This is a genomic window from Sutcliffiella deserti, assembly GCF_020037475.1.
In the GTDB taxonomy this organism is placed as follows: domain Bacteria; phylum Bacillota; class Bacilli; order Bacillales; family Bacillaceae_I; genus Sutcliffiella_A; species Sutcliffiella_A deserti.
Genome location: NZ_JAIQDB010000003.1, coordinates 115,344 through 173,014 on the forward strand (window position 1 = coordinate 115,344; position 57,671 = coordinate 173,014).

Sequence of the window (57,671 nt, forward strand, 5' to 3'; positions counted from 1 at the left end):
ATTTAATATAGTCCTCAACAAGTAAAAGTTGAACAAAGGAGTGCTGATAAATCTATTAACTCCTTTAATTCTCCAATACTACCAATATAACTCCCTACCTCTATTCTTTGCAAAGGAAGCAAAAGTAGTTTCTAAGATGAACTAATCTTAAAAAATGTGCAAAAAACAAGCTCCTTTCTTCTTCAATCCTTTTCTCACATAAGTACTCTCTTCATTCTCCGAATATAAATTAGGCTAATCTTTCTATATTTTTGCACTATATAGTGGAGCAAGAGATTAGGATATACTTATAAATCATGCTTTTCGAAGATATTTTCAAGTGTGCCAAAATCTTTCCATTCAATAAATATTTCATGTAATTCATTTTCACTATAACAATCTGCGAGGTATTGGGAACTTCAAAAAAAATCAACCCTATTCTAAAAGGATTGATTGAACAAAGATTCAAAAATTGATTAATTTAGTTGCTTTTTCTTTGTTACACTTTGATTAATATTACTAACTTCTCTAATTTGCCATTCTTTAATGAACCTTGCATATGCTAATGGTTCACCGTGTCGTTTAATATTTTTGGAGAAGTCTATTACCTTGCAGTATTCTGTACCACCAAATCTTTCCCCTCTTAACCCCCTACCTACCATTTGCTCATAAAGAATAATACTGGACGTTGGTCTGCAAATAAGGATATGATCTGTTTTAGGAGCATCAAAACCTGTTGTTAATACTCCGTAATTGAATAAGAACTCAATCTCACCTCTCTTGAAAGCAGCTATATGCATTCTTCTTATGGACCTTGGTGTGTCAGCAGATATTACTGATGAATTTCTCCCAATAGAATTCATCATCATTGCCAGAAATTCAGCGTGTGCTACCGTGCAAGCATAAACTAGAGATGAGGAACCTAAGGGTATTGATCTCATATACTTTATAATTTGATAGTTCCTTTTTTCATCATTCGCCAAAATAGTCAAAATTTCCTGATTCAAATCAGTATCTTCATTATCCATATAATCGGCTACCTCTATTTCCTCTCCATCTTCATGCAGCAAGAAAATTGGTTCTGCCAAATATCCTTCTTCCCTAAAATATAGTAGAGGATTCAGCTCATACCTTCTCATATCCGGTAAAGATGGATAAATTAAATAAGCTTCGAACTGGTTGACTAAAGTCATTGTCTCTTCATTACTACGTCCAGGTGTTGCGGTTAAACCGCAAATCGGAAAAAGGTCTTCACCTGCCAGCTCTTTACATTTATTAAATAAAATCTCATAGCTTTTTGTAGTAGCATGATGTGCCTCATCAATTATCATAGCACCACAATTAGCTAAAATTTCATTTAAAGACTCATCATTACTTTGTATCCTAGAATACAATTGTTGAATACTAGAAATAGCAGCCCCACCTATCAAACTTTCATACTTAATTGTTTTTCCTCCAAAATACCTGTAAACCCTTAATGATTCAGGAAACTCCCTTTCTTGCCACATATCTGTAATACAAGAAATTGCCTGCTCGCATAACTCTTCTCCCTGGGCAATCCATAGTAAATATTTCCCCTCATTGAATCGAGGCTGCATCCAATCAATGAAACTCTCAACCGCTACTCTGGTTTTCCCTCCACCGGTAGGTAAGGTAACAACACACCTTGTTTTTTCCTGCTCTTTATTTAACACAGAAAGCATTTTTTCTTTCAACCCTCGCTGATACTCCACCAGTGGAGGTACTGACTTCCTTGGTTCAATATCCTGTATAGGATCAGTACTGTGATCCTTTGGAATAGATATACCGGAGAACACTAAGGGAAAACCCAATGTCTGAACAAAGTCTCTTGCCCATCTTCCCCCCATTATCCACCTTTTACTTGCTAGGGCTTTGGGCATATGTGTTGGCGATTGAATTTTCCGATTACTTATGGGGTTTCGGTCATACAACTGTACTAAAATATTTTTATTAAGCTGTTTTAATAATTGTGATCTTAAATCTCTAACAATGTCATTACTCCCAGCAAATAAAAATAACCCTTTCTCAATGACTATCATCCTTACAAGTTGATAATCGTCCATAATTCCTTCATTCAGATTCCTCAGCATTTTATTCATTTGTATATACTTATCTGTACCAATAAATTTAATTAATAGACTTCTATCAATTTTATATACATCAATTAAACTTTCAACTGTTTGTTCAATTTCATTTTCTGTTAAAAAGCCACTCAAGATTACATCCCCTAATAATAATTTTAATATACACTATTTTACCATTAAACTGCCAATCCTTTAATTACTCAAGTAGATTAATATAAAAAAAGAACAGCTTTACACTGCCCTTTGCTAACTTTAACTATAAACTATTACATCATTTCAAGTTTAAGTATGGCTTCTCCAATCACTTTTCCAAGTAAAGGGGGAACCGCATTTCCAATTTGTCTATATTGTGCATTTCGCCCGCCATAGAATGCATAATCTTTTGGAAAAGATTGTAACAATTGAGCTTCATAAGGTGTAAATGTTCTTGGTTGATCCGGATGAATGAATTTTAATCCGTCTTTCTCCATATGTGCAAGTATTGTATTTGAAGGTTTATTCCAGCTGTGTTTAACATAAGTATCTTTATGCTTATTTCTGGCATATGGGTACAGTTTATCTAGAAACTTATCGTAATCATCAGAGAGAGGATTCATAAACTTTGATGAATTACTGCCTTCTTTTGTTAAAATAAAAATGATGATATCTCTGAAGTTATGATCCCTAGATTGATGGGATGTCAGCTTGTCAGAAGAATCTTTATCGTTGATACCCAAATCAAGAACTAGGCTATTGTACCGTTCCAGAAATTCCTTTAAATGATTTATCTTATCAGATTTAATTTGTTTTATACGTTGTACATCGGCCTCAACAGTCTCTGACAATATTAGCAAATTTTCATTTCCTTCAAAGTATCTTTCAGCTAACTCTCTTAAATTTCTAGAAAACACCTCAAGACAATACTCATAGTTTCTTAGTATTACATCAATATTCTTAAGAATTTCCAACCTGTTAGTAGTTATTTTGGGCAAGCGTATCGGTAATTTGCCAATGGCTTTCTTCACATCTCTGTGTTTCCTTACGTTACTAACTAATCGGGGATTGTCAACGCCTAAGCGATTAGCAATTATGATAATTCTTCTCCGATGTTGGGAGACACCGAAATCCGCAGCATTAACTACTTGGAAGCGCTCAGTAAGACTTGCTTCTATTCTGGTTGTATAACCTATGCATTCAAGTTCATCGCAAACCAATTCTATCACTTGAGATTGCTTGGCATTTAATTGATTTCTATCCTCGGCTTTTTTCGATAACATTCCTTCTACATTTTCAAATACTACATAAGAAGGTTTAATTGAAGAAACCAGCTCAAAAAAATGTTTATATAAAGTATTTCTCGGATCATCCTTTAATTTTTCGCGCATCTCTTTTGAACCGGAACGTGCGGGTCCTGCTAAAGAAAAAGTTTGGCAAGGAGGGCCTCCAATAATAACGTCTACATCTTTACACGAATTTATGACTTCGGATTTCACAGTTTTATCTGTAATATCTCCTTGTATGACACGTTCTTTGCCTATATGATTGCGCAGAGTATCACAAGCACTGTCGTTAATTTCAAGTGCACGGTGAATTTCAAACCTCAAATCATCTTCTTTTGATTGCAAGAATCCGGTAGAAAAACCACCTCCGCCTGCAAATAGGTCAAGCACTTTAAGTTTTCTCATACTAATACTTCCTTTTTTATTCGTTAATCCACCACCCTTATTTTATCAAATAAAGTCAAGCAAGAGAATCACGAACTAATTCCAAAAAAAAAATAATAACAGATATATTAAAATTAAAATGATCCCGGTTTTCACCGAAATCATTTCAATAAATAACTTTATTAATATGCTCGTTTCATCTGATTCTCTTTCATTAAAGAATGGTACTGTTTCCAAATATTCCTCGAAATTTCATGATTCTCTATAATCACACCTGTTTCAATGTTTTTACGGAAACCATGATAAGAAAAATTTGCAGATGTCAATAACAACTTACGTTGGTCTACTATAATAAGTTTGGCATGTAAACTTGTATAATCACTCGAATCCGTGCCAATCCAATGATAGACATTTAACTGATAGTTATCAATTTCCCAGTGTTTCATTATCTCTTTAAAATTATTTTCCACGTCATTAACGATAATATTTACCCGGCAGTTCCTCTCTACAGCCCGTTCCACACTCTTCAATAGTTCCTTAATCGACTCATCCCTGAATGAAAAACTATACCCCACAATAAAGATTTCTTGTTCAGCAGACTCTATTAAGTACTTTACTGTATCATAAGTATTAAGTTTTATTAGACCGCTATCAAGACTAGGGCCTGTCCAAACAGGTGAAATACTTGGCTCATGTTCTTTTTGTTGTTTTGCCATCATAAAGGCCAGATCAAGATATTTTCTTAATTCTATTAATTTAACATTTTTTCTTGCAGCTTCATTAAGCATATCGTAGGCTAAAAACTCAAGTTCGAAAGGAAACTTTAATTTAGATTGCCAAGTGATAAATTCGTTAGTGAGTGTACCATTATCAATTTGTTCAAAAAGTCTATCCAGCAAATGTTCATTTGAAGATGAAAGACAAACTGAAATAAATCGTACTATTTTTTCATTTAACTTATTCAATATTAAAGAACTCCCGTTGCTGATTAGCTAATGTTTTTACTAGTAAGGAACGATCAAGATAACGATTGGATTTCTCGCAAGAAGTCTCAGCAGACAGCATACAGCTGTGACATGCGGCGCCATTTACATCTTGTAGTTTATCCACATCTTTTTCAGCACATTGTGGATCTCCAGAACAATAACATGCAGCTGATAAAGTACGCGCTAATATCGACTCAAACTTGTCTTTTGTACCCAATTCTACCAACCCTCCAAGGCTCCCTTCCGAATCCACAGTAGCCGTATATATTAATATACCGGCCATCTCCTTTTCCGGGTCGGAATAAATCCTTTCTTTTAAGGCAGATGATGAATAGCCGGAATGCATTGTCAACTCCCTTATTAATGCATGAGAAAGTGTGTGAAGCAATACGTATCTAAGTCCAGGAAATGGAGGAATTTCGTTTACAGGTACTTTTCTTTCCCGATACATCGCAGTGTGGGCAGCTGCCATCCCAGCACCATAGTCTTTATGTTCATTTTCCCAAGTCTGTAGTTTCTCCTGATTAATTGTCAAAAAGATACCTTCTCCATAAGTCTCTACACCAGGTAAAAAAGGTTGAGGTGTTGCACTTAATGGTGCAAGCTCTACTTGGTCGTTACCAGATTGATTATCATCACTTGAATTATCTGTTTCACCTGAAAGTCGGGCCGTTAAATCAGGCAATGGGTGTATCCTTGTAAAACCCTTTAATACCATTACTTCTTTAAGTCGCTTAATCCGTACAAGATCTGATATATAGTCCTTAAACCTTTCCGGTACGACTTCCGGCTCTGTTTCAAAATCAATTTCTTCATAATTATGATGCTCTGTGAGTAAGGCATGGTACTCGGGTGTTCTTAAATCAACATCATCACTACTATCAGTTCCGTTTCTTAATTTCTGTACGATATTCCATACTTTATCTAACCCCAGTCTATTAATGTCTGGGTTTCTCTTCATCATAAAATCGAACATAGGTCTATTATCTAAAAGTTCATCATCAGAAAGGTTTATATTTTCTTTTATAAACTCTTCTATTCCTTCCTGCTGCAATGCTTTCGGAATCACTATAGAACTTTCAATTGATGAAAAATAAATGTTTGATGCCCCTCTTAATAATAATTCTTTATCATTTTCACAATCATTTTCAAAATCTCTTAACCATGGCCTTCTTCCACTGCATTTTCCTAATATCTTATTATTGGTGAATGCTTCACTCACAGACCTTTCTTGCTTACAAGTTTTACAATATACGACAAGATCTTTTAGAGACCCTGTTTCTCCTTCATCCCGCAAATATAACTTACAGGACTTAGGGTCGTATTTGCTTTTTTTGTGTACATACATTCCCCATGGAAAATCATTTATATGACCTTTTTTACAGGTTACAATAAAACGGACAGGATGCGTTTTGATTTTATTACAAGGTTCACCTTCAACATCAGGATTCTTACAATAAAGTACTCCGTCCTCTTCCACGAACTCCCTTCCACTATACTTCCCAATCTTTCTGCATCTAGGACAAACATGATATTCGGGAAAACGGTAAGCTGGAATCGTTCCAAATTCCTTACTTTCACTGATTTGTATAGCTTTAATCTGTTGAATACCCAACTTCTTTTTCAGTCGATTTTCTTCAATTGTCTTGGATTTTGAAACATCAAAAGAATCCCATTTGTCAATTCCACCCATTATAACTGAGTAGTCCGGCAAGTCCACAATAGAACCTGGACCAAACGTCGTGATAAATTGACTGGGTCTGAGTTCACCAATTTTTTTACTCATTAGAATCAGTCCTTTCCAATGTAGATGCCGGCTACAGGTTCAACATCTCTCATAGAGTTTGGAGTATTATAAGTACCTCTTGAAGAATCTTGGCCTAATGGATAGAGAAGATTTGACTCATTTTCTTTTTTCCTAAAAGAAGAATAAATCAATCTGCTTTTATTGGAATCTTCTTCCCAATTTTCTATCAGATGTTCAAGGTGTTCTTTAATTTCTTTCGGGGAAATACCCATTTTACGTGCTCTGTCCAAGAACACTTTAATCGTTTTTTGAGCCAGTTCATTTACTTTGTCTACATTATTAGCTGCTGAATTCTGAGAGAGTTCACTTTCTCCCAATCGCAACATGGATACTAACACAGCCGCTAATCCTCTATCCCTTGCTCTTGAAGCGAAAGGGGTGACACTTATTGGTTCTACATATCTATACACTGCAGCATGGTAGGCATAGAACTCTTCATAATGTGAGATATCCCTTGGCCTTGCCCAGTTATATGCTGTAATGATAAGACCGGGATGTCTTCGGCCTACCCTACTCGTAGACTGTATATATTCTGCTGTTGTTTTAGGTTGCCCGTTCACAACCATTAACCCCAACCTAGGAACATCGACACCTACAGATATCATATTACTGGCAAGCAATACATCAACAGGGGTTAACTTTCTTTTCTCGCTGAAAGGCTGCATTAGACGATCCAGTAATGTTGGTATCTTACCTGAGTCGATACGGCTGGTTAATTCAGGAACATCACGATCTAATTCTCGCTGAACAAATGTGAATCGATTTTCACCTGTATACTGCTTCTCCAGTGTATTCATTCTTGCAGGAACGTCATCTTCAATTAATCTCACCGCACCGCCAAGCTCCCTGATACTGTTATAGTACCCCACTAAGGTTTGATAAGGATCAAGATTATCAAGATCAAATTCGGACGTACGTTCCATAGCTGTAACACTTGATAGTAAGTTAGCAAATATTCTTAATTGGGAAGTTTTCATACTTCTACCTGGAGCGAACAAGCCGACATACATCCTACCTGGCTCATCTTGAATACTTCTTTGTTTAGCAAAGAATGAATCTGTATGGGTCAAACCGGGACTTGGAAATATTTGAGCGTCCCTTGTATATAGTCCACTTATCTGTTTATGGGCATTCTTTATCGTTGCAGTTGAAGCAATGATCTTAGGTCCGTATTCATTCCCATTGATTGATACTGAACACAAGTGATCTACAGCTGTCTCATAAAGTCCCACCATTGTTCCAAGCGGACCGGAAATCAAGTGCAGCTCATCTTGTATAATTAAATTTGGGGGGTGAACAGAATTAGTGTTCGTTAAGTTGGTAGTACCTGAAACATTTTTAATGTTTGCCAGTTCATTTTGAGAATTCGAGTTAGACATGAATCCCCAACCGTCTACCTCTCCCTTTACCCGGCCGAAAAGGTTCTGTATCTGGGGTTCCCATGGCATGCGGGCAAACTTATCTACTGTACCTATTATCATATCTGGAAGTATTCGATAAATTTCTTCATCCGTTAACAGTACAGGCAGTCCTTCTCCACCAGAATTTGATTTATGAAAACCACACTCATTATTCGGACAGCATATAAGCAATCTCTTCTTTTTATCTTTCACTTTATATGTATTGTAAAAAATAGCCGGATTGTTTTTATCATCCACAAGCTTTTCTCCACACCATGGGCAGGAAACTAATTGAATCGGTGTTCCATTTATACCTTTTGGATTAAAGAATTCAATTTTTCTTCTTACTGCATCCTCTTTAGCCTTTATGACTTTTTTGGCATCTTCAAACTTGTTCGGAACACTATTATCTCCAACCCATAATCCAATTCTAAACCTTGTGTGTCCCCATTTCTCAGGCTCACTCTTCCTTATTTCCTCACAAGCGCATATCATAGCGGTTGCACGTTGAAACTGTTGGATTGTTAACAATCTCAATGTATAACGCATGATTACGGAAACACCGGCATCCGTTCTGTAACCTTGGACATTCATTAGCCTTCTATAACCTAACGTAAATGCAGCTAATCCTAAATAAGCTTCCGTTTTACCCCCTCCTGTAGGGAACCAAAGCAAGTCAGCTATACTCCGGTCTTTTGATGAAGGATCTACTACACCTTCTAAATTTTGCAGGAAAAAAGCAATCTGAAATGGCCGCCATTCCGATTTGATACTTTGAAGAGATTTCCCGCTTTCAATAGCTTCGGTATGAGTCCGTTGATCTGCCATTACTTTGTTTGCAAATAAGAAGGCATCCAATGCATCTTTGTTTTCATTTAACTTTTTTAACCCTGCATGCATCCGATCTAATGATTTTTGGCATTTTTTCATGTGAATTGTCGCTGTTTCTCTATAGTCTACTTCTATCTCCTCAATCTCTTTCCATCTTTTTTCTATCCATTTTCCGTATTCCATTAATAAAGGCATAAGTGCTTCCTCTACTTCTCTAGCCGTTTTCTTGGAAGCCAATACATTCATATCCAAGGTTCCACCTTTATCCCATTTAGGAGGTAGAACCATAGGGATTTCATGTGCCGGGATAACCTCTGTCTCCAATACACCTGCTCTGGATGTTTCTTCATTCACTTCATTCCAACAAACAGCTATATTATGACCAACACCATAGACCCCTTCGTTGCGGTAAAGAAGTTCATTCGACCTCGCATCTTCATCTTGGAAGCCTTTATCATTATTTGAAAAGGCGTTTCTCACCATAAAACCACTTGGGCTACTCACACGGATCTTTGGTTGATACACACACATGTGATCAATTTCGTGTTGATCCGTTTCCTGAATGTACCGATTAACTAGGAATAAACTCACAGCAAATGAGTTTTGATAGGGTCTGACGATCCATTCGACTTGAATTGATTCTTTTGTCTCTTTTTCTTCCATAGTTTCTTTACGGGGGACTCTCTTTTTTTGTTTTACTCCTAGTCCTGCCGTTAGATCTATATGAAAATCCTTTAGCAAAAAAGGAATCCTAGTCCAGTTTTTCTCTCCTATTTCTTCATACATCCCAAATTCTATGTCTACATTAATGACAGGTTTTTGTTTATCAACTAAAAAAGATAAACCGATTGCGGAAGGATTCATTGCTTTCGCAAGAGGAGCAATAGATTCGAATGCTTCTTTAGAAGTTTCTCTTCCATTCATAGAATCTGTTTCATTCTCTTCAGCTGCAACACTTGAATGCATAGGCCATAGAATACCTGCCAAGTATTTTTGTAAAGGTTTATTATTTATCGTTTCCTTCTCGTCTTCACAACCAATTAATTCATAGCGCAAACGTTCCAATAATTTGTCCCTGACTTTTCTATCAGCTTTTTCCATTTTGTATCCTCCCTGATTCATTTTGACGCCACTAATACTATTTTACCAAATTCCCATAAACATTTGGCTATTTTTCTGGTAATATATTGAAAGGATAGTCACTAAACATATAATCATCGAGGAAGGCGTTTAACATGGATAAATTGTTTAGATTATTAAACCCTCAACAGAGGAATGCTGTCACAACCACATCAAGATATACTCAAATAATCGCAGGACCCGGGACTGGCAAAACAACAACTCTAGCTGCCAAAATTCTCTATACACAAACTGAATTAGGTATACTTACTGAAAATATACTGGGTATCTCTTTTTCACGTTCTGCCAAGTCACATTTATTAAATAAAATGGAAGAGTTTACAAATATAATTGGGTACGGTGGAAAGCCAATTATTTTAACTTTTCACAGCTTAGCTTTTCGGATTATTAAAAACGGGATTCATTATAATGAATCTCGCTTCCGCGAAGGCTTTGGTACTATTTCTACAGAAAACTTCATAGATTTGGACCCTTCACTAACTAGGGGCTTATGCGATGAATATGCTGATCGCAACTTAGTAAATAAATCGATGTCACAAGCTTATAACTTAATTAGACAGGGAAGTCTCGAACCCCGTCCAATTAACAGTTGGAATGAAATCTCTCAAGATGCTCAATATCACATAAACACTTACACTCATGGAAGAATTTTAATTAGGGGATGTGATCTAGCAACATTTTGGAAAAGAATAAAAAAAATCGAAAAAATAAGAAATACAACAGATTTCCAAGGCCTTATTAACGAAGCAACTCGTATCTTATCTTTAAAACAGAGGACATATAAAGATGTATCAGAGAGTTTCAAACATATTTTCGTCGATGAGTACCAAGATACATCTCTGGCTCAAGAAGAGCTTCTTCTAAGATTAATAGACAGAAATCAGGCCGTTACAGTTGTTGGGGATAAGAACCAGACTATTTACACATTTAACGGGTCAAATAATGAAAATATGGATCGATTCTCTGCTTACTGTAAAAGAAGTGCTCCGGCAAGTTCTGAAGTTATACATCTTACCCTTAATTACAGATCAACTAATGAAATTATTCATGTTGCAAATAACTTTATTGGCGAAGAAACAATCCTCCCAGCGAAAGATAGAAATGGAATTATGCCACTGGTTGTTGAAACTCATTCCATTCAACTCGCAGCACAATTCATTGCCAAGAAAATAAGCGAGCTTGTTGAGGATTCGTACGTATCTCTATCTGATATTTGTATTCTCTACAGGAAGAATTCAGAGCACTCTCCTCAGGCAGATGCAGTTTTTGAACAACTTGATAAATTCTCCATCCCCTATGATACACAGCAACAAAAAAAAGAGAAAACAGAGTCTCTTATTGAGCAAGTATTAAATGTACGGGATGTTTATGAGGACGAACCATTAGAAGAAGTCATTGAAAAAATAAAAGTGAAAAATGCGTCAGAGGAACTTATCAAATTCATTGTAGACGTTATGAATCAGGGTGGTGTTGATACAGATGATCTCAGCGAACATATTGTTGAGATAGAAGAAGAAACACCAGTAGAGGCAGATACTGATTCTATCACAATTAAAACAGTACATGATGCTAAAGGGTTAGAGTACCCCATTGTATTTATTCTATATTTAGGAGATCGTGAGTTTCCTCATAGCAGCCGTCCGGATATTGAGGAAGAAAAAAGATTATTATATGTCGGTCTCACCCGGGCTCAAAATCAGCTCTATATACTCGGCAAGAAGGGAATAGAGTTTGAAGGATTCTTGGATAAATGTATTGATTCTAATACCTCACATATTCACTTTAACTCATCTTTTGCCGAAGAGAAGAATGAAGGATTTAATAAGACCGATACAGATATAATCGACCAGACAACAAAACAGCAGGAAGAAGAAGAAAAGAAACGTCAGGAAGAATTAAGAAAGTTAATGGAATTTTTTTAAGGAGGAGCCTCATGTCACAAGCGATTGAATTAACTAAGAAACAAAAAACATGTGTTACATTTAAACCCGAAGGAGATTTACTTATTCAAGGTATTCCGGGAAGCGGGAAATCAACTATACTTCTTGCAAGAGCAGCTTATCTGAAAGAAACACTCCCAAGTGACTCATTACTTGTACTGACCTACAGTCGTACGCTGACTAATTATGTCCGTCAACTTTGCGCAAAGACCATTTCTTCACCGATTGCTGCCAAGACCTTTCATCAATGGGGGCAAGAAATGCTTGAGCAGACAGATTATCCACACACGCGTTTAATAGTAGGAGAAAAAAGAGAAAGTGCAATTAGATTCGCTAAAAACATTGTAAATAAAAGATACGAAACTGTTAATTTCCCTAAAATGAAAGTAGATTCCAAGAGTGATAAAGCCTTAGTCCAGTTTCTTTGCGATGAAATTGAATGGATCAAGGGTGCTGGAATTAGATCCCGAAAAGAATATTTAGAAATATTACGTGCTGGACGGGGAACTGATATTCGTTTAACGCAAGCACATCGGGAAACTATATATGATATTTTAGAAAAATATAATGAGTTACTCTCCAATCATTCTAAGCATCAAGGAATTGATGGGGACGATTTGGCCAGAATACTGGTTGAAAAGGCTAATCAAATTCCAAGACACCTTAAACCTGATCATATATTAGTTGATGAAGCTCAGGATTTACATTCTATGCAATTAAAAGCTATTAGTTCAATAACTAAAAAAAGTTTAACTATTGGCGCGGATAAAGGTCAACAAATATTCAGACGGTCTTTCACTTGGAAAGACGCAGGAATTAAAGTTGTCGGCAATCGAAGTCAATTGTTAAAGCAAACATTTAGATCCACACGCGAAATAATAAGGTTAGCCAATGACTTTCAACAACAAGATAAGCAGTATGTAAAAGATGCGGACTTTTACCGTGCCGAAGAACCAAACATTGATGGAAAAGTTCCAGAATTGGCACTATGTCCTGACCGGGAAAATGAAGAAAAAACAATTCTTGAACACGTCAAAACTGTCAGAAGTACTTATCCTGATAGTACTATAGGTATCATCGCTCAATCACATAAAAAACTGGAACGTCTCAAGGAAATTTTAGATACCAAAGGGTTCCCTGTATATCTTGTAAAAGAGGAAAACGCTGATATTATATCACCGGGGGTCAAATTGATTACCTATCAATCCTCCAAAGGGTTGGAATTTGATCATGTAATTATAACTGATCTAAAGAAAGGAAAGTTGCCATACAAATCTCCTTCTCCCGGAGAAGACGAACAAGATTTCATTTCACGCGAAAGAAAAAAACTATACGTTGCAATGACACGCGCAAAAAAAACATTATTACTTGTTGCACAAAAAGAGTATTCTCCTTTTGTACTTGAGCTTAATAGTGAAATGTATAGACTAAAAATAAAAGTCCATTCCGTTTGATAGAAAAAAGGACTACAGAATGGCAACATTCAATAGTCCTTTTTACAATCTAGAACCTAATTACTTTTGCTGAAAGAATTATATTTCTTCAGTATGTTTTTATAACTACCAAAATCATTCCACTCAAATAGTTCCTCACAATACTCACTATAACATTTTGCATTATATAGTGAGTATGCTATGTCTAGGACAACGTCGTCATTCAAACCAATTTTGTGACTGCAAAACGTTTCATTTTAGAATTAACTAAAAATTAATCTAAGAGTATTTCATAAACATCTTCTATAAGAGTAAGTATTGAGCTCTTAAACGTTTCAGCTTCAGTGCTGGAAATATCAATAAATACAGAATATATTTCTGGTACAGGGATTCTATTATTATCAATTGTAAAAACAGTTGATGGCTTGTAAAAAAAAGATGGGTAAATTAAAATGCTTTTTTTGGCATATAAAAGTTGATTGTAAACTAGCATTTGATAAAGATCTGAGTTTTTAAATACACCATTCGCTTTGTTCTTTACATCTATTACGGCTTTTGCTGAAGGTTGAAAATCTCTTTCTTCATCTTCTGGAGTATATTTGTATAATATATCTGGGTGGTACTCATTTTTATTTAAAACAGCACCATTAAAGTACTCCACACCAAATATTTGAGACTCTTTCCACACAGAGAAATCCCTTTCTTCTGTCACTTCAATTAGTATCTTTTGAATGAATTTTTCGAAAAGAATGTCAAAATTAACCAGGAAACTTTCTCCCCCAACGTTTCCTCCGAACTCATCATAATATAAAGAATCGATAATCATAGCAGCTTCTGACGCTATTTTTTTGTATCGTATATTTTTTGAATTAAAGTCAATGGTTCCTAAGTAATTACTTGCATTTTCTGTAATTGGGTGAACATGGTTAAAAAAGTCTAATAACTCAAATGCTTCTGAAGTGTTTTGTCCAGATTTGGAAATGAGTTGTAACGCGCCAACAATTAACCGATTGATATCTACATCGGGTGAGAGCATGTAAACTGTGGTCCTTACAGGATTTCTTCTTAATTTCATGCTGTTTTTAAATGTTGTTACATAATCTACATTCCCTTTTAGAAACTTAGTGTTTTTATCAGTTTTCGAATAATCTTGCAAAATACCAATTGATATATTTCCTCGTAATTTTGTCAAAAAAGAACGAACAATATGCTGACTTTGTGTACTTTCATTAATATCTAATAACTCATCGTCTTGAGTATTATTGTAACTATACACATAATTATATAATCGTAAAATATGTTCGAAATTTATTTCTTTATATTTGGATTCAATTGTAATTAATCTTCTTGGAGTTTTTATATATCCAGTAAGTGACTTACTTAAGGAAACTACTGATGCTTCTTTATGCTCCTCTTTCCAAGCAATACCTTTCTTCTCCAGAAATTCAGTGAAAAACTTTATCTCGTCTGAATTTACATAAATTAAATTATGTCCATCAATACTGTTAATGTATTCCACAAGTAATCAGTCCTTACCATTCATTCCAAATTCTTCTACAAATGCTTCTACAAAATCCTCTACTTCCATCAACCCACTACTTAACTGTTCACCTAAAATAGTGACTAATGCATTGCGATTCGAAAACGTGTATTCTCGTAAAGTTGGGAGAATCACAAAATTAAATTGACGATGAAGTTTCTCGTCTGTCCAAACATACTTTGTACCTGATTTTACAGAATCCGACAAGAAATATGAATGTCCAAGTAATAACTCTTCCTTTCCTAACGTATTTAAAATTCTAGTGTTTATGGTTTTTAAAATATCACCTATATCAAAACTACCATACTCCGTAATGGATGATAATAGTTCGTAATTAGGAAGTAATTCCAAGAAAGCAAACCGTCTTCTTATTGCTAAATCTAAAAAAGCAATATTCCTATCACTTGTATTCATTGAGCATGCAATATACAAATTTTCAGGAATTGAAAATGTTCCAGTTCCCTCAATCTCTTTAGCTAAGTCAACAGAGTAACCCCGATCCAAAGCTAAAATCGTTTCTCCAAAAATTTGAGCGATATTACCTCTATTTAGTTCATCTATAATGAATAGATGTGGAGTGTTTTCTGGATTATCTTTCGCTTTTTGAATAAACTTCAAAAACTTTCCTTTTTTTGAAATAACTGTAGAAGATTCTATGGTATCCCCCCCTATAAAATCTTCATAGGAGTAATTAGCATGGAATTGAATCAATTCTGCATGTTCAAATCTACTTCTTAAATTGTTTAAAAATCTGGATTTTCCTATGCCAGGCACACCAGTCAAAACTATTTGTTTCGTCTGCATTAATGTGTTGAAAATTTGGTCATCAGTTGGGTTATCTCCAGTCATCTGAATGTATTTAGAAACCTGTGTAGATTCGATTGATATTTCTTGAACTTCATTAACAGAATTAGATACAGATATTTCTGGTTCTAAACCTGTTTTGAAAATAAATTCACTTCTTATTTTTTCTGGGTTAATCACTGAAGTTGATGGAGTAATAGAATCGCTTAAAATATCATCTTCAAACAACCACAAAAAATCTTTTTTGGTAATCCGAAACAATTGCCGTATTGTTTTACTAACTACTCGAGTAAATTCTTTTTCACTAGGTTCTATTGATTGGAAATCAAAATCTATAAACCTGAGTACCCAGCAAGTAAAGTGTTTCAAAGAGATTTTTTGACCCTTAAGATAATTTTCATTAATTATTTCTTTGTATTTACGAGAAAGAGTCAATTGTTTATTCTTATCGATATAAAGTTGGTCATGTAAATTTTTCTTTTCAATTGTATCTTTTATACGTGAAACGAGACCAGTAAACTCAGTTCCTGCTTGATAAAAATCACCAGATAAAATTTCTTCAAATTTAAAGGAATTCGGAAATAAAACAGATCTCTTTTTACCTGTTTCATTTTTACCCTGTAATCCACCCATTTTCCATACAAGTCCCAATAATACTTTCTTTTGTTCAGCATTTGTAATTGAGAATGAAACCGGTCTTGTTAAAGAAATTCCGAAATGTTTAGCAATTAAAAAAGCTGGAAGCATTGCATCATTATCGATGTTTAGATTTTTAAAGTATGTAATTGAATTTAGAATATTATCTTCTGAAATATAATACTTAGTCACTTTGCTCCTCCTACATGGGTAATTCCCTCTATCAAAAATTTACATTAATGTTATTTTCTCATAATTAAAATGAAAAATAAATAGAAGTGCTAATTATGTGATTTTTTCTTACTTAAAATATATTATAATGAAAAACTAAAAAGCCACCAATATTGGTGACTTAAACGATACCTAATAATTCATCAGCATTTATTTGTTCAAGGCTATTATAACCGTTGTCTTCAGTATCAATGGTACTGTTTAAAATAGCTAGAATTTGAATTGCTAATACAAAAGCAAGTTTTGGTGGAACTGCGTTACCAATAACTTTGTACTTTCCTGATATATTATTAGCTTTAAATACAAAATCATCTGGAAATGATTGAATTCTTGCTACTTCCCTAACAGTAAATCTTCTATCTTCAGTAGGATGTATAATCCCACAATTTTCAGGGGTAGCTGCAGCAGTAATTGTTCCGCAAATCTCATTCCGACTATACCTTCTATAAAAATTAGGTGATTTATACTTTTTAATATTGTCTCTAATGCGTTTCATTCGCTCAGGGAGTTTATCATATGGGATATCCTTCCAAGATCCACCTTCCTTAATAAAAGGTATAATTTCCTTGGATTGAGGTGATAGTCTCCAATGCTCATTATTAGGTAAATTAGGATGCAAATTTTCAAGCACTGAACTTAATGTTAGGTTATCTGCTTGAAAGGGTTTTGGAAATTCGAACCTTTTGTTTAAATCTTTACGAATTCCTACAATAATGACTCGATATCTATTCTGTGGAACTCCATAATCACTAGCTTTTAATAATTTATAATCAACGTAGTACCCTTCTTCAAACATGATCCTTTCTATTTCATCTATTAACTTACTACCATCCTCGTTTTTTATTGATAATATCCCTCTAACATTCTCAAATAGTATAACTTTAGGTTGCTTTTTCTTAATAATCCTAATTGTTTCATGAAATAGAGTCCCTCTTTCATCTGCAACGCCTTTTCTATTGCCTGCGCTAGAGAACGGCTGACATGGAAAGCCACCAACTAAAATATCACACTCTGGTATTTCATCTTCATGAATTTCTCTAATATCTTTTTGAATTATCTCCCCTATATTTTCTCTATAAGTTACTACAGCATCATTATCTATGTCATTGGCAAATACTATATCAAAACCAGCTTGCTTAAATCCTAAATCCATTCCTCCACAACCGCTAAATAAGGAGACAAGTTTTAACATCCTTAAAACACCTCTTCTATACTTTCTTTCATAATACTAGAATTGCATGAAAAACACAACAGACATAAGAACACACGTTCTTTTTTCTTGTCGAATAGAAATCTAACATCCTAGCCCGCTTATTCAATCAGTGGCCCATTCTATATTGTGTAACTTTTGCAAACCCTAAAATGATTTTGGACATTTCCAAGAAAGCACCAAAAACACCGGGACGGTCCTAGTGTTTTCTTCGTTTAGCCAAACGAAGGAAAAAATGAGGTCCCTGTATTTCCAAAACTACGTCCTTTTTTGATAATTAAAGTCTACAAAAGTAACTTTTGTTTATAACTGCATTAGTCAAATTCTCAACTACCTGAATTGGTTTTCCCTCTTAATATAAGTTGTCAGGGTCAATATCTAGTTCCCCTGGCCAAGATGCTTTACTCCACTCTTTATCAACAAACACCTGTTTAAAGAATACAGGATCTTTCAATTTCTCTAACACACCAATCATATGCAAAGTGATAGCCACAAATTTGCGTTTGCCGTTAGAAAAATCAAGAAGTAGCCATCCTTCCAACCCTGACATTGCTTGGTCCTTTTTAATTTGAACTATAAATACTCCTTCTGGTAGAGAGGGATTAGGAGAAAGGTTGAAGAGTAACATTTGATTTTAAAATCCTTTAATTTTTTGTAAAATTTATCAACATACTAATTGGGGAGCACCCGGAACCAACCATCCCTACTGTTTCCATAATCCAAACCGGAAATAATTTCACTCGATTTTAAGTACAACCTTCCCCTTTGTCCGTCCACTTTCAATGTGCCTATGAGCCTCTACAATTTCATTTAAAGGGAAGCACTTTTCAATTACAGGTCTTAATTTTTCTTGTTCCATAAGCTCTCCTAATAGAACCAAATCACTGTCGTTTGGTTTTGCAAGATGAATCTTGGCCTTTTTACTACTTATGATAGAGCCTATCATCAATTGAATTGGATGATACTTGGGGTAGAGTGGATGTTCTGTTATATAAACTCCTTTTTCTGTTAGTGAACGCAAGCAACTGAAAAAGGTTCTCTTTCCGACAGCATCCAATATTACATCATATTTTTTTCCGTTGTGAACGAAATCTTCCTGTGTATAATCAATTACATGATGAGCACCTAGATTTTTTACCCATTCAATATTTGAGGTACTACAAACTGCAGTTACTTCAGCTCCGAAATGCAAAGCAAGCTGAATGGCAAAGTGCCCGACTCCTCCAGATGCACCATAGATTAATACTTTATCGCCTGCTTTTACTTTCCCAACATCCCTCAATGCTTGCAGGGCAGTCTGTGCAGCACATGGCATTGCAGCTGCCTCTTCAAAAGTTGAGTTATTTGGCATAAGGGAAATAAAACTTTGCCTTGGGCAGACATATTCAGCATGTGAGCCGACACAACTTCCAAAAACAGAATCTCCAACCTTAAATTTCGTTACATTTTCACCTATGGCTTCCACTGTCCCCGCAACGTCAATTCCCAGAATCTGCGTTTTTGGTTTTGTAAGTCCATTCTCTATTCTGGTAGGAAAATACCCTTTTCGAAATAGATTGTCATATTGATTTACCGAGGCTGAGACTACTCTAATCAATACTCTATCTTCATCTTTAATTGACGGCTTATCAACTTCGCTAATTTCCATTACTTCAGGGGAACCATAGGCTTTAAAAATGGCTGCTTTCAAAAGTTTGACCTCCTAATAATAATTGAATTGTTACATAACCATAAACCTTGACAATCAATTTGAACCTGCCTGAAAGCAGCCTAACTTAAAAACTGAACTATCTTCTTAGAGGTAAGTACCATTCTTATATAAGTATATTATGCTGTACGAAATCACACATGATTAAGTTCCAATTAAATTCAAAATTGTCGTGTCCCCAGTCGTTGAGGATTACCTACGGATTTTATTGAATATACTAGAACCATTCTCTTGAATTGAGGCTAGGACAAAAGTGTTTTAGCCTCAATAAAACCCGAACTAATTTTCTAATCAAATTAGTTCGGGTCTTATTTGAAGTAATTGTTCAGTTTTTGGTTACACCAGCGGTTGATTGAAAAACACCGGGACGGTCCTAGTGTTTTCTTCGTTTAGCCAAACGAAAGAAAACATGAGGTCCCTGTGTTTCCAAAACTACGTCCTTTTTTGATAATTAAAGTCTACAAAAGTAACTTTTGTTATAACTGCATTAGTCAGATTCTCAACTACCTGAATTGGAATTCCCTCTTAATATAAATTGCCAGGATCAATATCTAGTTCCCTTGGCCAGGATGCTATCCTCCACTCTTTATCAACAAACACCTGTTTAAAGGAATACAGGATCTTTCAATTTCTCTAACACACCAATTATATGTCGAGTGATAGCCACAAATTTGCGATTGCCATTAGAAAACTCAAAAAGTAGCAATCCTTCCACCAATGGCATTGCTTGATCCTTTTTAATTTGAACCATAAATACTCCTCCTGGTAGAGAGGTGTTTGGGGAGAGGATTGTAGAATAACATCTGATTTTAAAACCCTTCAAATTTTTAAAAAATTTATAATTATACTAAATGGGAGGAATAGGGAAACGTGAGGACCGTCCCCGTGTTTTTAGAGTTTTTTATACTACAAGCCTTTTTCGTCTCCAATAAACAGAGATTAAAGCTACTGTTACCAAATTGTATAATAGAAAAATCACCAGAGACGCAATAAATGCACCCAAACTAAATTGGATATAAAAAGCCTTCTCGAAATTTGGAACACTTATAATGATTGAAAAGACTAAGAAAATCAATGGTAATACTAGACCCATGGACTTGTATTGAGATTCACATATTGCACTTTGTATTAGAAAAATCCCAATCATAATTAAAATAGCTAAGACTATCAAAAGTACATCAAACAAATAAATAACCTCCTGTATTTTAACATTTAACTCTACTGCACCAAAAATAGCGACTGCTACTTGTTGCGATCGCTCCCAATAGTTGAAGAAGCAATTCCATCAGTTACTAATTAGTATCTTAATCTCAACTTTATTTTCTTCAACTAATTCATTGAGATGCTTATTTGCTTGTTCATCATACTTTTCATAATTATCCCTTGGTTCACCTAATACTTCTTGTATATAGGCATTAACATACGCACCCGTTTCAGTTGTTATCTCAATGTACTTTTTGTAATATGCTTCTGGAGCCAGTGCAAGTTTTTCAGCTTGTGGTTCAACAAACTTACGAATTGAATTTGCAGCATCAGTATCTATATGGTCAGGTGGATAATCCCCCAATGCCTTTATCGTTTCGTTTACTTCTTTTGACACATCGATATTCATTTTCTTCGCTTCTTCTATTACTAATTTTGCTTTTATTGTCCCGTCCAACCTATTAAATATTTCTTCATCAGGGTATAAAAACCGCAATTCACCAATTGTTATCTCTTCTCCTTTAACTATTGCGACAACATCTTCATCATTATACTTGGGTGAATCCGAGCACCCTGTTAAGAAAATTAAATAAATAATAATAATAGAACAGAGAATTTTATACATAACTTAAACACCTCTCTCCAGAACCGTAACTCGCTAAGATAGTTACGAATAATCTAGCACAAAGTTTCGTTTTTTACTTTCCTGAACTGAAAGAAAAACTACTGTTTCTTGTTTAGCAATCGTTAGCAATAGGTAAACGTTTGAAGTTTAAAAAATTCGCTTATTCGCTTTCTTTATACTTTAACTCTTCTGAATTTGCTTTTTCAGTCGAAAAACTAATTTGGTAAATGTTATTCTTCTCAACCCAATAATGATAAGTTACTTCTGGCTCGTCTTCGAAAACCACCCCAATGTAATAGGGATTAAGGTGCTTATAACCATCTTGTCTATGAGGAACCGTTGTAATTATCCACTCGTCATTTGGATACTGATGTTCTAAATATGGTTCTAACATTTCAATTTTTTTCTCAATTTGTGCATCTATCCAATATGGGCGGGCTATAAAAAATATGGTATATGCTAAAAATACGACTATGGCGAGGACCAATCCAAACTTTCTCCATTTACCTTTTAAAATAAATGAAATAATTATGAGTACTGAAATAATAATACCTACCACCATAAACTCTATAACTTCTGTTGGGTGCATAAGCCCTCCTTGTAATATGTTCACTTCCATTCTTCTACTCCAATAGCACAAAAAGCGACTGCCTTGTTCCACAATCGCACTCCTTTACTATAAGTACATCCTTCAAAAACTTTACTACTACTTCAACCAACTTTTATCCCAAAAGCTATCCATCTTCCATCTATATCTTCAACTACGAATTCTGTATTATTGTAATCTGTTTTGTCTAAGGCACGGACTATCTTAACATTGGAACTGACCAGTTCTTCTTGAAGTTCTTCTTGGTTTTTTGTAATAAAATAAGCATCATACCCGTAACCATATAAGTCTCTATTCGGAATTACCTTCTGTCCGTTAGTTTTGGTTAAGATAATCTCTGTTGTATCACGATACAAACAAATATGGGGTTCATTCGCATTCAAATAATGAACAGCCTTAAATCCCATTTTATGTTCATAAAAATTGGCGGTTTTTATTATATCCTGTGTTGGAAATATACAATGCGATTCAATTAAAAGGTTCTTCATTTACTTTCTCCTTAAACATTGTTGGATTATATCAATTTCTATAATCCTTAGTAAATTCCTTCTTTTACTAAGGGCACCTTTACTTCAACAACAGAAGGAACTGCCACTACAACAACAGTCCTACACTAATAATCACCGCTAGTAAAAAAAAGAAAGACTACTTTTTAATTTGCATCAAACTTGTCCAAAGAAAATCTTCTCCAAATAGCTCATTTGGTTGAATAACTTTCTTCATTTTTCTAAAGTCTTTAATTATAAAATCATCTTTAAATATCTCCTTTAACCTTTCTTCTGTATAGCCTATTCCACCTCTCAAGCTACCTTCTTTGTAAACTTCCCAATCTGGTGTACCTAAACTACCATCTGTATCAAAGCAAACCAGTCCAAAGTATCCATCTTTTTTAAGTGCCTTTTTAATTATCTCTAAGTACGTTAATCGGCGATGAGGAGCTAAATGATGGAACATTCCACAGTCATAGATAAAATCATATGTATTCGGTTCAATTTCAAAATCAAACAAAGAAACGCAATGAAAATCCAGAGTAACCCCCTCTTCATCCGCTCTTTCTTTTGCCCATTCAATCGCTTTTTCAGATAAATCCAATGCCCCTACGGCAGCTCCTTGCTTAGCCATATAAATAGCATTTCTACCAGGTCCAGAGCCTAATTCTAAAACCTTTTTTGGAGAAAGTCCCTTATTGAAATATTCAACCAAGTTCTCATCGGGGCCTTTCACTTTAAAAAAGGGAATATCTTTTGATCTATCTTCATAAAAATTCTCCCAAAATTCCTTTGGTTCTCTCAGTAAATCATCTAACATTGCTAATAAATCTTCATAATTTAAAATTCGTTTCTCCACAAGTACTCCTCCAGAAACATTCTGCTTTTATTTTGACAAACCCTCGCATAATTAGAGGAAGGGAACCAGAACACTTGGCTTTTTCACAAATATAATACAGTCCTTTGTGATCATACCAACAATTCTTACTCATCAATATCCTCCCCCATCTTCACCAAATAGTACGCAGCTATTAAGCAACTACCATTCGACAATAATAAAAAATTTTTTCTTGTTATACCTTTGAAATAGCTCCCCGTTTGTTACGGCAATCAAATAATAAGTGGATAAGGCTTTCGTAGTATGGGAGAAATTCTTCTTTTTTGATCATCGTCAAAATTTCCTCCTTGCTTGCCCATTTCACGTTTTGAACCTCTTCATACTGCAAAGTAAGCATATGTAACTGCACATCTTCTTGGATTAAATAAATGTCATCAAAACCATTTTCAAAGTTAATGGTTAAGTGAGGACGTATATGCTGAAAGTCTACTTTTAAACCAATCTCTTCATTCAATTCTCTTTGTGCAGCAGTTTGACTTGTATCCCCAGCTACGGCACTCCCACCTGCAGTGAGATCCCACAGATTTGGCCACCCCTCTTTGAAGGACTGCCTTTGTTGAATGAGCATTTCCCCGTTTGAATTAAAAATACAAACATGAATAACTAAATGAAAATCCCCAGGTTCAAGCTCTTTACCACGAACCCAAGAACGACCTGTTTTGCTACGATTTATATCATACATATCCCATAATTCCACCAGCTTACACCCAACTCTCATTAGTCATTATCTTAAGATTAGACCTCTTAACCTTTACTCAGCAAACCACTTCAATTGTTTAATGACTTGCACAAAAAAGGGACTTATTCTTCAAGATAAGCACCCAGTTTATATTTATGGCATCCTTGGGATTCAATTATTTTTATTTCTTGGTCAGCTTAAATGTTTCAGTATTACCATTCCATTCAACTGTTACCTCGACTTCAGTATCTTCACTGATCTTGGCATTTGTTGGATCCGCTTCTTTATAGTCTCTAAGAGAGCCATTTTCCTGCAATTTATCCCTCGTTCCGCCAAAACTACCTTTACTGTTGACGGTATAGGTAATTTCACCAACAGAGTCTACATCCTCCCCCTTGTACCTTAATATAAGTTCCTGCTTCTCAAAATCACTGGAATGGTGCACTCTTAAATCTGCTTGCCAATAATCAGATTCACCTGAAAAAGTAAAATCTTTGGAGCTGCAAGCAGACAACAATAATACAGTTATAAATAGCGTTATCATCTTCCGAATCATACTTTATTTCACCCCTATGAATTAAAATTTAATTTCACAAGATGACGAAAAAAATAACTAATCTTAAATAACTCGATGGATACGACATATTTAAGGTTTCATTATTTCAATGAAACTTCCCTTTTACCTTAATGCCAATTATTTCAAAAATCAGACATTTACTCAAGATATATTTCCTTAAAAAAGAAGCTTTTCTTGTTGCAAGATAAGCTCCTATTAATGAAAAAATACTGAAGTTTCGACTACTTGATTCGCTTTTTAAGGTCATCAATTTCCTGTTTTAATTCATAATTTTGCCTTATAATTTCATCAAATTTTTTAGCATTACTTTCATTAAAATTGAACCAAACATCTTTAACACCCCAATAAAAAAATAAGAGTACAATAAGCGTTGGTAATGAATAAAGAATGATATTTAATAATGTCGACATTTCTCCAGCTCCCTTAACTCCTTCTATCAACTATGAAACAACCTTGCCCTATTCCTTAACATTAATTATTTCAAATATCATACATTCTCTCAAGATATATTTTCCATAAAAAAGAAGCTTATCTTGTTGCAGATAAACCCCTTTAACCAAAGATACTGATGGCTGCAGATACTTAATCAATTTCCTCAATTTTAGAAACACCAATCTCAATATTTGACGCTATTTCTGAATTCAAAGAAAACGAAGCAATAGCTTCAAACTCATAAGTACCTGGATTTAAGTTAGGTATATCTAACACATTGAAAGTTACTTTGTGAGGTTCATTCTGAAAAAGTGTTGTTGTTAATTGTGGTTGATCCATGCCACCTATATATTCAAAATAACCATCTTGTTGGTAAATATTAAAGAAAAATATACTCCCACCGTGATATATATCTTTTTCCGCTTCTTCTCCTGTATAAGTAATGGTGGCATAAACATTAAGAGCTTCACCGTTTTCAACATTTATTGAAACTTTAAAGTCATCTACTTGCTGAGAATCATTTTTTATATACGATTCACCTCTTATATTCTCCTCACTATTATTATTTTCCCCGCACCCAAATAGTCCGAAAACTAAAATAATAATAAACATTTTGTAGCTTAGTACCAACTTCATTTAGCAACCCCCTTTAACCACCTTATACCAGAAACCTGCCCAGCTATTTTATAAGGAGTGATTTTTTTGTGCTGCAATCGCCCCAGATAGTTGAATATTTTTTCATAAGAACGTTCTTAGTTTGCTGCTTTCTCTTTTAGATACTTTTCATATGCTTCTTGGACTTCATCTCTGCCCCCCTCTGATACAACTTGCTTATGAATGTCATTTAATAAAACAAACGACCTAAAAATAACTCCTACAACAATTGCACATAAGATGTATAGTCCAATTGGTCCAAAGAAAACTAATATACCTAAAAAACCTGCTAACAAAACAGACCATAATAATTTCATAAAATTTCCCCTTTTATATCTTTTTTTCTATATAAAGTGTTAGTTCCTTTTTCAAGTGAACTGCCCTATTGCTTAATACCAATTATTTCAAAAATCAGATATTTACTCAAGTTATATTTCCATAAAAAAAAGCTTATCTTGTTGCAGATAAGCACCCTGTTTGAATTTTATTGGAATTATAAGGTTCTCTTCTATACGTCATTCAAGTTAGTCTCGTTCTTTGAAAATCTCAAAAACATTTTAAACAAGAGTCGAAGCAAAAAATAAAATATGAAAAAATTAAATAAAAAACCAAATATACTAAAAGAAACAGAACCGCTTATAGGATGATAATTAAACCACTGTGCTGGAAATCCGTAAGAAGGTGCCCCACTTTCCATATAAACCCCTATAACGGGTACAAAAGCCATACCTACTGTAATGACATAACTTATGAAATACAAATTTTTGTATAGCCTCATATCTTTTCCGAACAAATATACTCCAACTACTCCAATAACAAAAGAAACAATACTAACTGGAACGAAAAAACTCGGTTCTCCAATGTCATATGACCTATTACTTAAAATCGCAAGGAATACGAAAACGCTAATAATATAGAAAATTTGAAGTTTATCCTTATTCATCCTTCACCTCCTCTAAGTTTATTTATGCACGAAACCGTTAGGCTAAATGGATCTCTTATTAAGGATTCTCCCCGTTCGTACAACAGTTTCCTTAACTATCGCATCCTAATGTTAAAGAAAACAACAATATCAGACACCCAGTATTTTGAGTGCTTGTTCTCTTCATATAACCATCCCTAAAATCTCTTCAACCCACTTAGGATTTTCTTCAATACTTACCTTTTCACATAAACTCTTATGTGTTTTTTTAAATTCAGGAATGATCTCCTTAATTACATTCATTAAATCATTGTGGTCTCTGCTGCTATGCCAGCTTTCTAATAGCGAAAGTTGCCATCTCTCCAATTCGCTTCTTTCACCTTCATATTTTGCCCAATCTCCGAATGCATTAGGTTGAAACCCTTTATCCATACACCAAGCAGTTGCCATAGACATTCTTAAGTTATCCAAGCATTGTAAAGCATAGTATATTTCTTTTCTATTTACTCTTCGATAGGCTTCGTGAACATATGCAAAAAATTTTGTTCTCCATATTTCAACCTCTTGCTCAGTTGGACTATAAGATAGTTTCTTTGATTTTTCTAAAACTTCTCCCATAAATCCTTTCTTATCATAAACAACGCTTATGTTTTGCAGCCATACGGATGGTTGAACACCTGTTGTTCTATAATAGAAAGAGTCAACTTTTATAAAATTATCATAATGAGCAATGCTATACGTAGTCCAAGGAAAGTCTTCATGAAATAATACTTTTCCCCAGCGTTTAGCTCTCTCTTTTTTGTTCAACCTATATTCTTCAAACACGTCATCTTTAACAACTATACGTAGGTCAATATCCGAATAAAAATCTGTATTTTTCTTACCTATTGAACCTCCATAAAATACAGCTAAGACATTTTCATCTTTTATTAAGTCTTCCTCGATTTTATTTAACAATATTTGTCGATGTTTAGGAATATCTAAATCTCTTTTCCGATGTTTATTTTCCAATCCCACACATTAAAAACCACTCCTTTGATAAATATCCTTAAATATAATATTTCTTCAAAAGTTAAAAGATACCTTCTTTGGGCTTACTGCTCCTTAACTTCAATAAAAAAAGGTGCTATCTCCTTGTTAAAGATACGCACCCGTTAGCGTGATAACACACAATGATCACAAGAAGATAGCTAGCAACTGACAAAAGATGCGTTTGTATGGTCAACTAGCCTTTTTACCTTCAAGTAATCTAAGTATCCATAGGGAGCTTATCATAAGAACTATCCATCCAATTACGGAAAAGAGTATATTTTTTGGCAATAGAATATTAAAAAAATATAAAAATAGTACAGCCCACACAAATATGACTAGATACTTTATAAGGTTTCTCAATTTACCCTCTCCTCTAATCTATTTCTTTATCTCTAAACTGCTTAGTTCGTTCAATAATAAAGGGCTAACCCTTATTCTAAAAATGGTCAACGTCCTATTTTTATTAGCCATTCACGTAAGTTGGCTTTTTGATAGTACACCTTATTGTTAATTACAATATGAGGAATGCTTGGGTGTTCGGCAATCAAATGTTTTGCGTCTTCCTTGGAAATACCGATAAAATGATGAACATCATTCTCTTTAATTAGTTCGTGGTCATCATTTTCATCTAAAGATTCTAAAATATTTTTTGAGTCTGGATTCTTAAAATTTTTTAATCCATCCCCAATTAAATATCCTGCTATGACAATTCCTAATCCTAACCAAATCATCCGAATTCCTCCTTAATGGCTAATAGTGAAAAAGCATATCTGCTCATTCCAAATACGGACCATATATATTTTGCGAAATAGAAAAATATAAGTCACAATTGAATAATCCTGCTCCTGTAGTTTAACATTAATTTCCTTTCTGTTGACAAAGAAAAAAGCATCCCTTTTTGAAAGAATGCACCCGATAGTTGAAGAAAAGATTTATTGGAACAACACACATTATTTCTTATAAATTAGCTTAAACCTTTCACAAACAACAGGAATTTTGTAATTAAACTCTTGATTTATATTTTTTAACTCTTTTTTAAAGAAGGTTTCATGAACGTCACGCCAATACCCTAATGTACGGTCACCTTCACCTTCCAAATATGCGTGCTCTGCGGTAACTTCATCAAAAGGAACCACCTCTACTGATGTAGTTTCGGCTATTGCAACGGCTTTCCCATCTCCGTCAAGAATAATATTATGAAGACCTACTAACGGTAATGCTTCATTTTCCAATTCATATAACGTATAGTTTGATGCTGTTGCTGTTTTAGTCCCTTCTAACACTAAATTAGCAAGCTCATTAGCCATATCTTTTGAATCACCAAATGCCCATGCCTCATAATGTCTTGGTGCATTCGGATTAATTTTTCGATATTCTTCCCACATTTGAATAATTGAATCATTACTCATATCTATCAACCTTCATTCTATTTGACTAATTATGTACTTAAACCGTAACACTTGGGTTTAGCTGTGCTTCTTTAAGCCTTCTTCTCCGTAAAACAACAAGGAGCTGCCATAACGACAACACCAGTAATTTCATTAAAGCCCCATTTAATGCAATATTTATTGCTTTTCTTTTAGTAAAGTAACTACTCCAATACTAAATACCAAGATACCAATTAACATCAATGAATGTATAAATCCGCTTAGAAGAGGTACAAATTCTCCAGTTAAATTCTGGTTTCGATACACGATATTAACTAGGCTGTACCCTAAAGGTGAACTAACCAGTAAAATAATAATTCCAAAAATAAAATATACCATTGCTTGTTTACTCATCAATCATTCCCCTTACTACAATTTAATTCTTCTGCCCTATTGCTTAATACCAATTATTTCAAATGTTAGGCATTTACTCAAGATATATTTTTCCACAAAAAGAAGCTGACTTTGTTGCAGATAAGCTCCAGATAGTAGAATAAGATATCGACATTTACATAGTAATACAGTGTGGATTTTATGTATTTACGGAATGGCTCTTTCTTCTTAAATAAGTTCCTAGCATTAACAGAATTATGTTATAGATGCTGAAAACACCTAACCAAAGAATTGCCTCACCGGTAAAACTAATTGCTTCATATCCACTATGATTGTTAATATGTGACTCTTCCCCTTTGTAAGTAAACCAAATAATATTAGAAATAAATACATACAAAGCAATTAATAAGGCTGACTTTATATAAACTAATATTTTGTTAGATGAAGAAAACGATTGTAATGTAAATAAAAATAGAACACCATATACTAGCATAAAAACTGTTTCAGAAATCCCCATTACGGTAGACTCACTTCCTTACACTAACTTATATTTATTTACTTATAACCCTCCCAAGAGATTCGACATTGTAAAATCCTGCTCAATTTAAGTATTTAAAGAGAGATTACCTTATGCAGCTATCGCTACCAGTTTGTTGATTAAATATTGCTTATCATTTCGATAACTATTGAAGCAGACTGATTTCCAGCAATTTTTTCAAAGGTATCATATGTGATAGCTGCTTCCTCGTCTGCATTATCCGATATACATCTAATAATAATAAAGGGTATATTGTTTATAAAAGCCACATGACCAACAGAAGAACCTTCCATTTCGACACAAGCAGGAGAGTAATCGTTTAATAGGACACCTTTTAGCTTATTATCCTCTACAAAACATTCACCACTTACGATTCTTCCACAATGGTATTTAGATGCTGTTGATATACATGCTTTTATTGCCAAATTTATAAGTTCCTCGCTTGCAATAAATGTCTCTTCAAAAGGAAAGAGATTTTTCATTTGGGCTTTTCTCACATCATGGTGTGTTACATCAGAAGATATAACCATTTCACAAACACTAATGTCATTTTTCAAACTTCCCGCAATACCAGTATTAATAACACAGTCAATATTAAATCTATCTATTAATATTTGAGTACATGATGCTGAATTTACTTTTCCTACCCCACAGCGTGTTAGAACAATTTCTCTTCCATAAAGCACTCCAGTGTAAAATGGAAATCCTGCAAATTTATATTCTTTTAATAATTCCATTTTATCTAACACTAAGTCTATTTCTATCTGCATTGCCCCTATAATACCTACCCTCTTCATATAACCATCTCCCTAAACAAGCATACTCATGTATTGCCCCTTATTAAACAATTCTGCCCTTATCTACAGTATGAAAATCAACCGTATTCAACGTAAGTAAAGAAAGCAAAAGTGCTAGTTTTCTATCTTTGTGGAAGCAATATCTACAGTAAGTTTTTATAGTTTTTAACGTATTCAACGATAGGACTTTACTTGGAGAGGTGGGTATGATAGGCAGGCTTGCCTACTGAAACACCTGCTTCAGCCTTTCAAGACTAATCATGCCCACAGAGGCTCCAAGTCAAGTCCTTAACCACTTATCTTTGAATACATATACATAAAGATAATAGGTGCTACAAATCAACGCTTTATTGCTGGAACTGTAGATAATGGCCCTATTGCCTAATACCAATTATTTCAAAAATCAGACATTTACTCAAGATATTTTTCCATAAAAAAGAAGCTTATCTTGTTGCAGATAAGCTCCTGTTAGTTCAACAATAAAATCTAATCTTTACTGTTTTCCTTCAATTGTTCATTTATTTTTTTTAGTTCCTCTGTCTGATTAAGGATATTATTGTTAACTTTTCTTATTGCATCATATATAGCAAAAATACCAGCAAAAATTAAAATTAAAAATAGTATTTCCATTTCAAGTCCTACTTTCTGTTATTAACATTTTTTCTAAGGCTAACCCTTTATCACAGCAGATAGCTTTTTAATCTATCCTTTTAATAAATAATACCCTATCTTGATTTGTTCCATCGTAATTTGAAAATACAGATACTCCATCCACTTCTTTATCACCTTTATCAATATCGAACCCTAACTTGGTATGATAGGAAATCGAAACCTTATTTACTGGTGAAGTTACAGCATGGACAACCTTTCTATTACTCTGTTTCACCACATTAAAAAATTCATTATAAAGCCGCTTTCCTATATTATATTCTCGGTATTTAGGGTGAACCCCAACAAAATGTATGTACGCAATCGGATTCTGATTGAGACAAAAAACCATCTTTTTGAGCAATAAAACTTGTATTATTAAAATGAACAAAGAATAACTTAGGTAACATATCTGACATTTGCCTTCCACTCCACCATTCGTTAATCAAAGGTGAGATAACGTAATAATCAGAACTTTCCACATTGCGTATTTCCACCAATAAACATCCTTTCTTATTTCTGTATAAGATTATATTATCATAAGAAAAAAATCATTTTGTTCAACTTTACTGCCCGTTAGCACAAGAAGCGAATGCCCTTATTGAACACTCGATCTCTGTTTACTCAACATGAATAACTACTAATCCTGCTTTATCGGTATCTCCTCTTCCTACCTATTCGTCCTCACTAGAATGTCTGTCATTGTGCCACCTTATTTTTATTTCACTGACAGAAGGACTTATCGTTGCTTCAAGTACACTACCATTTCTTTTTAAGACAAACCTTGTTCATAATACCAAGGCAGATCTTTATCTAATTCAATTGGGTCTGATAAAATATTTCAATAAGTTCATCTTCATCTGGGAATAAGTCCATATCCATCGAAATTACCGACTTCTAAATTTTTTGTAATATTACTGGGCTAGCGGCTCTCTCGCCAAACTTTTTCTCTATTCTACTTTATACTCTTCAAACGAATCGTATACTGTTGTAAAGTAATCCTTTAGTTCTTCAGGTAAACTAGAGTAGTGTCTTATATTTAATACATCTTTATCGTGCTTCTTCATTTCTCGGAGATGCGTTAGATTTACCAAGTTACTATAATAATTGATAAATATTTCAGATGATTCATCGTAAAAAAAGACATACCAAATCGTATAGTGCATTGCTAACATTTTTTTCGTTTCTTCCTTATAATAGTCGAGTAGATCGTTACTATACTCTCCAGTTGCCATCGTATCAGACATATCTTTATAAAGAAGAAAATGACCTCCTAATTGATTGAAATTAATCATTCCGCTGTATCCTTGTGAGATACGCCTATCCAAGATTATGGCTGAATCATAAACACTGCGAGCTAACTTCTCCTGCTCCCTTTCCACAGTTTTAAACTTTTCTAAGTTCTCCAAAATCACTTTACTATGATACGAAAAATCGGTAATTTCATTTAACGTTTCTTTTGTCATTGCCTCACTGTACCCTTGCCTCATTTTGTTTTGGTGCAAAAGAAGTACACTTAAGCCAATGACTAAAACGATTAATGTAGTAAGGCTAACCTTACTAAACTTATTCATACAAACCCTCCTTTATATGATTATATATACAAAGATACAAATATTTTCACACAAAACTTTGTCTACTATGTCTCTTTCTTCTCTATATTTAATGCCTTTTATCGTTTTTTCTTGTTAAATTATTTTGCCCTATTGCTTAATACCAATTATTTCAAAAATCAGACATTTACTAAACATATATTTCCATAAAAAAGAAGCTTATCTTGTTGCAGATAAGCGCCCGTTAGTTGAAGAGTCTAAAGGTTTTTTTGCCATTTATAAAATGAAATTGTAAAAGTGCTAATGAATAAAATGATAAAGCTAATTCCTATAATCATTGGGACATATATAAAAGCATTTATTAAGCTATCTGAGGTTGACCACGATGAAGCATTAGTAGGTCTTGAGAAATTTATTGCATTCTGCCTTCCATTCACCCCAATTATTAAAAACAAAACACCAAATAAAAAGATACCAGTAGGTACACCAAACAATTTTAAATATTTATTTTGCATCATACCCTTCCTAACCTCCATATCACCATTATTTTTCCATTGTTTAACTCTTCTGCTTCGTTAGCACAAGAAGGAACTGTACTTGATGAACATGTGTTTAATTTCTTTAAAATTGATTTAGTGATTTTAAAGCCTTTTTAAACGGGAATGTATCGTCATTTCCTCTGTTTATGTATTAATTTGGCTAACCAGAGCGACAGTCTCTCCGGAGTTTGACTGGTATATCAAGAAGGTTTTTATCAACGTGAAAAATACTATGAAACAACGAAAACCAAGTATATATGGTTCTAGATTAAATAGGGGAGTGAACAATCATGCAAAAACAGTTGTGGAGGCAGTCAATACGGCCTTATTGTAAAATCAGCAAAAATAATCTCTAATTTATAGAGTAACTAAAATCTGTAACTCTTTCATACCCCTTAAGCAAATCAACCCAGTAATCATCTTTTATTCCTTGCTCACTATAATAATCAAAAAACTCGGACGGCTGCCCATTCGTATCACCATCACCTGTAAACATCAAAGTGTCTTCAACAACCTTACTGTAATGTTGCATTAAACGTTCCATAAGTTGTAATTCTTCCAGTTGTTCCGTTGTTAGGGCTGCTTCATTACTTTCCATATCCCTTTTCAGAAACATAAAGAACTCCCGATAATCATTATTTATAGAAACTATTTGATTATGATTATAATCACCTAATCTATTAAGGTAGATGTCCATTTGACTGATATCTTGTGTAACAAATGCTAAATAATAAAAGTTGCTTTCTAACTCTCCAGCCTGTACTTGTGTTATTTCACCTTTTTCTATCACATCTTGTAAGATACTTAATGCGTATGGTGGTGCACTTGATATTTGAACGACTTGATTTACTAATTCCTCAGAAAGATATCGTTCATATGATTGATTATCCCTTTCGGATAGGATCCATAAAGTTAAGAAAATTATCATACCTATTCCTAAAGTAAAAGGGATTATAATATTCTTGCCTAAATTCATCACTAATCTCACCCCTTTTCAATTCGGCCCTGGACTCAGTTCTTTATCATTATTGAATGATTTGCGAAAAACCAAAGGGACATACCCGGTTCTCTCCAATCCCCTTTAGCTAAATCCTCCCATCCTTCTTTCTTAACGAATTCCAAAGCAACCGTTATTTTAGATTGATATTTCTCGTTTTCTTCATCACTTTTAACGATTTCTTTTTCAGGTTTAAGCTTGAGGTGAGCAAGCGAGTAAACCAAAACACTAAGGAGTTATAGCTAAACCGATTACAACGTGGTAATTCAATTGGTATACCGGTTCATCATTACAACATCCCCCACATTAAATTGAATGGAGCTGTAAAGAAATAGAAAAGCAATCCTATAATTACAACCTTGATGATCTGTTTCGGAGACTGATATAAAACAATAATCGTGGTTATTAAGAGTAGGAATTCCAATATATTACGAATATCAAAATACCAAAAACCAAATGCAAAAGCTTGTCTTGAGATAAACATAATTAGGATAGACGAAATAAAAATGGCAATGACCCCTTTTCCCTTTGCGTACCAACAAACCAAAGCAATAAATGGTGACATAACCGTCATGGTTATCCAAATCATCATATAGGATTTAGGAAAAAAATCAGCAACCATCACCGTATAAAGATAATAACTACCTACCATGCCTACAAAAAACAAAAAAACATTGATGGCAGACCTAACAGGTGATTTGCTGTACACAGCTATTAGCACGGCTAGGAATATCCAAACACCTATCCGAGAAAAGAAGTTCCCTAAGCCCAACACTTCCAGAAAAAAAGGTAATTGGCTACCGGGAGTTTCATCAAGCATCTTGGAGAGCACACCTAATATTACCCCTGCTATAAATAGTAAGGACGAAGATACAATTTTTTTCGAGAGCGATATTTTTACCGGTCTGCGGATATCATGTAAAAGTAATAAACCACTCATCCATTAGCCTCCCAACACTTTTTCCACCTAATCATTCATAAACTCCTGCTTCCCCACTTGATACAGTTGAGGGTTTTCAGGAAACTATATTAAAACCAGAGGGACAGTCCCGCAGGTTCTCTCTGCAAGATCCTCCATCCTTTTGGCTTGCTATATGTTTCTCAGCATCTCTATATAATTCTACAAAATTTGTAAAAAACCCTTTCAATAGTGAAAGCTTCAATTGATTAATTTGAGCTAGAGAGCTCTAGTCTCCCTAACAGATAAACGCGAATTTGAACGCCCGATTATAAATAAAGAGTTCCATGAAAAATCTAATCTTTTGCAGTTATTATCCGAAGTTTACGATACTATGGAATTTGGGTAACAGGAGTGGTATCCATCTGTTCTAAGGGGGGAATTACAATAATTTTAGAAGATGCAGTAGAGGCAATTGTAAATAGTCTTAAGCAGGATAAAAGGGTGCAGTCTATCTTTTTAAAAGGTTCATTAGGTCGTGGAGAACAGGACGAGCATTCTGATATAGATTTGTATTGCCTAGTGAACAAAGAAGATGAAGAAGAGTTCCTTCAAAGCAGGCTTCAACATTTAGAATCATATAACAACATACTGTTTCATGACGATATTTTTATTGTCGCTCCACAAATTCTTGCAGTTTATGAGAACTTAGTGCATGTTGATTTGTTTACCGTGACCGAACATACCTTTATCGAAAAGGATTTTTTCAAAGTCCTTTTTGACCCAAATGGGAAATTAGAGAAATTCAAACAAAGCCAGAACCTAAAATTATCCGACCTTGAGTTTCAAGACGCAGTCGATGATGTTGCATGGTTCCTATTTCAATATAAAAAAGCTTCTGCCAGAGGCAATGATATCTGGTCAGTTAATATGCTCCATAATGTTATGACACATCTATCAAGAGTATTACTGCACCGTTATAATCCGAACAGGGCACAATTGGGCATGAAAACAATTAAAACCTCTCTTCCAGAAGATATCAACCTTGTAATAAATCGGATCTATGAGAATATGACACCCGATAAACACGATCAGGCTGTGAAGATTATTTGTGAGCTGTTATACAGTGAAACGGATTGGGTTTTTAATGAGGCAGCATACCCTGATAAAACTAAGCCATTGTGGGAACGGATGGTTTCTTCATTCATCTAAAACAAGATATTCCCTTGATGCTTAGCCTATCAAACAAACATACCAATCTAACAAATCGATTTAAATGGTGTTGTAGTCTCTTTATCTTTTAGGGCTAATACATCTACTGATAACCAGTGGGACAGTCCCACTGGTTCTTCTTTTTTCACGTACTTTCCCCTCTTTCCGCCTTGTGTTTTACTCTCACACTGTAATTTCTCATTGCCTTTGGAATCCCTTTTATTTCTAAGATTCCGCTGTAGACAAAGGTTCTTAGTCGGTACTCGAGAAAGGAATCATTCACCATGGCATCCAGATGACCGTACATTTCCCCAATAATCCTTGCCGATTTGATAAAAGCATCCTTTCCGTTCTCCTTTTGTGCCTCCCTTGCATGGTAGAGAAGTTGTTCATCATAATAATCCTCAGAAACACTTTTGATTCCGTCCTCTTCCCAGATACGAAGCACTTCTTTTGTATTGGATAACTCCAACCATTGTTTCACAAAAATGCGAATCTCCTCTTTCGATAATGGAGAGGAACCTTTTTTCTCCATTATTTCCTTCAGCTTCTCAGGATGAGCTTCGGCAGTTTGACGAAGAAAGTGGCGCGTATCCGCTGTGTCATATAATTGTTTATACGCCATTGAGGTGTTGATGAGATAAACCTCATTTTCTTTGCCTTGTAGTTCATGGAGGATATAGCGAACGAAAACTTGTTCTCCTGCATTATCCGCTGTCCACACTACGATAGGCAACCCCTCCGGAATGGCACAGATTTCCTCCATAACTTTCTCCAGCCTGTTTACATATTCATCTTCCATGTAATCTCCACCAAAGTTAATATGATCTCTCAGCCATTCATATCGCTCCTTGCGTCCTTTCTCTTCCTCAAGCTTCCATAAAGGTCCCATGGCAAAGAACTCCGGAAAACCAATTACTTTATGGTCCCGCTCCAGTCCAACCCTGATTGACCCGGCCGCTGAATCCCCAGAGACAATATGAGCTGTATGAAAGTCCTCTCGCGGCGGAGGAAGAAGCGATGAGCAATCTTGTACTATATGGTTGATTTCTTCCATAATTTCCTCTTTTGGAACATCACTTGAATAAAGCACATCCAGACGTACCATAGCAAGTAAAAGCAACTCTCTGGCCTCACTTCCTGATAACTGATTAATCGAATCGCTTATTTTCCGATGCATCTATGTACCCCCTAGGAATATTTTACTTTTAATCAAATAATGGCGACTATAGTTGGAAAATGGGTGTTTAAGCCCTCCTGGTAATGTCTTCACTTCAACACTTCTACTCCAATAGCATATTTAGCCACTGCCTTGTTCCACAATCGCCCTATCGTTAAGATAATATAGAGTGCAATTGTTTCTTATACTTTATTCTTTGCATCTGTTCATGTAAGTGGTGGTATCAACAAGTTTTGAGGCACCTGGATTTCCATCTTTTATTACTATTTGGGCACCAACGATATCATTGTTTTGATTACTATAAATTACGGCTTTTAATTTCCCCTCACACCGCTCTTTTAAGAGAACGATTTGCATATATAAGGTGTCGTGTTTCATTAAATCATTCAGATTAAGACCTTGTTCACCTAGTTCTTTAAGCAGTTCTTCATTATCTGGAAGTGAAAAAGGCTCTTTTTCCAACACACGACTTACTGTCCATCCATTTTCACTCAAATAATTTAAGTGCTCTTCACTTATTTCAGCAGAAGAGCAGCCTGCTAGAAGGAATAATATAAGTGAAAACCCAATAATTAATCTTCGCATTAAACACTCTTCCTTTGACTTTTATCTGTTTTTATTCAATTCTCTTACCCTTTACAAGAAGAAAGGCAATAGCTGGATCAATTAGCTGATCTTCAGTTATTGCCCCCGTTCGTTGAAGATGAAAAACCAATAATCTTGATAGCACATTATATTATTGGAATTTTAAGATACGATTGGTAAGTATATCTCCACTTCTTCCTCACCATTTTCTAATAGATAATAGGTTTCTACAATAAGCGTCTAGATTCCTTTTAAATCCTTTGTTATCTGTCCATTTCATTAAATGGTTTTGTAGGTTCTCAATATTATTTATGTTTCCCCTAGTCGTAACATAATCTTGGTTTAGTTCAATGTACTCCATTCCAAAGGTATTTCTGTTTGAGCTCTGTTTACAATCATTCCTACATAATAGTTACCTTCAAGGTGATTTTCGTCTTTTTTAGGTTCAAAAATAGCTATTTCAGTACCAGTTTTATTTTTAATTTCATTAGTACTTAATTCGTTTGATATGAATTTACCTTAAAAGTAATGGTAGCATCTTTTATATCAGACATTTTAAATGCAACTTTTAATCGGCTTTCCAATGTTTCCTCAAACTCAGAATATTTTTCAGTATCTAAAGAATTCTGCCAAGCTAACTGAAGATGTAAAATATCTGTCTCTTCCCTTGCTATAGGATTAAACGCCATATTTTCACCAGTAATCTGAGCATTAGCAGGTGCTGCAATATTCATCATTAGTACTTCCATTAGCTTTAATTCTGTTTCTGAGTAATTATTATCTGTTACTATAACTTTTACATCTGAAGTTGCTACTTTAATTGAGAACTCCACCCTTCGTTATTTTTTATATACTTCCATCTTGTATTGATTGATTGTATATGTATCCATAAAAATCCCTCCCTTTACCGCAATACTTATTAATTCTATAAACAAAACATAATCCCCTTTCTCCCTAGAATAATTTAGCTAAAATTCCAGTAATGTGGGAAGTAACGGAGATTGTTCACCTGTTTCCGAGGCAGAGAACCACCCGTGAGCTTTTGTTAAATGGGACATATCTAAACAGTTCCTACATAAGTTAGAAGTAAAATCTGATTGTGAGGGTTGTATGATGTGGTCCGAATTTAAAGAATTCATCTCAAGAGGAAACGTTCTCGAATTGGCTGTTGCCGTTATCATTGGTGCTGCTTTCAATAATATAGTCAATTCTCTTGTGGAAGACATGATCATGCCGATTATCGGAATAATTGTTGGTGGTATAAATTTAGAAACCCTCTATTTTAGAGTTGGAGGAGCTTTCGTCTACTATGGGAAATTTATTCAATCATTGATGGATTTCCTTCTCGTATCTATTGCCATATTTACGGTCATCAAAATTTTTAATACATACCGTCGTAGAAAAGACGAAAATAAAGTATTCAAGGTAAAGGCAATAACGAATATAGAATTGTTGACAGAGATTCGTGACATATTGAAGAGGCAAGAGGAAACGGTCGAAAGTGATAAAGTGAAAGAAAAACCTGATGAGACAGTTATTCGATTTAAGAAAAAAATAAAATAGAGGAAGCATTGAAATGGGGCGACAGCTTGGGTATACACTGCCTGATACTGGCTGAAGGAAGAGTAGGCTTATCAACCCTCGCTTCGCCTTTTACCGCACCAATAATCATACAAGATAACAATTCCACTGACGACTATTCCCATATTAAAAAGTATAAACGTATATTTCTCCTTTCAATTTTCATACTAAAAATAGGAAAGGAGTGATACTTATGGCGAAACGCAATGGCAAAACGGACGCAGAGCAAAAGAATAAAAAAGGGTTTGACTCGAGTAAAACGGATACAGAGTTTTCGAAGGAACTAGGCAGTGCGGCTGCGAATCGATCGCATAAAGAGAAAGCAAAAGAGAAAAAGTCTTCCAAAAACCAGGGAGAATGGAATGGAATGCATTGATTTTTATATAGGACGGGTCATATAATTTTTCAAAATAAAGGACAAAGAGCATACAAACGCCCTTTGTCCTTTAAAACATATTAAAGTTTGCCCAACGCTTCTTTGACATCCGCAGATCCACTCACCACTTGAAACTCTTTCCCTATTGTCGAATCAGCCTCTATACATCCAAAAAGAACATGTGCAACGTCCTCACGCGGAACTTCTCCTATTTCCACTTCACGCGCGATTTCCACTTTTGCAGTTCCGTTCTCATTGGTCAATCTTCCTGGGTGGACAATTGTGTAATCCAAAGCTGTCCCCCGCAGCCACTCATCTGCGTAGTGCTTGGCTACTACGTATGGCGCGAATGATTCAGGTGCTTCCTGTATTGCTTCTCGGGTTGTATCGTATGAGCTGACCATGATAAACCGTTTCACACCTGCTTTTTCAGCTGCTTTAATGGTTTTGACAGCTCCGTCTAGATCAATCATGAGCGTCTTATCGGCGCCAGTGTTCGGGCCGGATCCAGCTGTGAAAACGATGGCGTCTACTCCCTCTGCTGCTTTTGCGATATCTTCTATTTCCCCTTCTAAATCTACAATCGCAGTTTCTGCACCGATTGTTTCGAAATAAGATGCCTGCTCCTCTTTCCGTATCATCGCTTTTGCCTTATGCTTGCCACTATCTTGAATTAGACTCACTAAATGTTTTCCGACTTGTCCATTTGCTCCAACGACTAGGATTTTCAAAGTATCCACCCTTTCTTTTTGTTTATATAAATATCATAAACGGTATTTACGCTTAATGTCTAATGTCCTGTTTGGGTGCCTGAACCCTGTAGTTGTGATTAGACTTTCGTGTATCGGGTATTAGGGGTCCTGCTGATTCAAGTAACCAGAAGAACAGTCCCTCGGGGTTTTTATTGTGTACCTTCCCATCAGTTATCCAAAGTCTCCTGCACCCCGAAAATGGGTCGAGGGACCTGTCCCCAAAACAAGGAATAATTTGCCTTTTGTGGTATTATAAATGCAAGATCCTATTTTACTGAGGCTGACTGTAGCTTAAACACAGGTACAATTAACTGAGGAGGTAATTAATGAGGCAAAAAAATTATTTTCTATACATTTTAAGTGCAACAATTATTGAATTATGCATCTTATTATTTATAAATTCTACTCTTTATAGGGGTGTTTTCGATTTAGGTTTATTAATCCCGTTAATGACGACTGGGGTTTTGATCTCTTATTATTATTTGAAAAGAGGAATGAGGAGTAAATGGGCAAAGCCAACTTTAGTCATATTCTTTATTATTCCTCTATTACTCTTTATTTTTTTCAGACCGACCTACACTTTTGAACAGGCTAAACAATTGGTATATGAAAGTGCGTATGACGTGTCTCACATTGTTGTATATAATGAAAATAGATACAGAGATACTGTTCCTATATATACCGAAGATACGCGGTTCTTTATTCGTTATCGGGATTACCACTTTGAAGCGGAGGGAAGGTATTTTTTAGTGGATCCTCGTTCTGGTGTAGTTACTGAGATGAGACGACCTTATTGGCAGTAATCTATCAATTTATAGTAAAAACTATTTCGCTCCCTTGTTAATTAATAGAGATAAAAACTATTCCGGTGGGATAGCAAGTTCAGCCGTTTCTCTATGGAACGGCTGTTTTTTTTATACATCGCGCAGAAAATTGACAGTGATTTTGTTAGAGTTTGTCTTCAATGTGATGTTCTTTTTCAAGACGTAGCTCGTTTGTTCAATAAACTATTTGTGTAATATCGTCTATTACCATATCAGCTTGCTCAAGTTCGCCTTGCTTTTAAATATTCGGTTAACCCATTACTAGCTATGTATATTGAATAGTTATTTTAATTTAGCACTTCCAAACTGAACTACTTATATATACCTATCGCCTTTTATTTTTTTGTTTTTTCCAACATATAAATAATAAAACCTTCCCTGTGTTCTTCTTGATCTATAATTTTTCGAACATAGTATGGGTCACTTAGTAGCCCTGTTTTCATAGATGTTTCAAGAAAACCTCGAGTTTCAGGATCTTTCATCCATTCTTTAAACCATGTCAACTGTTTAAGTTCTCCTCTAAGCTCCTCTATGTTTGGTTCTTTTAGACGAAGGATATATTTTTGTACAAAGCTGATTACTAATCCAATAGTCAATAAACAGAGTAATAAAAAAAGCACGTTGTCTCTCCTCATTTATTATCGGGAAGCATGGGAGTCTTTATGAAAAGACCCAATAAAACATGTTATTGGATTCGTTAGTTTATTAAGTAACCAAAATCTGTTACTTTTTCAAACCCCTTAAGCAAATTAACCCAGTAATCATCTTTTATTCCTTGATTACGGTAATAATTGAAAAACTCCTATGGCTGCCCCGTCTGACTGGAATTACCTGTAAACATTAAAGAGTCTTCAACAACTTTACTATAATTATGCATTAAACGTTCCATAATTTTTAATTTTTCTATTTGATCTGTTGTTAGTGCTATTTCATTACTCTCCATATCCTCTATCAGAAACATAAAAAACTCCCGATAATCGTTATTTATAGAAACGATTTATTAACTAGAGGGACAGTCCCTCTGGTTTTTTATTTTGTACCTTCCCATCGGTCATTCAAAGTCTTCTGCACCCCGAAAAATGGGTCGAGGGACCTGTCCCCAAAAACCTCTTTTTGTAAAGCACCTTTGACATTTAATAAAATGTAAAGTATGCTTTACTTACAACCGATTGTAAAGCTTACTTTACAAAAGGCTGTTTTCGCATTGATTGTTGCTTTTACGTATGTTTGTACCACCCGTTACAATCCTTGCTGCCGTGCTCTTTTCCTGTTAAATTAAAAAATCACTCTTAATCTTGAGTGAACAGAACAGTAGAGAATCCAAATACAAATTTTTTACGGGTTTGTAGCAACAATCTTTACGAAAAGAGCTTTACAAATATAATTGAGGTGTGGAAAAGTTGAAAAATCGGATTAAGAATCTGCGCAAAGCCGCGAAGATGACGCAAGAGGATCTAGCAATAAAGGTAGGCGTCTCGAGACAATCGATTATTGCGATTGAATCGGGAAAGTATAACCCCTCACTTGAACTAGCATATAACATTTCAAAGGTATTCGATTGCATCATTGAAGAGGTCTTTATTTTAGAAAAAGGGGGAGAAGAATAATGGAGGTACAAATAGGTGGGTTAATTGGATTATATGGAGGAGCTGTAATTGGTATATTATGCTGGTGGTTTGGCAGGCATATGGCCAAAAAGCAGGGTGGTTTGGATGAACTACATGCCCATATTTGGCAAAAGGCTCGTGCCATTTCTTGGTTCTTTACCCTTGCTTCCATTTATTTATTACTAACTTTGATCATATTCGGTATGGAACTAAGAGCACCCATCGTACTTGCTATCATAATGGTTGTTCATATGACGAGCTATGGATTTACCGGGATGATCTTGTCCATCAATATGAATATGGAAGAGCCTTTGAAACCTTCCAGAGTCCTATTCGGTCTTTTCATTGTGGCCTTGTCAGTTATTTGTTTTGCAATCCTGTCTTTTACTACCGGCAACTGGTGGTTCCTGCTTGCCAGCGTTCCACCAAATACCATTGGGATAATATTTGCATTGACTCCTGAACGAAGCGGTGAGGATCACGCTTGATAGAAAATATTAAAGGATGTGACCTTTATGACACACGAAGCTAAAAAGTTAATACCAGGTTTAGGCACTTTGGTTAAAATACAGCCTGATGAGGTTAGTTTTCAGATAGAGCACCAAGCCGATTCTACTGCAGCTACATTACCTGAGTTAGTGGCAGACTTTAACGAGCTATTAGCGAAGCTTCAAGCATCAGGCATTATGAAAAAAGAGTAACCAGAGGGACAGTTCCTCCGGTTATTTTTTTCGCCAACCGCTCACGTAAAAGTGACACGGTGTCTGTTGTCCCCTTGTCTCAAAAGTAAATATTGTGATTTTACTAAGGACTTATTTAAAAAGGAATAAAAAAATCCCCTGGACTCTGGTTCTCCACGCTTCTTCGTTATGGATAGCTCCGTCTACAATGTCGAACCTGAGATCCTTTAGTTTTTCCTGTAAAATCGCATGTACCTTTTTGCTAGATTCTACATATCGTTCTGGGGTAATGCTTTCTGTTACTTCGTTCGTTCCTATATCCATATAAAATCTTTCAATGCTTGTTAAATCACTGTTTTTTATTAAATTCTCTAATTCATTTTGATTGAACCAGTAGGCTGAAGAAACGGATGCTATTCGTTTGAAAATATGTGGATAAACGCATGCTGCATATGTTGATATGAATCCACCCATCGAGCTTCCTGCCATCGACGTTTCTTCTGGGATAGTTCTATATGAAGAATCAATCAATGGCTTTAGTTCCTTAACAATAAACTCCGTATATTTCTCCCCCTCCCCGCCTAAAACACCCCAATCCGAAAAGACCTCACTTTTCCAAGGTGAATACTCATCCAATCGTTTCATTCCTTCTTGATTGCTATCAATCCCAACTACAATTACTTGTATATCACTTTCATCAAGGAAATCGGGTATTCCCCAAGAAACGCCGAAATTAGCATCTTCATCATTAAAAAGATTCTGTCCATCATGCATATACAACACAGGAAACCTTCTATCGGACTGTTCATAACCTTTAGGAAGATAGACTCTGATCATTCTTTCTCGATTTAATGTTTTAATGTGCACTTTAAACTGTTCTAACATATGTAAAACCTCTCTTTCTAGAAAAACAGGGGGACGGATCTCCCATGATATAATTTTTTTCTATTTAGTTATTCCTCAATAATTGGGAACTATTGCTTGTTCCAATCTTTCTTTATTAGTGAATACGAATAATGATCATAGTATTTGCCTTTATACAAATGTTTATCTCTATAAATCCCTTCATTTATGAAACCTAAACTTTCTAATGTATTGGAAGACTTTTTGTTTTCCAAAGCTACATATGCATTTATCCTATTTAGTTTCATGTTACTAAAGCCACTCTCAATTGCTGCAATCAATGCCTCTTTCATATATCCGCATCCCCAAAAGTCATACCACAAATCATAACCTATTTCTGCTATATTATTGGTTCTGTCCCATAAATGAAAACCGCAGGTACCAATCTTTTCATTACTGCCTTTTCTCTCTATAACCCATCTATTATATCCTTTTCCTTCTGGATCGTTATACCACTCTATTAATTCGATAGCATCCTCTTTTTTCGTAAATATTTCTTCATCATATAGAAATTCACATATCTTTTCGTCACTGAAAAGTTTAAAGATAAAATCGGCATCAGTGTCATTTACATTTCTCAATTTTAATCTATTAGTCTCTAATTCAGGGAAAAACCTTTGCTCGCTCATACTAAACACCCTTCACATTGTTTACTGTCTTATTACGTTAACCGTCCCTGCGCTTCAAGTTCAGATTTTTACTGTTTCACCAATTTACTATTCTTCTTTTCCATGCAAAGAATATACCTTACCATTTTGGGTTGAGAATGCTCCTACAACCTCGTCACCACTCATTATGACGGCGACAAAAACACTACCTATTCCAAATACATTACTTAGTGAATGGTTGTTTACATAAAAAAATTCATGGTGTAATTCTTTATCCGTATAGAGCTCTGGATTGAGATCTTGTACTGATAAGTAATCTCTATAAGGTTTCTCGTTAATGTCTCTCTTGGAAATATAGTACGGTCCATATTCGCCTTTATTGTATAGAATAAATAATCCTTCTTCTTTTAAATAATTCATAGCAATAGTGCTTGACTCAGATAGGTTAGCTAAGTGAACCCACCTAATTCCGAACACGATTACAATTAAACTTAGAATAATAACAAAGAAGCCTCTTAATTTCATAGAACACCACTTTCTACCCCAATCCACAGGGGAGAGATCTTTAGATATAATGACTTCCTCTACTTTGAATACGTTGAGTAGTCAATATAAACTACTCTGTTATTAGATAGGTTTCTTCTGTAACTCCCTGTTCCTTCCGTTTCAAGTGCTCGCTTTCCGCGGGGCGGTGCAGGAGTCGATCACCTTCCACTCCAATCCACAGGGGGGAACACTTTTATATGTGGTGACCTTCTTTACATTGCTCATTTTAGGTTTCCTGTTCCTTTGCGTTTCAGGTGTTCGCTTTCCGCGGGGCGGTGCGGGAGCCTCCTCGGCTGCGACTGTGGGGTCTCCCGTCTACCGCTACCTCCCGCAGGAGTCGATCACCTGCCACTCCAATCCACAGGAGAGAGCTCTTTAGATATAAGGTGATTTTCTCCCTTAAATATGGTGGTTAGTTGTATATAGAATTCTAAGTTTTGTATAGGTGAAACTATTAAAAAGACCTTTAAAGACCACCATTTGAACTTGTGGTCCCAGCTGTGAATCGGAACGAAAGGCGGAGACTCCTGCGGGAGATCCGTTCCTTTGCTTCCAAAGTCCCTCTCTTTTTCGCAGCATTTTAATTTTGATTTCTCTGGAACCTTATTTTCTTCTCTACAATAAACGTTAGATAACCCACCCCAAGAAGTCCTATCGCACCGAAAATAACCGCTATAATATCAAGTTTAGAAGCATTAAAGTTAATAAACATTGCAAAAAAATTAATAACGACAACCAATAAGAATAACCAGTGTGAAAATCTTGAAAATAATTGCTTCATCATTTGCCACCTCTGAATTTAACAGGTTAATTTTAATTTTCATCTTCCATAATTCTGTCTCGCTAGCAAAGAAGCGACTGCCTTTGCTAAGCAATCGCTCCCGAGTGTTTAACAATACCAGTGTAGTTAAATGGTGGTTAGCCCGAATATACCAAACTGCCAGATTATGATTCCGAAGATAATAAATAACATTCCTTCTCCGATACATAATACGAAATATCTAGATTCCTCTTCTTCCTTCCACCAAAAAAATGCTTCAATAACTGAAAATAACGCAATAATTATCAAACAGAGTCCAAAGAATAACATCTGTGAAATAATTTCTAGATGTTGAAGGTAAAAAAGGAATGCCAAAATAGGAAATATGATAACACCTATAATCATATTAATGATTTTGTGTTTCTTGTTAACGAATTCCTCATGATAAGGCTCTTCTTTTACCTTGAATATCTTTATAAGAACGACCTTCAATACAAATTTTAAACAATAAAATATTGCTCCAAATAGTAACAGTTTTGTAATGACCATCTATTCCTCCTCTAATATTCTTTTCTATATATCTCAAATCCTTTGTTCAGTTAGAAGTGCCTATTGCTTAATACCAATTATTTCAAATATCAGATATTAACTCAAGATATATTTTCCATAAAAAAAGAAGCTTACTAAAGTCTTATTTTTAATATTCTATGTAGGTTGTACAAAAAAACCCTTGCTCAATAAATGCCAGATAACCACAAAAAAGGAGCATACCTTGTTCCAGATAAGCTCCTAGATAACGGAAAAGCCACTATTATTAAATCAGGTTTAATTCAATGAAAACTATCCAATTTTCTTAAGAACCCTTTGATTATCTGAAGAAAATCATCTTTATTTGGCTCCCAAAGCTCATGTCCAGAATCCATCAATTCAACAACTTCAACATTTTGAAGATTTTCCCTATATCTTTCAGCTTCACTATCTTTTAAGAGAGACCCTTCAGTTCCCCCCTTAATAATTAATACGGGAACATTTATTGTAGATAATTCACCATATAGATCAATGGGTTTAGACTCTTTTTGAATTCCCTCAACAACATGTTTCATCTCTTTTTTGATGTAGCTACGACTAAGAATTCTTTCTGACCAAGCTTTTGGTATTGCTGGGTATTTTGCAGGATAATCACAAATAATTAATCCTTTAATATCTGAATGACTAGAAGCAAATTTTATAGAATATGGAACTCCCATTGAATATGACATTAAACAATATTCACGAACTTTACTCTGTAATATTACCGAATGAATATCTTTTACATGGTGCTCAAAGGAATAACCGCTAGCTGGAGACTCACTGTTCCCACGTCCCCGTAGGCTCATTGATATAATTCCTCTTGGTTCTAACTCTCTTAATAAGTCCGTTGATTGCTCAGCGTAATTTAATGCACCAGGTACATAAACTAAAGGGGTTAAGAGTTTATTATAGTTGGTGCTTTGTAGGTAATGAATCTTTGCTTCCTCGGAGTTTGCCCATTTATTCGAAAAATCCATAACTTCACCTCTATTGTTAAGAATTAATTCAACACATTAACGTAATCTATATCTGCCCGACTCTTAAGCATGAAATGACTCACTGTGCTGCAATCGCTCCAGATAGTGGAATAAGCAAGATTCAAATAGAAACTATTCTTTATCTGATTTACCCATTGTTATGTCATCAAATGGAGTATAGTTGTTACTGGGTAATTTTCTCTTCCTTATGGCTTTAAATATTGAAAATCCAACTACAAGCACTACAAATCCGATGAAAAAATATGCCAAAAAAAACCCCTCCAATTTCTAATATAGGTAGTTATCCTTTTGAACAATCGCTCCCATTTACTTCAATAGTGTTCTTTTTTCAAATAACGATCATATCTTGCTTCCATTGTAATCCAACTTCCGATTCCATATGTTAAACCGAATACAAACGAGAACCAAAGGTACCCATAAATATCTAGAAAGTCCTCTTGGTAAAGATCTAGTGCAAGTTGAGTGAGAAAGGAAACACTTCCACATAGTAATAATCCGTGTAAGAATATGTATTTCCATTTCCCTAATCTCCTTTCTTTCTCCCATTTCTTCCATCGTTTCTCTTTATTAAAAATATTTATCCCCCCCATTAACACTTCATTTCTACATTGTGTGAATAATTCTCTTGTTCTACTATCCTGCCCTTAAATTGAATAACATCTTAAAAACCACCAGCAGTAGCTCACATGCCTTCTCATTTAGCCAATAAATACTGTTTTTTCGTCAACAAAACAAATTGGATTACCAAAAGGGTCTTTAACATAAAATGTCTTTTCCCCCCACGGTTGTGTTGTTATTGAATCCTCTATAAATGAACAATACGAATCTCTAAATTTATTATATATGTGTTCAAGATTAGAGACAGATATATAAATATGATCAGGATTAGGCTTCGGTTCGAAATTATCACCATCTGCGTTTGGATCAAAGCATGCTAAAATCGTCCCTCCACAATTAAAATAATGCCTTCCATTTGAGACTCTATTCCCCTCCATATTTAATATTTCACCATAAAATTCAGTTGCTTTTTCAATGCTCGACACAGGAATGATAACTCTGTACAATTTCATATTTTAATCCCCCTTGTTTAGTTAGCCTTCTAGTATCTCTTTCGTTTAGAAGCAGGGAGATAGAACAATGTGTTCCTCCCTACCGACCAGTCATTTCAGTTCAACTCTCGTACCTGCCATCAAATCACCTAGGTGACGTCTATCTTTTCTGAATAACCCCATTAAGAGCAAAACCAATCCAAGCAGTGATCCTGCATTAGTAATGATAATTGCCGCCATATCAAACTCACTATACATGCCATGAATCACACCTACATGTCCTAATTGCCATGGTATGAACTTTATGACGTTTCTCATTAAACTTGAGCTGAATCTTTCATTGATAAAAGTTACTTTTAATCCAGCCACCCTCTTTCCAATCGAACCTTTTTTATAAAAATCGAGATAGGAAAATAGTAAGATGATTGGGATCACGGATGTCAGTGTTGCTATTAGTTGTGCTTGGATTTCAGTATATGCTGGAATTCCGTCCAGAATAAGAAAGCTAATTGCTAAATTGGCAAGTAATAATAGAAGCAGGTAAACAACGATTACTAAGTAATCTACTATTAGTTCTGTTAGACGTTTTTTTATTGGTATGTTGTTCATTTGACACCTCCAGGGGATAGTAATAAATACAATGTGATTCCCCCTTTTATTCTATGGTCCTGTAAATATTATCTATTAATCGTATAACAAGAAGGGAATTTATGCTAATGTATTTTTAAGAAATATAGTTGGCTAAAGGAGGAATTCATTTGTTACATAAAATGAAAAAAGCAGAATTAAGGACCAAAGATGATATTTGGAATGCGATGGTATTCTTATTGAGTGACTATGATTTCCCGACTGACAATGAAACTGCTAATAAAGCGCGTATGGTGTACCATTATTACTCGGAGCTTGAAAGTGCAGGTCATGAGGGACTGTTCAATTGGTGCTCTTCGGATATAGAAGAGTTAGGTGCTGCCCGTTACTTCGAAAAGCTTGTTCGTGCTCTTAAAGAAATTAACGCCCAAGATTATGCTTTAATAGAAGAAAAATATGGCGTGCAGTTATGGAAGCTGTTTCAAGCATTAGAAAACGAAGAGATCCCTGAAGAAGAATTCTATAACATTATTGAAAAGGCAGATAACGAATATTGGCAGCTTAATGGAAAAATCGGAGAACTCTTAGAGACCTATTTTGTTAATATCCATAAGGAATTTATTGAAGTGATTGATGATTGACACTCCCACAGCTAAAGCAATGGGATTCTGAAGTGCTAAAGCGTTCGCTGTCCATTTCTGTTTTGAACTAGCCTCCCGTTAAGGGCGGTGTCATCAGCCCGTCCTGTTTCGTTCTATATACTTACGATATACATGTACCTAACAGGCGGTGTTACTGTTACCATAACACTAGTTTAAGCTGCTTTTTTATTCTTTTTCTTTGATAAGCCACTTACAGCTTTAGATATGTTGATTCCTGCGTTTAAATCAGCATGGCTTACGTATCCACACTTTTTACATTTGAATTTATGTCTGTTTTTATTGCTTTTTTCAACATGACCGCATTTACACGTCTTCGATGTATTCTGAGGATTTACATTGGGTATTAAGAAACTTACGCTTTTGGGGAAAGGTAGAGAAGCAAGTGAGACGGATCCCCCGCTCCCTTTGAAGTTAGAAAAAATGGGAGATCCGTGCCTAAACCATGCGATCTAGTTTCCACACAAAGGCACGAATCGATGGTGCATATAAAAGCAACGGATCACTATCGAAATAGGGTGCCGGTAGAAATGGGGCAATCTTATTGATTTTGATATCTGCTTCTGCTTGTTGGAGTTCCCACGGCATATGATGTATGTCTCCTCGATAAACATGCTTGCCCTTAGTTGTCCACAAACAGTATCGAGCTGTTAACCAATCTTCAATGCTTCCCTTTGTAGCAGTAAAGACCGGCGATGTTGGGCGATACGCAACATGAAAGCTTGCACCTGGATATCCTCGATGGGTTCGTTCACTTTTAAAATCAATCAGTCCACTTACCTCTGTCATTCTCATGTCTGCATTAACGTATGGTAAGGAGAATAATCGTCGTGCACCAGCTACAGCTAGCTTATGATTTGCATCTAGTGTGAAAAAATAAACACCTGGCACCCCATTATATTTCACATAGGTCCGCACATTTAATTCTAGAAATGACTTAGCATAAGGAACCTGTGGCAAGCCGTGCATCCTAATATTATTCATCGCAAATGGAACAAGACCAATCCAGGCCGTACCTTCAAATGTGTCTAGCTCAAGCGCGGACGGTAGATGCTTTTTAAGTTCTTTAACTGGAATAGGCCAATGCATAAATAGCAATTGGTCCCAATCTTGTTTCATAAGCCACGGACTCTTTGGAAGCGGAAATGGACGATGATCAACTTCATTTAGTTCGTGATTCATTTTATTCATCCCCCGATCAATCAATTTTCAGTTCAGACCTTTACTTAATACCAATACTCTCTAATTTCCATTATTTCCACAATAAGATATTTTTTCAAGGGCAACTAATCAATAGGACCGTCCCTCTCACTCTAACGCCATTGTTCTGTAAAATAGAATTATTTTTAACCTGTAAGAAATTTTTATATTTTTAACAAGTTAGGTAAAAAATATAAAAATCTCAGGGAAGTGTAGGAGGGGAAAAATGCCATTTCAATCAGTCAATTCAAATAAGACACAATTAAGAATATTACTATTCGGTGTTCTTCTTTCTCACTTAGGTACTTATATGGTGCTGCCTATTTTACCTATTTACTTAAAAATACATAAGGGCCTTGATATAAGTAGCATTGGAATAATATTAGCGGTAACACCATTTGCGTTCCAAGCAGGTAGTCTATCAGGGGGGTTTTTAGCGGATCGCATTGGAAGACGGACAGTGATTGCAATTGGGGCTTGGATAAACGCTCTGGCACTTAGTGGCTACGCGATAGTGAATCAAGTTTCGTTGCTGATTTTGGTTGCCTTAATAAGCGGTATTGGGATTGGGCTAAATGCTCCTTCCACTAAAGCTGCCATCTCCGTTGTGGCCTCATCGGATAAAAATAAAACAACGGCTTTTTCCTTAAGAGGAATTGCTGCCAGTATAGGAACAGCACTTGCTGGGTTGTTAACCTACTTTGTGCTGGGGGGCTCATCTTCCGTTGTATTTTTTGTAGCATCCGGTCTCTATGTAGTACTGGGCATTATCACTTGGCTGTTTTTACAAAAAGGATGTGGAGATGAAGATTGTACTCCAGTTTCAATAAAGGAATATAAAGAAATCGGTAAAAATCATGCTTTTATCCTATTTTCCATAGTCATGGTTTTTGTTTGGGCACTATATACCCAACTTTCGATCAGCCTGCCTCTTCGTGCTGAAAGTATATTGCCAGACCCCGGTGTAGTTAGTTTAATTTGGACGATTAATAGTATCCTTGTTATTTTATTACAAACCCTTATCACAAGAAGGATTATCGATAAGATACACCCGATGTTTTCAATAGCTGCCGGTAGTCTCTTCTTAGGGATAGGTCTCGGAACGATTTATTTTTCCACCAATTTTTATTGGCTTATCTTAAGTGGTGCCATTTTCATTATTGGTGAGATGTTGTTTGTCCCAACCATGGATATAACTATTACACGACTTGGGACGGCCAAATTGATAGGAGCATTTTTTGGCTTATCTAATTTTGTTTCTGGGCTGGGGGAAGGTGCAGGGAAATTTTTAGGCGGACAATTATTAAGTGTAGGAACATCTTCTGCAGCTCCTTGGTTGTTATACTGCCTATATGGCGTGATCATTTCTCTTGTCCTCGTTGCCCTTAGATACTGGAAGCCTTTACGAACTGTACTTGATAAGAAAGAAGATATGATTAAAGATGAACGAAGTAAGTTCCACAACTTTGAAAATCAATTCACCAACTTTTCAGATTGGTTTTTAGGAAGAAGAAAACGGACACCATAGTAACTAGAGGGACAGTCCCTCTGGTTCCATTCTGTCCAAAGCATAACCAATATTGATGCCTATTACTTTATCATCATAGTGTACAAAAGATAATTGTAAGTTACTTTGGTGATCAATGTACCCTAAAATATTGATAGTTTGCTCTTTATCTTCATAAGTGAAAAAATCCTCACCCTAGGTTGCTATAACTTCATTAATAGGCGAACCTCTTTTTATTCCCATTGCTCTTGCCGAGGTATGGTTTTCTTCAAGAACTCCGACTTGTAGGATTTCCATTGTTTCTCTATCAACACTTTCATCTCTCCTTCCCTAACTCAAAAGATGAATGCTATGGTAGGATTCCGTAACATCGCTATTCATGACTATCAAGAAATAAATTTAGTAATTCTTCAGAAAACCGTTGAGGATTACATAATGGGTTTTAATGAATATACAAAAACCATTCTTTTGTACTGAACACCCCATACTAAAAAGAGGAGGCACCTTTTCTATAGAAAGGTGCCTCCTTTTTTCCTGTTTGGACATCGTTTTTTTAACTCGATATAGAAGGGCTTCCTTCGTACTTCGATAAAAGCGGAAGATCCGTCCCTGTGCTTTCGATGTACATTAATTTAACGTTAGACTCTCTTTACTTTCTCCACTAATTTCAATATAGTACGTACTTTTCAATGTGGAGAGCTTAGTGGAAATAGGGGTACTTATAGTGATTTTTTCTTCTGTTCTCTTGTCAGTTATAATAGTAACGTCAAACTTGGCTTCTTCATCTAAATTAAAGTTATTCATATTAAACTCTAGAGGTATACTATCTCCGTTTTTCACCTTTTCTTTTTCACTAGCATTCTCTATATTTGCAGTACCTCTAAGAATATCATTTTGAAAATATGAAACTTCAACTCCTTGGAATTCTATCTCTGATTTATTAATAAAATTTATTATAAATGTATTCTCATCAGGTATTGATGTTTCTTCAGAATTACTACATCCCATTAATTGAAAGCTCATAATAAATATTAAAAACCAAAATGGGAATTTTTTCATTTAAATTCTCCTCTCGTTAGTAAACTTAGAGACAGGGGGATTATAAGCATACGACTCCCCACCAATCGAAATTCCTTTAATATCATCTGCAGAGTAAACAACCGCAGTTATGTAAAAAGGAAGTTCCATTTCTGCTGTTGCTATGTATCCACCTACCTTAATGTCAATAGAACCAACATCCTTTTTTCCATTTTATTCTATTACATTATTCTCTTTATCGAGTACTGTAATTTCAGCAGGATATGGTTTCTCAAATTTAATAGGCAATTTATGATACCTAATAAAGCGGTCTTCTGTAGATACATCAACGTTAAAATTGTAATCTTCATACATAAGTTCCACACGTATATTATGAATTTTTTTCTCTGTATTTTCCCCAACCAAAATGTAATATAATCCTTTGTTCGTTTCTATATCTTGGTACTGCAATTCACCAGTACCGTGTCCCGTATTTGTTATTTTTAATCTTCCGTTCACCCCTTCAACTAACCGAACATATCCAATATTATTATTTTCCAATTGAAACAGCCCAATATGAGTTGTTGTGTCATCTATTCTAACTTTTTCTATTAGAATAGGATTTAATTGACGAGTTTCCCCTCTGTTTAACCAATCTTTCAAACTGGATTCAACAGATTCGTTAGTATTCTTGATGCTATAACTATTTATATAAAATACCGAGTAGCCAATACCTAAAATCACTAAAATCATAATATAGTAGTTCATTTTTCTCATTAAACGTAATCACTCCTACCACTGTTTACCTTATACATTTTTATTAGGCGCTGTTAAAGATGAGTGTTGATAATAGTACTTCACTAGCGATGATTGGAGCAAAAGGCGGAGACTCCACGTCCGGCCGCGGTAGACTGGAGACCCCACAGGCGTAGCCGAGGAGGCTCCAGCACCGCCCCGTGGAACGCGTAGCCTTTTGCGGAAATCAAGAGCGGCGTTTATCATAGCCTTAATTAACCCTTATATTGTTTTATACTTCTTAATCTAATCCGTTACATTTACAAGTTCATATTCCGCTACACTTCTTTACATAACTGCTCTTGATTGAATAACATCTTTATCTATATTTTAACATNGAGCGGCGTTTATCATAGCCTTAATTAACCCTTATATTGTTTTATACTTCTTAATCTAATCCGTTACATTTACAAGTTCATATTCCGCTACACTTCTTTACATAACTGCTCTTGATTGAATAACATCTTTATCTATATTTTAACATAAAATACCATTACTAGAGATATAAATACGAAGAAACAACATACTTAACCAGTTGAGCCATCGGATAATATTGAAACCATTGCCCTTCTGACTCGTATAAACAAGTAGAGTGAAAAGGAGGGACAGCAATATGAAAAAAACAGTCTTTTTCTCTGATAATTTCTTTTCTTCGGGGGAAACGGAAATTTTTAATGAGGATAAAAAAGTTATAGGAAAGTTAGATTTACGAAGTGCTTTCTCTGCTGCTGTTGATGTTAAAACACCAGAAGGGGATATTATCGTAAGTGGGGGGTTTGGTTTTTTCTCAAACAAATGGTTTGTTAAAGACCATAAGGAAAATGAGCTAGGCGAGCTCCGACAACGTTTTGCCTTCTTCAAGTCTATCTATGAATATAATGCTTTTGGTCGCGGTATCTATCGATTGGAAAGCCCCGCTTTTTCCAGGGAATACACTTTGTATGATGAAAAAGATGAATTGGCAGCAGATTTCAAAAGAACGGACAGCTTCTTTGAGTCGGCAGCTTTCCAGCTGTCCGATTACACATCCGTCCTTGAGACGGAGGAACTCGTGGCAGTAGTGATGGGAATGAATGCGATTGAGAAAAGAAGACGAGCACAAAACAATTCTGCCGCAACGTGATCCATGGAAGCAGGGGGCGGTTCTGCCGCTTCCCTCGAACTTCGAAAGAAGCGGGATATCCGTCCCTGCGCTTATCTTTTCTTGCCCCCACGTACACCAGACGTGATTTTCTTCCATTTCTCTCTTTCTGCTAGCTGGGCACGTTTATCGTTTTTCCGTTCCAAAAACGCAAGCTCTCTTTGCAGTTTCACATAGCTCTGATATCGTGCCGCTTCCAACGTCCCCTCTTCAATTGCTTCACGCACCGCACATTTCGGTTCGTTGGCATGCTTGCAATCGCGGAAATAACACTGCTCAGCCAGTGCTTCAATATCCAGGAAGCTATGACTGATAGCACCATCCGCCTCCCATAACTGAAGCTCCCGCATTCCAGGTGTATCAAGGACAAGACCACCTGTAGGCAGTAAATACAATTCACGATAAGTGGTCGTATGCTTTCCTTTGTCATCATCACTTCGCACTTCTTGAATAAGCTGTTTTTCTTCCCCAAGCAAATAATTCGTTAATGTTGATTTACCAGCTCCTGAAGAACCGAGCAACGCCACTGTTTTTCCCCTAGTAAAATATCTTCCAAGTTCTACAAGCCCTGTTTCATCTTTCACACTTACTGCATGAATCGGTACTCCAAAAGCTACCCCTTCCACTTCCTCCGTTTTTCCTTGGACGTCTTGGCACAGGTCTGATTTGGTAAGCACAACCACAGGGTTGGCACCACTCTCCCATGCCATTACCAGATACCTTTCAAGTCGTCTTGGATTAAAATCGTAATTCAACGACTGTACAAGAAAAATGGTATCAACGTTTGCAGCAACAATCTGTTCTTCTGTCGTCAAGCCTGCTGCTTTCCTTGAAAACTTACTGAACCTTGGTAATAGTGCGTGGATAGTAGCTTTCCCTTCTGCCTGCCGCTCACTTAATACCACCCAGTCTCCAACAGCAGGATAGTCCTCGCGCGTCGCAGTTTCAAAACGGTATTTCCCAGAAACTTCTGCCAGACACTCACCATTGTCCGTTGCCACCCTGTACAACCTTTTATGTTCAAGCATCACTCTTCCTACTGTATATCCTTGCTGCTCATATTCTGTAAAAGAATTGTTTAAAAACTCATTCCAACCTAATTCATTTCTTCTCAATGTAATTTCCTCCTAATAGATAGTAGATTTTTTTGGCATAACAAAAAGACCGCTCACACGGTCTTCTGCATAACAATTTATAAACCATGGGACGTTTGATCACAGCCCATGGAAATCTACACTCTCATCAGTAAAGGAACAGATTAGTTTAACGATTTCCGTGCAAGGGCTGTGATTC

At 35.4% G+C, this 57,671-nt stretch carries 66 protein-coding genes and 1 pseudogene; 13 read left to right on the top strand and 54 right to left on the bottom strand.

Features of this window, described 5'->3' with window-relative positions; genetic code table 11:
• Positions 1-455: 455 nt before the first annotated feature.
• From K9B36_RS08960 to drmA, 5 genes are all read right to left on the bottom strand, one after another.
• Positions 456-2,216 (bottom strand): DEAD/DEAH box helicase, encoded by a 1,761-nt coding sequence (locus K9B36_RS08960; protein ID WP_223701706.1) that lies wholly within the window; start codon positions 2,214-2,216, stop codon positions 456-458.
• Between the two features lie 134 nt (positions 2,217-2,350).
• Positions 2,351-3,748 (bottom strand): DNA cytosine methyltransferase, encoded by a 1,398-nt coding sequence (locus tag K9B36_RS08965; RefSeq protein ID WP_223701707.1) that lies wholly within the window; start codon positions 3,746-3,748, stop codon positions 2,351-2,353.
• A gap of 161 nt (positions 3,749-3,909) precedes the next feature.
• Positions 3,910-4,692: a phospholipase D-like domain-containing protein gene (locus K9B36_RS08970; protein WP_223701708.1), complete on the bottom strand. Its 783-nt coding sequence runs from the start codon at positions 4,690-4,692 to the stop codon at positions 3,910-3,912.
• A complete protein-coding gene (gene drmB / locus K9B36_RS08975; RefSeq protein WP_223701709.1) occupies positions 4,685-6,499 on the bottom strand; it encodes a DUF1998 domain-containing protein in 1,815 nt (604 codons plus the stop codon). Before drmB ends, K9B36_RS08970 begins: the two co-directional genes overlap by 8 nt.
• Before the next feature lie 5 nt (positions 6,500-6,504).
• Entirely contained in the window at positions 6,505-9,852 is a 3,348-nt protein-coding gene (gene drmA, locus K9B36_RS08980; protein WP_223701710.1) for a DISARM system helicase DrmA, read from the bottom strand.
• A 134-nt stretch (positions 9,853-9,986) separates the two neighbouring features.
• Between drmA and K9B36_RS08985 the strand changes: the two genes are divergently transcribed.
• Both K9B36_RS08985 and K9B36_RS08990 read left to right on the top strand, forming a co-directional pair.
• A complete protein-coding gene (locus tag K9B36_RS08985; protein ID WP_223701711.1) occupies positions 9,987-11,813 on the top strand; it encodes an ATP-dependent helicase in 1,827 nt (608 codons plus the stop codon).
• Positions 11,814-11,824: 11 nt separating this feature from the next.
• Positions 11,825-13,285, top strand: a complete 1,461-nt coding sequence (locus K9B36_RS08990) for a 3'-5' exonuclease (protein ID WP_223701712.1) — start codon at positions 11,825-11,827, stop codon at positions 13,283-13,285.
• A 253-nt stretch (positions 13,286-13,538) separates the two neighbouring features.
• Here the strand turns inward: K9B36_RS08990 and K9B36_RS08995 are convergent, their stop codons facing one another.
• The 28 genes and pseudogenes from K9B36_RS08995 to K9B36_RS09130 all read right to left on the bottom strand — a co-directional run bounded on the left by K9B36_RS08995 (position 13,539) and on the right by K9B36_RS09130 (position 35,282).
• Positions 13,539-14,783, bottom strand: coding sequence for an McrC family protein (locus K9B36_RS08995; RefSeq protein ID WP_223701713.1), 1,245 nt, complete (start codon positions 14,781-14,783; stop codon positions 13,539-13,541).
• A gap of 6 nt (positions 14,784-14,789) precedes the next feature.
• Complete coding sequence (locus tag K9B36_RS16975) at positions 14,790-16,436, bottom strand: McrB family protein (protein ID WP_223701714.1); 1,647 nt, start codon at positions 16,434-16,436, stop codon at positions 14,790-14,792.
• Between the two features lie 160 nt (positions 16,437-16,596).
• Positions 16,597-17,667 (bottom strand): DNA cytosine methyltransferase, encoded by a 1,071-nt coding sequence (locus tag K9B36_RS09005; RefSeq protein ID WP_223701715.1) that lies wholly within the window; start codon positions 17,665-17,667, stop codon positions 16,597-16,599.
• A gap of 370 nt (positions 17,668-18,037) precedes the next feature.
• Complete coding sequence (locus K9B36_RS09010) at positions 18,038-18,313, bottom strand: DUF2442 domain-containing protein (protein WP_223701716.1); 276 nt, start codon at positions 18,311-18,313, stop codon at positions 18,038-18,040.
• 108 nt (positions 18,314-18,421) lie between these two features.
• Positions 18,422-19,375 carry an NAD(P)-dependent alcohol dehydrogenase gene (locus tag K9B36_RS09015; RefSeq protein WP_223701717.1) on the bottom strand — a complete coding sequence of 318 codons (954 nt, stop codon included), beginning with the start codon at positions 19,373-19,375 and terminating at the stop codon, positions 18,422-18,424.
• A 622-nt stretch (positions 19,376-19,997) separates the two neighbouring features.
• Positions 19,998-20,144, bottom strand: a complete 147-nt coding sequence (locus tag K9B36_RS09020) for a hypothetical protein (protein ID WP_223701718.1) — start codon at positions 20,142-20,144, stop codon at positions 19,998-20,000.
• 150 nt (positions 20,145-20,294) lie between these two features.
• Complete coding sequence (locus tag K9B36_RS09025) at positions 20,295-20,579, bottom strand: hypothetical protein (protein ID WP_223701719.1); 285 nt, start codon at positions 20,577-20,579, stop codon at positions 20,295-20,297.
• Between the two features lie 99 nt (positions 20,580-20,678).
• Entirely contained in the window at positions 20,679-21,221 is a 543-nt protein-coding gene (locus tag K9B36_RS09030) for a SurA N-terminal domain-containing protein (protein ID WP_223701720.1), read from the bottom strand.
• A gap of 160 nt (positions 21,222-21,381) precedes the next feature.
• Complete coding sequence (locus K9B36_RS09035) at positions 21,382-21,840, bottom strand: hypothetical protein (protein WP_223701721.1); 459 nt, start codon at positions 21,838-21,840, stop codon at positions 21,382-21,384.
• Positions 21,841-21,932: 92 nt separating this feature from the next.
• Positions 21,933-22,316 carry a VOC family protein gene (locus tag K9B36_RS09040; protein WP_223701722.1) on the bottom strand — a complete coding sequence of 128 codons (384 nt, stop codon included), beginning with the start codon at positions 22,314-22,316 and terminating at the stop codon, positions 21,933-21,935.
• Between the two features lie 157 nt (positions 22,317-22,473).
• A complete protein-coding gene (locus tag K9B36_RS09045) occupies positions 22,474-23,175 on the bottom strand; it encodes a class I SAM-dependent methyltransferase (protein WP_223701723.1) in 702 nt (233 codons plus the stop codon).
• A 214-nt stretch (positions 23,176-23,389) separates the two neighbouring features.
• Positions 23,390-23,911, bottom strand: coding sequence for an NUDIX hydrolase (locus K9B36_RS09050; protein ID WP_223701724.1), 522 nt, complete (start codon positions 23,909-23,911; stop codon positions 23,390-23,392).
• A 163-nt stretch (positions 23,912-24,074) separates the two neighbouring features.
• Positions 24,075-24,449: a hypothetical protein gene (locus K9B36_RS09055; RefSeq protein WP_223701725.1), complete on the bottom strand. Its 375-nt coding sequence runs from the start codon at positions 24,447-24,449 to the stop codon at positions 24,075-24,077.
• A gap of 242 nt (positions 24,450-24,691) precedes the next feature.
• A complete protein-coding gene (locus K9B36_RS09060; RefSeq protein WP_223701726.1) occupies positions 24,692-24,910 on the bottom strand; it encodes a hypothetical protein in 219 nt (72 codons plus the stop codon).
• Positions 24,911-25,052: 142 nt separating this feature from the next.
• Entirely contained in the window at positions 25,053-25,538 is a 486-nt protein-coding gene (locus K9B36_RS09065; protein WP_223701727.1) for a hypothetical protein, read from the bottom strand.
• A 116-nt stretch (positions 25,539-25,654) separates the two neighbouring features.
• Positions 25,655-25,873, bottom strand: a complete 219-nt coding sequence (locus tag K9B36_RS09070; RefSeq protein ID WP_223701728.1) for an ATP-dependent Lon protease — start codon at positions 25,871-25,873, stop codon at positions 25,655-25,657.
• A gap of 191 nt (positions 25,874-26,064) precedes the next feature.
• Positions 26,065-26,499, bottom strand: a complete 435-nt coding sequence (locus K9B36_RS09075) for a hypothetical protein (protein WP_223701729.1) — start codon at positions 26,497-26,499, stop codon at positions 26,065-26,067.
• Positions 26,500-26,661: 162 nt separating this feature from the next.
• Positions 26,662-27,495, bottom strand: a complete 834-nt coding sequence (locus K9B36_RS09080) for an aminoglycoside 6-adenylyltransferase (RefSeq protein ID WP_223701730.1) — start codon at positions 27,493-27,495, stop codon at positions 26,662-26,664.
• Positions 27,496-27,956: 461 nt separating this feature from the next.
• Complete coding sequence (locus tag K9B36_RS09085; RefSeq protein ID WP_223701731.1) at positions 27,957-28,241, bottom strand: DNA-binding protein; 285 nt, start codon at positions 28,239-28,241, stop codon at positions 27,957-27,959.
• Between the two features lie 219 nt (positions 28,242-28,460).
• Positions 28,461-28,919, bottom strand: a complete 459-nt coding sequence (locus K9B36_RS09090; RefSeq protein ID WP_223701732.1) for an ASCH domain-containing protein — start codon at positions 28,917-28,919, stop codon at positions 28,461-28,463.
• Between the two features lie 156 nt (positions 28,920-29,075).
• On the bottom strand, positions 29,076-29,291 hold the full coding sequence (locus K9B36_RS09095) for a glycosyl transferase (protein ID WP_223701733.1): 216 nt from the start codon (positions 29,289-29,291) through the stop codon (positions 29,076-29,078).
• Between the two features lie 636 nt (positions 29,292-29,927).
• On the bottom strand, positions 29,928-30,605 hold the full coding sequence (locus K9B36_RS09100) for a 5'-methylthioadenosine/adenosylhomocysteine nucleosidase (protein WP_223701734.1): 678 nt from the start codon (positions 30,603-30,605) through the stop codon (positions 29,928-29,930).
• A gap of 486 nt (positions 30,606-31,091) precedes the next feature.
• Entirely contained in the window at positions 31,092-31,235 is a 144-nt protein-coding gene (locus K9B36_RS09105) for a hypothetical protein (protein ID WP_223701735.1), read from the bottom strand.
• 67 nt (positions 31,236-31,302) lie between these two features.
• A pseudogene (locus K9B36_RS09110) lies at positions 31,303-31,750 on the bottom strand (N-acetyltransferase family protein).
• A gap of 453 nt (positions 31,751-32,203) precedes the next feature.
• Entirely contained in the window at positions 32,204-32,827 is a 624-nt protein-coding gene (locus tag K9B36_RS09115) for a hypothetical protein (RefSeq protein WP_223701736.1), read from the bottom strand.
• A 236-nt stretch (positions 32,828-33,063) separates the two neighbouring features.
• Positions 33,064-33,324 carry a hypothetical protein gene (locus K9B36_RS09120; RefSeq protein ID WP_223701737.1) on the bottom strand — a complete coding sequence of 87 codons (261 nt, stop codon included), beginning with the start codon at positions 33,322-33,324 and terminating at the stop codon, positions 33,064-33,066.
• 373 nt (positions 33,325-33,697) lie between these two features.
• Complete coding sequence (locus tag K9B36_RS09125) at positions 33,698-34,324, bottom strand: hypothetical protein (RefSeq protein WP_223701738.1); 627 nt, start codon at positions 34,322-34,324, stop codon at positions 33,698-33,700.
• A gap of 307 nt (positions 34,325-34,631) precedes the next feature.
• Positions 34,632-35,282 carry a hypothetical protein gene (locus tag K9B36_RS09130; protein WP_223701739.1) on the bottom strand — a complete coding sequence of 217 codons (651 nt, stop codon included), beginning with the start codon at positions 35,280-35,282 and terminating at the stop codon, positions 34,632-34,634.
• A gap of 372 nt (positions 35,283-35,654) precedes the next feature.
• On the opposite strand from K9B36_RS09130, the gene K9B36_RS09135 reads away from it, so the two are divergent.
• Positions 35,655-36,452, top strand: a complete 798-nt coding sequence (locus K9B36_RS09135) for a nucleotidyltransferase domain-containing protein (RefSeq protein WP_223701740.1) — start codon at positions 35,655-35,657, stop codon at positions 36,450-36,452.
• 145 nt (positions 36,453-36,597) lie between these two features.
• Here K9B36_RS09135 and K9B36_RS09140 read toward each other — a convergent pair whose 3' ends face one another.
• The 3 genes from K9B36_RS09140 to K9B36_RS09150 all read right to left on the bottom strand — a co-directional run bounded on the left by K9B36_RS09140 (position 36,598) and on the right by K9B36_RS09150 (position 38,954).
• Entirely contained in the window at positions 36,598-37,632 is a 1,035-nt protein-coding gene (locus tag K9B36_RS09140) for a DUF1835 domain-containing protein (RefSeq protein ID WP_223701741.1), read from the bottom strand.
• 189 nt (positions 37,633-37,821) lie between these two features.
• Positions 37,822-38,217 (bottom strand): hypothetical protein, encoded by a 396-nt coding sequence (locus K9B36_RS09145; protein WP_223701742.1) that lies wholly within the window; start codon positions 38,215-38,217, stop codon positions 37,822-37,824.
• 494 nt (positions 38,218-38,711) lie between these two features.
• Positions 38,712-38,954 (bottom strand): hypothetical protein, encoded by a 243-nt coding sequence (locus K9B36_RS09150; protein ID WP_223701743.1) that lies wholly within the window; start codon positions 38,952-38,954, stop codon positions 38,712-38,714.
• A gap of 373 nt (positions 38,955-39,327) precedes the next feature.
• On the opposite strand from K9B36_RS09150, the gene mscL reads away from it, so the two are divergent.
• The gene (gene mscL, locus K9B36_RS09155; protein ID WP_317889868.1) at positions 39,328-39,780 is read left to right on the top strand and encodes a large conductance mechanosensitive channel protein MscL; all 453 of its coding nucleotides are present in this window, start codon (positions 39,328-39,330) and stop codon (positions 39,778-39,780) included.
• 211 nt (positions 39,781-39,991) lie between these two features.
• Positions 39,992-40,174: a hypothetical protein gene (locus K9B36_RS09160; RefSeq protein WP_223701744.1), complete on the top strand. Its 183-nt coding sequence runs from the start codon at positions 39,992-39,994 to the stop codon at positions 40,172-40,174.
• Between the two features lie 80 nt (positions 40,175-40,254).
• Here K9B36_RS09160 and K9B36_RS09165 read toward each other — a convergent pair whose 3' ends face one another.
• Complete coding sequence (locus K9B36_RS09165) at positions 40,255-40,905, bottom strand: SDR family oxidoreductase (protein WP_223701745.1); 651 nt, start codon at positions 40,903-40,905, stop codon at positions 40,255-40,257.
• 347 nt (positions 40,906-41,252) lie between these two features.
• Between K9B36_RS09165 and K9B36_RS09170 the strand changes: the two genes are divergently transcribed.
• Positions 41,253-41,729 carry a hypothetical protein gene (locus tag K9B36_RS09170; RefSeq protein WP_223701746.1) on the top strand — a complete coding sequence of 159 codons (477 nt, stop codon included), beginning with the start codon at positions 41,253-41,255 and terminating at the stop codon, positions 41,727-41,729.
• 356 nt (positions 41,730-42,085) lie between these two features.
• Here K9B36_RS09170 and K9B36_RS09175 read toward each other — a convergent pair whose 3' ends face one another.
• Positions 42,086-42,370: a hypothetical protein gene (locus K9B36_RS09175; protein WP_223701747.1), complete on the bottom strand. Its 285-nt coding sequence runs from the start codon at positions 42,368-42,370 to the stop codon at positions 42,086-42,088.
• Between the two features lie 182 nt (positions 42,371-42,552).
• Positions 42,553-42,711 (bottom strand): hypothetical protein, encoded by a 159-nt coding sequence (locus K9B36_RS09180; protein WP_223701748.1) that lies wholly within the window; start codon positions 42,709-42,711, stop codon positions 42,553-42,555.
• A 439-nt stretch (positions 42,712-43,150) separates the two neighbouring features.
• Here K9B36_RS09180 and K9B36_RS09185 point away from each other — a divergent pair, with 439 nt between their 5' ends.
• The 3 genes from K9B36_RS09185 to K9B36_RS09195 are packed head-to-tail and all read left to right on the top strand — an operon-like array spanning position 43,151 to position 44,058.
• Positions 43,151-43,357, top strand: coding sequence for a helix-turn-helix transcriptional regulator (locus tag K9B36_RS09185; protein ID WP_223701749.1), 207 nt, complete (start codon positions 43,151-43,153; stop codon positions 43,355-43,357).
• On the top strand, positions 43,357-43,845 hold the full coding sequence (locus K9B36_RS09190; RefSeq protein WP_223701750.1) for a hypothetical protein: 489 nt from the start codon (positions 43,357-43,359) through the stop codon (positions 43,843-43,845). The genes K9B36_RS09185 and K9B36_RS09190 overlap by 1 nt, the downstream gene beginning before the upstream one ends.
• Before the next feature lie 27 nt (positions 43,846-43,872).
• Positions 43,873-44,058: a hypothetical protein gene (locus tag K9B36_RS09195; RefSeq protein ID WP_223701751.1), complete on the top strand. Its 186-nt coding sequence runs from the start codon at positions 43,873-43,875 to the stop codon at positions 44,056-44,058.
• 111 nt (positions 44,059-44,169) lie between these two features.
• Here K9B36_RS09195 and K9B36_RS09200 read toward each other — a convergent pair whose 3' ends face one another.
• From K9B36_RS09200 to K9B36_RS09245, 10 genes are all read right to left on the bottom strand, one after another.
• Entirely contained in the window at positions 44,170-44,922 is a 753-nt protein-coding gene (locus K9B36_RS09200; RefSeq protein ID WP_223701752.1) for an alpha/beta hydrolase, read from the bottom strand.
• 89 nt (positions 44,923-45,011) lie between these two features.
• Positions 45,012-45,569 carry a GNAT family N-acetyltransferase gene (locus tag K9B36_RS09205; RefSeq protein WP_223701753.1) on the bottom strand — a complete coding sequence of 186 codons (558 nt, stop codon included), beginning with the start codon at positions 45,567-45,569 and terminating at the stop codon, positions 45,012-45,014.
• Between the two features lie 87 nt (positions 45,570-45,656).
• Positions 45,657-46,073, bottom strand: a complete 417-nt coding sequence (locus K9B36_RS09210) for a hypothetical protein (RefSeq protein ID WP_223701754.1) — start codon at positions 46,071-46,073, stop codon at positions 45,657-45,659.
• Between the two features lie 601 nt (positions 46,074-46,674).
• Positions 46,675-46,875 carry a hypothetical protein gene (locus tag K9B36_RS09215; protein ID WP_223701755.1) on the bottom strand — a complete coding sequence of 67 codons (201 nt, stop codon included), beginning with the start codon at positions 46,873-46,875 and terminating at the stop codon, positions 46,675-46,677.
• Positions 46,876-47,001: 126 nt separating this feature from the next.
• Positions 47,002-47,403, bottom strand: coding sequence for a DUF4181 domain-containing protein (locus K9B36_RS09220; RefSeq protein ID WP_223701756.1), 402 nt, complete (start codon positions 47,401-47,403; stop codon positions 47,002-47,004).
• A gap of 281 nt (positions 47,404-47,684) precedes the next feature.
• On the bottom strand, positions 47,685-48,401 hold the full coding sequence (locus K9B36_RS09225; protein WP_223701757.1) for an alpha/beta fold hydrolase: 717 nt from the start codon (positions 48,399-48,401) through the stop codon (positions 47,685-47,687).
• A gap of 132 nt (positions 48,402-48,533) precedes the next feature.
• Positions 48,534-48,671 (bottom strand): hypothetical protein, encoded by a 138-nt coding sequence (locus K9B36_RS09230; RefSeq protein WP_223701758.1) that lies wholly within the window; start codon positions 48,669-48,671, stop codon positions 48,534-48,536.
• Positions 48,672-48,733: 62 nt separating this feature from the next.
• Positions 48,734-49,012: a hypothetical protein gene (locus K9B36_RS09235; protein WP_223701759.1), complete on the bottom strand. Its 279-nt coding sequence runs from the start codon at positions 49,010-49,012 to the stop codon at positions 48,734-48,736.
• A gap of 108 nt (positions 49,013-49,120) precedes the next feature.
• Positions 49,121-49,492 carry a VOC family protein gene (locus K9B36_RS09240; protein WP_223701760.1) on the bottom strand — a complete coding sequence of 124 codons (372 nt, stop codon included), beginning with the start codon at positions 49,490-49,492 and terminating at the stop codon, positions 49,121-49,123.
• Positions 49,493-49,582: 90 nt separating this feature from the next.
• Positions 49,583-50,080, bottom strand: a complete 498-nt coding sequence (locus tag K9B36_RS09245; RefSeq protein WP_223701761.1) for an RDD family protein — start codon at positions 50,078-50,080, stop codon at positions 49,583-49,585.
• Positions 50,081-50,229: 149 nt separating this feature from the next.
• On the opposite strand from K9B36_RS09245, the gene K9B36_RS09250 reads away from it, so the two are divergent.
• Positions 50,230-50,700 (top strand): DMP19 family protein, encoded by a 471-nt coding sequence (locus K9B36_RS09250; RefSeq protein ID WP_223701762.1) that lies wholly within the window; start codon positions 50,230-50,232, stop codon positions 50,698-50,700.
• 173 nt (positions 50,701-50,873) lie between these two features.
• Here the strand turns inward: K9B36_RS09250 and K9B36_RS17055 are convergent, their stop codons facing one another.
• Both K9B36_RS17055 and K9B36_RS09260 read right to left on the bottom strand, forming a co-directional pair.
• Positions 50,874-51,170: a zinc ribbon domain-containing protein gene (locus tag K9B36_RS17055; protein WP_399201669.1), complete on the bottom strand. Its 297-nt coding sequence runs from the start codon at positions 51,168-51,170 to the stop codon at positions 50,874-50,876.
• Positions 51,157-51,900, bottom strand: a complete 744-nt coding sequence (locus K9B36_RS09260) for a YqjF family protein (RefSeq protein ID WP_223701763.1) — start codon at positions 51,898-51,900, stop codon at positions 51,157-51,159. Before K9B36_RS09260 ends, K9B36_RS17055 begins: the two co-directional genes overlap by 14 nt.
• Before the next feature lie 244 nt (positions 51,901-52,144).
• Here K9B36_RS09260 and K9B36_RS09265 point away from each other — a divergent pair, with 244 nt between their 5' ends.
• Positions 52,145-53,446, top strand: coding sequence for an MFS transporter (locus K9B36_RS09265; RefSeq protein ID WP_223701764.1), 1,302 nt, complete (start codon positions 52,145-52,147; stop codon positions 53,444-53,446).
• 297 nt (positions 53,447-53,743) lie between these two features.
• Complete coding sequence (locus K9B36_RS09270) at positions 53,744-53,902, top strand: HepT-like ribonuclease domain-containing protein (RefSeq protein ID WP_223701836.1); 159 nt, start codon at positions 53,744-53,746, stop codon at positions 53,900-53,902.
• A 150-nt stretch (positions 53,903-54,052) separates the two neighbouring features.
• On the opposite strand, the gene K9B36_RS09275 is transcribed toward K9B36_RS09270, so the two are convergent.
• Together K9B36_RS09275 and K9B36_RS09280 are read right to left on the bottom strand one after the other, a co-directional pair.
• Positions 54,053-54,484 (bottom strand): hypothetical protein, encoded by a 432-nt coding sequence (locus K9B36_RS09275; protein WP_223701765.1) that lies wholly within the window; start codon positions 54,482-54,484, stop codon positions 54,053-54,055.
• Positions 54,485-54,676: 192 nt separating this feature from the next.
• A complete protein-coding gene (locus tag K9B36_RS09280; RefSeq protein WP_223701766.1) occupies positions 54,677-55,219 on the bottom strand; it encodes a hypothetical protein in 543 nt (180 codons plus the stop codon).
• A gap of 631 nt (positions 55,220-55,850) precedes the next feature.
• On the opposite strand from K9B36_RS09280, the gene K9B36_RS09285 reads away from it, so the two are divergent.
• Positions 55,851-56,360 (top strand): hypothetical protein, encoded by a 510-nt coding sequence (locus K9B36_RS09285; protein ID WP_223701767.1) that lies wholly within the window; start codon positions 55,851-55,853, stop codon positions 56,358-56,360.
• A 71-nt stretch (positions 56,361-56,431) separates the two neighbouring features.
• On the opposite strand, the gene rsgA is transcribed toward K9B36_RS09285, so the two are convergent.
• A complete protein-coding gene (gene rsgA, locus K9B36_RS09290; protein WP_223701768.1) occupies positions 56,432-57,493 on the bottom strand; it encodes a ribosome small subunit-dependent GTPase A in 1,062 nt (353 codons plus the stop codon).
• Positions 57,494-57,671: the final 178 nt, after the last annotated feature.

Excerpts from the sequence above, each read along its gene's own strand:
- K9B36_RS08965 (WP_223701707.1), bottom strand. The coding sequence starts at position 3,748 with ATGAGAAAACTTAAAGTGCTTGACCTATTTGCAGGCGGAGGTGGTTTT.
- drmB (WP_223701709.1), bottom strand. The coding sequence starts at position 6,499 with ATGAGTAAAAAAATTGGTGAACTCAGACCCAGTCAATTTATCACGACG.
- drmA (WP_223701710.1), bottom strand. The coding sequence starts at position 9,852 with ATGGAAAAAGCTGATAGAAAAGTCAGGGACAAATTATTGGAACGTTTG.
- K9B36_RS08985 (WP_223701711.1), top strand. The coding sequence starts at position 9,987 with ATGGATAAATTGTTTAGATTATTAAACCCTCAACAGAGGAATGCTGTC.
- K9B36_RS08990 (WP_223701712.1), top strand. The coding sequence starts at position 11,825 with ATGTCACAAGCGATTGAATTAACTAAGAAACAAAAAACATGTGTTACA.
- K9B36_RS09005 (WP_223701715.1), bottom strand. The coding sequence starts at position 17,667 with ATGTTAAAACTTGTCTCCTTATTTAGCGGTTGTGGAGGAATGGATTTA.
- K9B36_RS09010 (WP_223701716.1), bottom strand. The coding sequence starts at position 18,313 with ATGTTACTCTTCAACCTTTCTCCTAATCCCTCTCTACCAGAAGGAGTA.
- K9B36_RS09020 (WP_223701718.1), bottom strand. The coding sequence starts at position 20,144 with ATGGTTCAAATTAAAAAGGATCAAGCAATGCCATTGGTGGAAGGATTG.
- K9B36_RS09030 (WP_223701720.1), bottom strand. The coding sequence starts at position 21,221 with ATGTATAAAATTCTCTGTTCTATTATTATTATTTATTTAATTTTCTTA.
- K9B36_RS09035 (WP_223701721.1), bottom strand. The coding sequence starts at position 21,840 with ATGGAAGTGAACATATTACAAGGAGGGCTTATGCACCCAACAGAAGTT.
- K9B36_RS09040 (WP_223701722.1), bottom strand. The coding sequence starts at position 22,316 with ATGAAGAACCTTTTAATTGAATCGCATTGTATATTTCCAACACAGGAT.
- K9B36_RS09055 (WP_223701725.1), bottom strand. The coding sequence starts at position 24,449 with ATGATTCGGAAGATGATAACGCTATTTATAACTGTATTATTGTTGTCT.
- K9B36_RS09065 (WP_223701727.1), bottom strand. The coding sequence starts at position 25,538 with ATGAAGTTGGTACTAAGCTACAAAATGTTTATTATTATTTTAGTTTTC.
- K9B36_RS09070 (WP_223701728.1), bottom strand. The coding sequence starts at position 25,873 with ATGAAATTATTATGGTCTGTTTTGTTAGCAGGTTTTTTAGGTATATTA.
- K9B36_RS09075 (WP_223701729.1), bottom strand. The coding sequence starts at position 26,499 with ATGAATAAGGATAAACTTCAAATTTTCTATATTATTAGCGTTTTCGTA.
- K9B36_RS09085 (WP_223701731.1), bottom strand. The coding sequence starts at position 28,241 with ATGATTTGGTTAGGATTAGGAATTGTCATAGCAGGATATTTAATTGGG.
- K9B36_RS09090 (WP_223701732.1), bottom strand. The coding sequence starts at position 28,919 with ATGAGTAATGATTCAATTATTCAAATGTGGGAAGAATATCGAAAAATT.
- K9B36_RS09095 (WP_223701733.1), bottom strand. The coding sequence starts at position 29,291 with ATGAGTAAACAAGCAATGGTATATTTTATTTTTGGAATTATTATTTTA.
- K9B36_RS09100 (WP_223701734.1), bottom strand. The coding sequence starts at position 30,605 with ATGAAGAGGGTAGGTATTATAGGGGCAATGCAGATAGAAATAGACTTA.
- K9B36_RS09105 (WP_223701735.1), bottom strand. The coding sequence starts at position 31,235 with ATGGAAATACTATTTTTAATTTTAATTTTTGCTGGTATTTTTGCTATA.
- K9B36_RS09115 (WP_223701736.1), bottom strand. The coding sequence starts at position 32,827 with ATGAATAAGTTTAGTAAGGTTAGCCTTACTACATTAATCGTTTTAGTC.
- K9B36_RS09120 (WP_223701737.1), bottom strand. The coding sequence starts at position 33,324 with ATGATGCAAAATAAATATTTAAAATTGTTTGGTGTACCTACTGGTATC.
- K9B36_RS09130 (WP_223701739.1), bottom strand. The coding sequence starts at position 35,282 with ATGAGTGGTTTATTACTTTTACATGATATCCGCAGACCGGTAAAAATA.
- K9B36_RS09140 (WP_223701741.1), bottom strand. The coding sequence starts at position 37,632 with ATGCATCGGAAAATAAGCGATTCGATTAATCAGTTATCAGGAAGTGAG.
- K9B36_RS09145 (WP_223701742.1), bottom strand. The coding sequence starts at position 38,217 with ATGCGAAGATTAATTATTGGGTTTTCACTTATATTATTCCTTCTAGCA.
- K9B36_RS09150 (WP_223701743.1), bottom strand. The coding sequence starts at position 38,954 with ATGATGAATATTGCAGCACCTGCTAATGCTCAGATTACTGGTGAAAAT.
- mscL (WP_317889868.1), top strand. The coding sequence starts at position 39,328 with ATGATGTGGTCCGAATTTAAAGAATTCATCTCAAGAGGAAACGTTCTC.
- K9B36_RS09160 (WP_223701744.1), top strand. The coding sequence starts at position 39,992 with ATGGCGAAACGCAATGGCAAAACGGACGCAGAGCAAAAGAATAAAAAA.
- K9B36_RS09170 (WP_223701746.1), top strand. The coding sequence starts at position 41,253 with ATGAGGCAAAAAAATTATTTTCTATACATTTTAAGTGCAACAATTATT.
- K9B36_RS09180 (WP_223701748.1), bottom strand. The coding sequence starts at position 42,711 with ATGTTTCTGATAGAGGATATGGAGAGTAATGAAATAGCACTAACAACA.
- K9B36_RS09190 (WP_223701750.1), top strand. The coding sequence starts at position 43,357 with ATGGAGGTACAAATAGGTGGGTTAATTGGATTATATGGAGGAGCTGTA.
- K9B36_RS09195 (WP_223701751.1), top strand. The coding sequence starts at position 43,873 with ATGACACACGAAGCTAAAAAGTTAATACCAGGTTTAGGCACTTTGGTT.
- K9B36_RS09200 (WP_223701752.1), bottom strand. The coding sequence starts at position 44,922 with ATGTTAGAACAGTTTAAAGTGCACATTAAAACATTAAATCGAGAAAGA.
- K9B36_RS09205 (WP_223701753.1), bottom strand. The coding sequence starts at position 45,569 with ATGAGCGAGCAAAGGTTTTTCCCTGAATTAGAGACTAATAGATTAAAA.
- K9B36_RS09210 (WP_223701754.1), bottom strand. The coding sequence starts at position 46,073 with ATGAAATTAAGAGGCTTCTTTGTTATTATTCTAAGTTTAATTGTAATC.
- K9B36_RS09215 (WP_223701755.1), bottom strand. The coding sequence starts at position 46,875 with ATGAAGCAATTATTTTCAAGATTTTCACACTGGTTATTCTTATTGGTT.
- K9B36_RS09220 (WP_223701756.1), bottom strand. The coding sequence starts at position 47,403 with ATGGTCATTACAAAACTGTTACTATTTGGAGCAATATTTTATTGTTTA.
- K9B36_RS09225 (WP_223701757.1), bottom strand. The coding sequence starts at position 48,401 with ATGGATTTTTCGAATAAATGGGCAAACTCCGAGGAAGCAAAGATTCAT.
- K9B36_RS09235 (WP_223701759.1), bottom strand. The coding sequence starts at position 49,012 with ATGGGGGGGATAAATATTTTTAATAAAGAGAAACGATGGAAGAAATGG.
- K9B36_RS09240 (WP_223701760.1), bottom strand. The coding sequence starts at position 49,492 with ATGAAATTGTACAGAGTTATCATTCCTGTGTCGAGCATTGAAAAAGCA.
- K9B36_RS09245 (WP_223701761.1), bottom strand. The coding sequence starts at position 50,080 with ATGAACAACATACCAATAAAAAAACGTCTAACAGAACTAATAGTAGAT.
- K9B36_RS09260 (WP_223701763.1), bottom strand. The coding sequence starts at position 51,900 with ATGAATCACGAACTAAATGAAGTTGATCATCGTCCATTTCCGCTTCCA.
- K9B36_RS09265 (WP_223701764.1), top strand. The coding sequence starts at position 52,145 with ATGCCATTTCAATCAGTCAATTCAAATAAGACACAATTAAGAATATTA.
- K9B36_RS09275 (WP_223701765.1), bottom strand. The coding sequence starts at position 54,484 with ATGAAAAAATTCCCATTTTGGTTTTTAATATTTATTATGAGCTTTCAA.
- K9B36_RS09280 (WP_223701766.1), bottom strand. The coding sequence starts at position 55,219 with ATGAGAAAAATGAACTACTATATTATGATTTTAGTGATTTTAGGTATT.
- K9B36_RS09285 (WP_223701767.1), top strand. The coding sequence starts at position 55,851 with ATGAAAAAAACAGTCTTTTTCTCTGATAATTTCTTTTCTTCGGGGGAA.